This is a genomic window from Halomonas sp. KAO (assembly GCF_015595025.1).
Lineage (GTDB): Bacteria > Pseudomonadota > Gammaproteobacteria > Pseudomonadales > Halomonadaceae > Halomonas.
The window spans coordinates 364,677-420,742 of sequence record NZ_JADNRL010000026.1; the positions used below are offsets into that span (position 1 = coordinate 364,677).

Annotated in this window: 54 protein-coding genes (2 of these 54 cut by a window edge); 23 read left to right on the forward strand and 31 right to left on the reverse strand. The window is 65.9% G+C overall.

Features of this window, described 5'->3' with window-relative positions; all coding sequences use genetic code 11:
• From IOC61_RS15435 to IOC61_RS15485, 11 genes are all read right to left on the reverse strand, one after another.
• On the reverse strand, positions 1-865 hold the 5' portion of the coding sequence (locus IOC61_RS15435) for a flavin-containing monooxygenase (RefSeq protein WP_195689614.1). It extends 497 nt beyond the left edge of the window; 865 of the gene's 1,362 nt are visible here — the first part of the coding sequence; the start codon lies at positions 863-865; its stop codon lies off the left edge, out of view.
• A 312-nt stretch (positions 866-1,177) separates the two neighbouring features.
• Positions 1,178-2,158, reverse strand: coding sequence for a GlxA family transcriptional regulator (locus tag IOC61_RS15440; protein ID WP_195689615.1), 981 nt, complete (start codon positions 2,156-2,158; stop codon positions 1,178-1,180).
• 85 nt (positions 2,159-2,243) lie between these two features.
• Positions 2,244-2,987, reverse strand: a complete 744-nt coding sequence (locus IOC61_RS15445) for a Crp/Fnr family transcriptional regulator (RefSeq protein ID WP_229333173.1) — start codon at positions 2,985-2,987, stop codon at positions 2,244-2,246.
• A complete protein-coding gene (gene glp, locus IOC61_RS15450; protein WP_195689616.1) occupies positions 2,947-4,197 on the reverse strand; it encodes a gephyrin-like molybdotransferase Glp in 1,251 nt (416 codons plus the stop codon). The genes IOC61_RS15445 and glp overlap by 41 nt, the downstream gene beginning before the upstream one ends.
• The gene (gene moaB, locus IOC61_RS15455; RefSeq protein WP_195689617.1) at positions 4,194-4,799 is read right to left on the reverse strand and encodes a molybdenum cofactor biosynthesis protein B; all 606 of its coding nucleotides are present in this window, start codon (positions 4,797-4,799) and stop codon (positions 4,194-4,196) included. Before moaB ends, glp begins: the two co-directional genes overlap by 4 nt.
• Positions 4,800-4,914: 115 nt before the next feature.
• Positions 4,915-5,736 (reverse strand): peptidylprolyl isomerase, encoded by an 822-nt coding sequence (locus IOC61_RS15460; protein ID WP_195689618.1) that lies wholly within the window; start codon positions 5,734-5,736, stop codon positions 4,915-4,917.
• Positions 5,737-5,900: 164 nt separating this feature from the next.
• On the reverse strand, positions 5,901-6,584 hold the full coding sequence (narI, locus tag IOC61_RS15465) for a respiratory nitrate reductase subunit gamma (protein WP_195689619.1): 684 nt from the start codon (positions 6,582-6,584) through the stop codon (positions 5,901-5,903).
• 11 nt (positions 6,585-6,595) lie between these two features.
• Positions 6,596-7,387: a nitrate reductase molybdenum cofactor assembly chaperone gene (narJ, locus tag IOC61_RS15470; RefSeq protein WP_195689620.1), complete on the reverse strand. Its 792-nt coding sequence runs from the start codon at positions 7,385-7,387 to the stop codon at positions 6,596-6,598.
• Entirely contained in the window at positions 7,380-8,939 is a 1,560-nt protein-coding gene (narH, locus tag IOC61_RS15475; protein ID WP_195689621.1) for a nitrate reductase subunit beta, read from the reverse strand. Before narH ends, narJ begins: the two co-directional genes overlap by 8 nt.
• A complete protein-coding gene (locus tag IOC61_RS15480; RefSeq protein WP_195689622.1) occupies positions 8,936-12,703 on the reverse strand; it encodes a nitrate reductase subunit alpha in 3,768 nt (1,255 codons plus the stop codon). The genes narH and IOC61_RS15480 overlap by 4 nt, the downstream gene beginning before the upstream one ends.
• 206 nt (positions 12,704-12,909) lie before the next feature.
• Positions 12,910-14,190 carry an MFS transporter gene (locus IOC61_RS15485; RefSeq protein WP_195689623.1) on the reverse strand — a complete coding sequence of 427 codons (1,281 nt, stop codon included), beginning with the start codon at positions 14,188-14,190 and terminating at the stop codon, positions 12,910-12,912.
• Positions 14,191-14,345: 155 nt separating this feature from the next.
• Between IOC61_RS15485 and IOC61_RS15490 the strand changes: the two genes are divergently transcribed.
• The 7 genes from IOC61_RS15490 (at position 14,346) to IOC61_RS15520 (ending at position 21,601) form a co-directional block, all read left to right on the forward strand.
• On the forward strand, positions 14,346-16,280 hold the full coding sequence (locus IOC61_RS15490; protein WP_195689624.1) for a histidine kinase: 1,935 nt from the start codon (positions 14,346-14,348) through the stop codon (positions 16,278-16,280).
• Entirely contained in the window at positions 16,277-16,942 is a 666-nt protein-coding gene (narL, locus tag IOC61_RS15495) for a two-component system response regulator NarL (protein WP_195689625.1), read from the forward strand. Before IOC61_RS15490 ends, narL begins: the two co-directional genes overlap by 4 nt.
• Positions 16,943-17,218: 276 nt before the next feature.
• A complete protein-coding gene (locus IOC61_RS15500) occupies positions 17,219-18,811 on the forward strand; it encodes an MFS transporter (RefSeq protein WP_195689626.1) in 1,593 nt (530 codons plus the stop codon).
• Positions 18,812-18,863: 52 nt separating this feature from the next.
• Positions 18,864-20,132 (forward strand): MFS transporter, encoded by a 1,269-nt coding sequence (locus tag IOC61_RS15505; protein ID WP_195689627.1) that lies wholly within the window; start codon positions 18,864-18,866, stop codon positions 20,130-20,132.
• A gap of 103 nt (positions 20,133-20,235) precedes the next feature.
• The gene (locus tag IOC61_RS15510) at positions 20,236-20,694 is read left to right on the forward strand and encodes a DUF4870 family protein (RefSeq protein ID WP_229333174.1); all 459 of its coding nucleotides are present in this window, start codon (positions 20,236-20,238) and stop codon (positions 20,692-20,694) included.
• Entirely contained in the window at positions 20,691-21,260 is a 570-nt protein-coding gene (locus IOC61_RS15515; RefSeq protein ID WP_195689628.1) for a cytochrome c oxidase subunit 3 family protein, read from the forward strand. The genes IOC61_RS15510 and IOC61_RS15515 overlap by 4 nt, the downstream gene beginning before the upstream one ends.
• A gap of 50 nt (positions 21,261-21,310) precedes the next feature.
• Positions 21,311-21,601 (forward strand): cytochrome C oxidase subunit IV family protein, encoded by a 291-nt coding sequence (locus IOC61_RS15520; protein WP_195689629.1) that lies wholly within the window; start codon positions 21,311-21,313, stop codon positions 21,599-21,601.
• 211 nt (positions 21,602-21,812) lie between these two features.
• On the opposite strand, the gene IOC61_RS15525 is transcribed toward IOC61_RS15520, so the two are convergent.
• The 10 genes from IOC61_RS15525 to IOC61_RS15570 all read right to left on the reverse strand — a co-directional run bounded on the left by IOC61_RS15525 (position 21,813) and on the right by IOC61_RS15570 (position 31,149).
• Positions 21,813-22,031, reverse strand: coding sequence for a hypothetical protein (locus IOC61_RS15525; RefSeq protein ID WP_195689630.1), 219 nt, complete (start codon positions 22,029-22,031; stop codon positions 21,813-21,815).
• Between the two features lie 38 nt (positions 22,032-22,069).
• Entirely contained in the window at positions 22,070-24,013 is a 1,944-nt protein-coding gene (locus tag IOC61_RS15530; protein WP_195689631.1) for a nitric oxide reductase activation protein NorD, read from the reverse strand.
• A gap of 219 nt (positions 24,014-24,232) precedes the next feature.
• Positions 24,233-25,045 (reverse strand): CbbQ/NirQ/NorQ/GpvN family protein, encoded by an 813-nt coding sequence (locus tag IOC61_RS15535; RefSeq protein WP_195689632.1) that lies wholly within the window; start codon positions 25,043-25,045, stop codon positions 24,233-24,235.
• Positions 25,046-25,126: 81 nt separating this feature from the next.
• On the reverse strand, positions 25,127-26,482 hold the full coding sequence (locus IOC61_RS15540) for a cbb3-type cytochrome c oxidase subunit I (RefSeq protein WP_195689633.1): 1,356 nt from the start codon (positions 26,480-26,482) through the stop codon (positions 25,127-25,129).
• A gap of 70 nt (positions 26,483-26,552) precedes the next feature.
• Positions 26,553-27,005, reverse strand: a complete 453-nt coding sequence (locus IOC61_RS15545) for a c-type cytochrome (protein WP_195689634.1) — start codon at positions 27,003-27,005, stop codon at positions 26,553-26,555.
• A gap of 191 nt (positions 27,006-27,196) precedes the next feature.
• The gene (locus IOC61_RS15550; protein ID WP_132041737.1) at positions 27,197-27,517 is read right to left on the reverse strand and encodes a carboxymuconolactone decarboxylase family protein; all 321 of its coding nucleotides are present in this window, start codon (positions 27,515-27,517) and stop codon (positions 27,197-27,199) included.
• 92 nt (positions 27,518-27,609) lie between these two features.
• Positions 27,610-27,996, reverse strand: coding sequence for a SirB2 family protein (locus IOC61_RS15555; protein WP_195689723.1), 387 nt, complete (start codon positions 27,994-27,996; stop codon positions 27,610-27,612).
• 23 nt (positions 27,997-28,019) lie between these two features.
• A complete protein-coding gene (locus IOC61_RS15560; protein ID WP_195689635.1) occupies positions 28,020-29,231 on the reverse strand; it encodes an NnrS family protein in 1,212 nt (403 codons plus the stop codon).
• Positions 29,232-29,487: 256 nt separating this feature from the next.
• Positions 29,488-30,645: a cytochrome P450 gene (locus IOC61_RS15565; protein ID WP_195689636.1), complete on the reverse strand. Its 1,158-nt coding sequence runs from the start codon at positions 30,643-30,645 to the stop codon at positions 29,488-29,490.
• Positions 30,646-30,735: 90 nt separating this feature from the next.
• Complete coding sequence (locus IOC61_RS15570) at positions 30,736-31,149, reverse strand: MarR family winged helix-turn-helix transcriptional regulator (protein ID WP_195689637.1); 414 nt, start codon at positions 31,147-31,149, stop codon at positions 30,736-30,738.
• 120 nt (positions 31,150-31,269) lie between these two features.
• On the opposite strand from IOC61_RS15570, the gene IOC61_RS15575 reads away from it, so the two are divergent.
• From IOC61_RS15575 to IOC61_RS15585, 3 genes are all read left to right on the forward strand, one after another.
• Positions 31,270-31,836 (forward strand): YIP1 family protein, encoded by a 567-nt coding sequence (locus IOC61_RS15575; RefSeq protein WP_195689638.1) that lies wholly within the window; start codon positions 31,270-31,272, stop codon positions 31,834-31,836.
• Positions 31,837-31,954: 118 nt separating this feature from the next.
• Complete coding sequence (hmpA, locus tag IOC61_RS15580; protein WP_195689639.1) at positions 31,955-33,124, forward strand: NO-inducible flavohemoprotein; 1,170 nt, start codon at positions 31,955-31,957, stop codon at positions 33,122-33,124.
• Between the two features lie 417 nt (positions 33,125-33,541).
• Complete coding sequence (locus tag IOC61_RS15585; RefSeq protein WP_195689640.1) at positions 33,542-34,738, forward strand: trans-sulfuration enzyme family protein; 1,197 nt, start codon at positions 33,542-33,544, stop codon at positions 34,736-34,738.
• Positions 34,739-34,852: 114 nt separating this feature from the next.
• On the opposite strand, the gene IOC61_RS15590 is transcribed toward IOC61_RS15585, so the two are convergent.
• Positions 34,853-35,692, reverse strand: a complete 840-nt coding sequence (locus IOC61_RS15590) for a LysR family transcriptional regulator (RefSeq protein WP_195689641.1) — start codon at positions 35,690-35,692, stop codon at positions 34,853-34,855.
• A gap of 176 nt (positions 35,693-35,868) precedes the next feature.
• On the opposite strand from IOC61_RS15590, the gene IOC61_RS15595 reads away from it, so the two are divergent.
• The 7 genes from IOC61_RS15595 (at position 35,869) to IOC61_RS15625 (ending at position 41,402) form a co-directional block, all read left to right on the forward strand.
• Positions 35,869-37,509 carry a cbb3-type cytochrome c oxidase subunit I gene (locus IOC61_RS15595; protein WP_195689642.1) on the forward strand — a complete coding sequence of 547 codons (1,641 nt, stop codon included), beginning with the start codon at positions 35,869-35,871 and terminating at the stop codon, positions 37,507-37,509.
• A complete protein-coding gene (locus tag IOC61_RS15600) occupies positions 37,506-38,126 on the forward strand; it encodes a cbb3-type cytochrome c oxidase subunit II (RefSeq protein WP_195689643.1) in 621 nt (206 codons plus the stop codon). Before IOC61_RS15595 ends, IOC61_RS15600 begins: the two co-directional genes overlap by 4 nt.
• Positions 38,123-38,707, forward strand: coding sequence for a c-type cytochrome (locus tag IOC61_RS15605; RefSeq protein WP_195689644.1), 585 nt, complete (start codon positions 38,123-38,125; stop codon positions 38,705-38,707). The genes IOC61_RS15600 and IOC61_RS15605 overlap by 4 nt, the downstream gene beginning before the upstream one ends.
• A 175-nt stretch (positions 38,708-38,882) precedes the next feature.
• Positions 38,883-39,242, forward strand: a complete 360-nt coding sequence (locus IOC61_RS15610; protein WP_229333175.1) for a hypothetical protein — start codon at positions 38,883-38,885, stop codon at positions 39,240-39,242.
• 68 nt (positions 39,243-39,310) lie between these two features.
• Entirely contained in the window at positions 39,311-40,306 is a 996-nt protein-coding gene (ubiU, locus tag IOC61_RS15615) for a ubiquinone anaerobic biosynthesis protein UbiU (protein WP_195689646.1), read from the forward strand.
• A gap of 9 nt (positions 40,307-40,315) precedes the next feature.
• Positions 40,316-41,239, forward strand: coding sequence for a U32 family peptidase (locus IOC61_RS15620; protein WP_195689647.1), 924 nt, complete (start codon positions 40,316-40,318; stop codon positions 41,237-41,239).
• A gap of 13 nt (positions 41,240-41,252) precedes the next feature.
• Positions 41,253-41,402, forward strand: a complete 150-nt coding sequence (locus IOC61_RS15625; protein ID WP_195689648.1) for a hypothetical protein — start codon at positions 41,253-41,255, stop codon at positions 41,400-41,402.
• Positions 41,403-41,486: 84 nt separating this feature from the next.
• On the opposite strand, the gene IOC61_RS15630 is transcribed toward IOC61_RS15625, so the two are convergent.
• The 4 genes from IOC61_RS15630 to trmB form a co-directional block, all read right to left on the reverse strand.
• Entirely contained in the window at positions 41,487-42,257 is a 771-nt protein-coding gene (locus tag IOC61_RS15630) for a ribonucleoside-diphosphate reductase (protein ID WP_195689649.1), read from the reverse strand.
• 54 nt (positions 42,258-42,311) lie between these two features.
• Positions 42,312-44,423, reverse strand: a complete 2,112-nt coding sequence (locus tag IOC61_RS15635; RefSeq protein ID WP_195689650.1) for an adenosylcobalamin-dependent ribonucleoside-diphosphate reductase — start codon at positions 44,421-44,423, stop codon at positions 42,312-42,314.
• A 38-nt stretch (positions 44,424-44,461) separates the two neighbouring features.
• Positions 44,462-44,956 carry a ubiquinone anaerobic biosynthesis accessory factor UbiT gene (gene ubiT / locus IOC61_RS15640; protein ID WP_195689651.1) on the reverse strand — a complete coding sequence of 165 codons (495 nt, stop codon included), beginning with the start codon at positions 44,954-44,956 and terminating at the stop codon, positions 44,462-44,464.
• A 316-nt stretch (positions 44,957-45,272) separates the two neighbouring features.
• Entirely contained in the window at positions 45,273-46,013 is a 741-nt protein-coding gene (trmB, locus tag IOC61_RS15645; RefSeq protein WP_195689652.1) for a tRNA (guanosine(46)-N7)-methyltransferase TrmB, read from the reverse strand.
• A gap of 276 nt (positions 46,014-46,289) precedes the next feature.
• Here trmB and IOC61_RS15650 point away from each other — a divergent pair, with 276 nt between their 5' ends.
• Positions 46,290-46,673: a DUF423 domain-containing protein gene (locus tag IOC61_RS15650; protein ID WP_195689653.1), complete on the forward strand. Its 384-nt coding sequence runs from the start codon at positions 46,290-46,292 to the stop codon at positions 46,671-46,673.
• A gap of 6 nt (positions 46,674-46,679) precedes the next feature.
• Here the strand turns inward: IOC61_RS15650 and IOC61_RS15655 are convergent, their stop codons facing one another.
• The gene (locus tag IOC61_RS15655) at positions 46,680-47,093 is read right to left on the reverse strand and encodes a PaaI family thioesterase (protein WP_132041771.1); all 414 of its coding nucleotides are present in this window, start codon (positions 47,091-47,093) and stop codon (positions 46,680-46,682) included.
• A gap of 163 nt (positions 47,094-47,256) precedes the next feature.
• A complete protein-coding gene (locus IOC61_RS15660; RefSeq protein WP_195689654.1) occupies positions 47,257-49,431 on the reverse strand; it encodes a malate synthase G in 2,175 nt (724 codons plus the stop codon).
• A gap of 232 nt (positions 49,432-49,663) precedes the next feature.
• On the opposite strand from IOC61_RS15660, the gene IOC61_RS15665 reads away from it, so the two are divergent.
• Both IOC61_RS15665 and IOC61_RS15670 read left to right on the forward strand, forming a co-directional pair.
• Entirely contained in the window at positions 49,664-50,647 is a 984-nt protein-coding gene (locus IOC61_RS15665) for an alpha/beta hydrolase (RefSeq protein WP_195689655.1), read from the forward strand.
• Entirely contained in the window at positions 50,644-51,132 is a 489-nt protein-coding gene (locus IOC61_RS15670; protein ID WP_195689656.1) for a hypothetical protein, read from the forward strand. Before IOC61_RS15665 ends, IOC61_RS15670 begins: the two co-directional genes overlap by 4 nt.
• Positions 51,133-51,282: 150 nt before the next feature.
• On the opposite strand, the gene IOC61_RS15675 is transcribed toward IOC61_RS15670, so the two are convergent.
• Positions 51,283-52,785, reverse strand: a complete 1,503-nt coding sequence (locus IOC61_RS15675) for a YifB family Mg chelatase-like AAA ATPase (RefSeq protein WP_195689657.1) — start codon at positions 52,783-52,785, stop codon at positions 51,283-51,285.
• Between the two features lie 61 nt (positions 52,786-52,846).
• The gene (locus IOC61_RS15680; protein WP_195689658.1) at positions 52,847-53,206 is read right to left on the reverse strand and encodes an accessory factor UbiK family protein; all 360 of its coding nucleotides are present in this window, start codon (positions 53,204-53,206) and stop codon (positions 52,847-52,849) included.
• Between the two features lie 269 nt (positions 53,207-53,475).
• Between IOC61_RS15680 and IOC61_RS15685 the strand changes: the two genes are divergently transcribed.
• From IOC61_RS15685 to glnK, 3 genes are all read left to right on the forward strand, one after another.
• Positions 53,476-53,814, forward strand: a complete 339-nt coding sequence (locus tag IOC61_RS15685; RefSeq protein WP_195689659.1) for a P-II family nitrogen regulator — start codon at positions 53,476-53,478, stop codon at positions 53,812-53,814.
• Between the two features lie 78 nt (positions 53,815-53,892).
• Positions 53,893-55,143: an ammonium transporter gene (locus IOC61_RS15690; RefSeq protein WP_195689660.1), complete on the forward strand. Its 1,251-nt coding sequence runs from the start codon at positions 53,893-53,895 to the stop codon at positions 55,141-55,143.
• Between the two features lie 142 nt (positions 55,144-55,285).
• Complete coding sequence (glnK, locus tag IOC61_RS15695; protein ID WP_023004277.1) at positions 55,286-55,624, forward strand: P-II family nitrogen regulator; 339 nt, start codon at positions 55,286-55,288, stop codon at positions 55,622-55,624.
• A 176-nt stretch (positions 55,625-55,800) separates the two neighbouring features.
• Here the strand turns inward: glnK and IOC61_RS15700 are convergent, their stop codons facing one another.
• Positions 55,801-56,066, reverse strand: partial view of a ferredoxin--NADP reductase gene (locus tag IOC61_RS15700; protein ID WP_195689661.1) — the end only. The gene runs 511 nt beyond the window's last position; only the last 266 of its 777 coding nucleotides appear in the window; its start codon lies off the right edge, out of view; the stop codon is at positions 55,801-55,803.

Below are 56,066 nucleotides of genomic sequence, written 5' to 3' on the forward strand. Positions count from 1 at the left end.
AGGCCAGGTTGTCCACCAAGTCTGCTTCGAACCTAGCCACGCCGTCGTCGAAGGACCTGGTACGCCCCACCAGCGTGATGCCGTCATGGGCCAGGGCGCGAAAGTCCACCGTATTGCCGCCGCGAGCGCCGCTCACCGCGATGGTGACGTGCTCTGTGCCCGGACGCATGGTTTCCGCATCCCACTCGCCAAGCACCCCCAGCCACCAGCAGAAATCACGGCCGCGGTAGGCCCGGGGGGGGCGGTTATGCGGCCCCACCGAGAGGTAGACCTTCTTGCCGGCGCGCCGCAGTTCGTCGGCAATCTGCACTCCGGAGGATCCGGCACCGACGACCATCACGGCACCCTCAGGCAGCTGCTGGGGGTTGCGATAGTCGGCGGAATGGATCTGCTGGATGCCGTCATCCTTGGGAGCGATGGGCGGAATGGCCGGGTGCTGGAAGGGCCCGGTGGCAGCAACCACGCGGTTGGCCTCGATCACGCCATCGGAGGTTTCGATGGTGAAACCCGGCCAACCGACATTGCGCTCCACTTTCCTGACCTCCACCCCGGTGCGAACGGGGGCGTCGATCTGCCTGGCATAGGCCTCGAAATAATCTGCCACCCGCTCCTTGGGTGCAAAGGCATCGGGATCGACGTTGCTGAACTCCATGCCGGGGAAACGGTCGTGCCAGGCGGGGCCGTTGGCCACCAGCGAGTCCCAGCGCCGCGTGCGCCAGCCTTCCGCAATGCGATTTCGCTCCAGCACGATATGGGGCACAGCGAGCTTGCTCAGGTGTTCGCTCATGGCGATGCCGGCCTGGCCGGCACCTACAATCAGCGTATCAGTGACGGTAGTGGCATGCGATGCAGACGAGGTAGTCATGGGGAGGACTCCGTGTTGTTTTATCGTGTTGCTGTCTTGTTTTTCGCTGTGCCGATCACCTTAGAGCCCGATATTGATTAAATAAAATATATTTATATTTTTCATAGGATATGAAATAACTATCCAGTGATTTATGTCCCAGCAGATGCATTGAGCGCGGTCTGATATTATTGACTCCCGCGTCGCGTCACTTTCTCCAAGGCTCAGATACCGCTAACTGATCTGCCATTCATCTTTCTTCTTTCTTCACCAGCAGCACGGCTCCTCTTATGGGTCTAGTTGACTCACAGAGTTGCCAGCCAACACCACGCATCAGACAACACCACGAACTCCCTGCCGGCGTGCCTTCCGCGGAGAATGGCCATAGCGCTCGCTGAAGGCCCGCGAAAAGCTGGATGCGGAGGAGAAGCCACAGGCCAGACCAATGGCGAGTACATCCATGTCGGTCTCGACCAGCAGGTGCTGGGCACGCTCCAGGCGCAGGCCCAGGTACCAGCTCCGCGGCGTGGTGGCGAGGTGGCGTTCGAAGAGGCGCTGCAGCTGTCGCAACGAGACACCGCAGCGGTGGGCGATATCCGCCACTGGCAAGGGCGCTTCCAGGTGACGCTCCATCAGCGCTACCGCCTCCACCAGGCGACGGTTATGGGTCCCCAGGCGTCGCGCCAGGGTCATCCGCTGCTGGTCGCCGCGACTGCGCAACCGTTCGTGGATCAGCTGCTCGGAGACATCGATGGCCAGCCGCGTACCGTGGCGCCGGGCGATCACCGCCAGGGCCATGTCCATGGCCGCGGCCCCACCGGCACAGGAGAAGCGCCGCTCGCCGAGCTCGAACAGTTCATCCGAGGTGGGGATGGCGGGGAAGCGCTCATGGAAGACGGGCAGACTCTCCCAGTGCAGGGTGACCCGCTCGCCCTTCAGCAGGCCGGCGGCGGCGAGCAGGAAACAGCCGGTATCCAGCCCCCCCAGGGCGCCCCCGGCCTGGTCGAGCCGATGCAGCCATGCCATCAAAGGACGACCGAGGTAGGCCTCGGGCTCGAAGCCGCTGCATACCGCCACGGAGGGAAGATGGTGAACCTCGTCGATGGCGCAGTCTACGAGCAGGGTCATGTCGTTACTGGCGGTGACCGGCTCGCCATCGACGCTGATCAGCGTCCAGTCGAACAGTGGCCGACCGCTAATACGGTTGGCGATACGCAGCGGCTCCACCGCGGCGAAGAACGCCATCATCGAGAACTGCGGCAGGAGTAGAAACCCCACCTGCTCGGGCAACGGGCCCGTGTACTCCAGTCGCACGCTCTTCCCTCTCGTCAGCCGCCGATTCTCTCATTCGCCACCCCTCTCACCTGCCGCAATGCCTAGCCGCCCTTCTGGATTATGCTTACTCGTCGACCACCATCAGATCGCGCATCTTTTGCTCGTCGAGCACCGTGAGCCGCTGACGATCGATATTGATGGCGCCACTGTCGCGCAGCTTGCCCAGCAGCCGGGAGAGGGTCTCCGGGGTCACCGCCAGCTGGGCGGCCAGCCAGCGCTTGGGAATGGTCAGGCGCACCACCCGCGGCTCGTTGCTTCGCCCCGATGGTAGCTGGCGCAGTATATAGCTGACCAGCCGCGACATGGCATCGCCCTGGGTCAGCAGCGCCATGTCCTCGAGACGGTCGGTAAGCTCCAGCGCCAGGCGACTCATGAACTCGGCACGACATTCGGGGTGACGATCCATGGCCTCGCGGCAGCGCGCGGCGGGGATCGACAGCACATGGGTTCGGCGCAGCGCCTCGGAGGAGTAGAGATAGACGCCCTCTCGGGAGACCATGCTCAGCTCACCCAGGGTGCCCCCTCGCTCCACGCAGCGGATGGTGGCCAGCCGACCGTCGCCGGCACTTCGCACCAGCCTTACCGCCCCGCTGATCACGATATGCAGCCACTCGGCAGGGGTGTCCTGGCGAAACAGCCACTCGCGGCTGGCCAGGGTGCGCGGCTCGCAATCCTCGAGCAGCGCCTCGACCTCCGCGTCGGAGAGCGCACCGAGCCACGGCACACCGCGCACCAGATCACGTAGCTGGCGCGGCTTGAACAGCAGGTCAGCGGCCGAACTGGGCGGCTGGGCAGTATCCATAGGCATGGTGTTCCTCCACATCGGTATCTGCGTCGACCAGCAGGTAGCCATGGGCCTGGCTGGCGGCACTCAGCATATGCGACCCCTGCCCACCGGCCAGCTGCGCCACCGGTGTGCCGGAACTCCAGTCGATCACAACACGCAGCAATTCGCGGCGCCCACGCGGTCCACGTCGTGTAAAGCCGGCCTTGACCGGGAAGCGTTGCAGCGGTGGCGGCGTCATGCCCTGGCGCCCCTGCAGCAGCGGCAGGGCGAGGAATTGCCACCCCACCAGCGAGGCCACGGGATTGCCCGGCAGGGCGACCAGCGGTGTGCCGGCGTCGAGGGATTCGCCAAGAAAGCCCAGGGCGAAGGGCTTGCCAGGCTTGATCCCCACCCCATGAAAGACGATGCCCCCCAGCCGCTCGATGGCCGGGCGCACATGATCCTCCTCGCCCACCGATACACCACCGCTACAGACTACCAGATCGGCCTCGTCGCGGGCCCGTTCCAGGGCTCGATGCAGCTCATGAGGGTCATCCAGAACCACGCCGATATCGATCAGCTCGATGCCCTGGTGGGCCATCAGCGACTTGAGCATCACGCGGTTGCTGTCGAAGACCTGGCCCGGGGCACGCGGCTGGCCCGGCTCGATCAGCTCGTCGCCGGTGGAGAGCAGCGCGACCCTCACCCGCCGTCTCACCGTTACCTCGGCGATGCCATGACTGGCCAGCAGGGCTATCGCGGCGGCCTCGAGACCAGTGTTCGAGGCGAGCAGCGGTGTGCCGGCACGACTCTCCTCGCCCTGGCGGCGGATATTGGCCCCCGGAGAGAGGCCTCCCTCGACATGCACCCGGCCCTCGGCATCCAGACGCACCTTCTCCTGTGGCACCACGGCATCGGCACCGATGGGTACCGGGGCGCCGGTGAAGATACGCGCACAGCCTCCCTCGGGGAGGTGCATCACGCTTGCACCGGCGGGTACGCGCTGGATGACCGGCTGGCCCCGGGGGGTCAGCTCGGCCAGCCGCAGGGCATAGCCGTCCATGGCGCTGTTATCGACGCCGGGCAGATCCAGGGTGGCGGCGACAGCGTCACCCAGCACGCGCCCCTCGGCCTCCTCCAATGCCACCCGCTCGACCCCTGCCACCGGACGGGCCGCCGCGGCCATGCGCTCACGCGCATCGAACAGGTCCACCAGCCCCGGGGTGATCACCTCCGCACAGCCGCAGTTCATGCGTCAATCTCCTCGCCGCTTTGCATCTCGCTCAGCGCCTCGCCAGGCGCCGCCTCGGACTGGCGGCTGGCACAGCTCGAGCCATGCGGCAGCACCATGGCCACGAAGTTGCAGGGCCGGGTACGGGCATCAAGCTGTTCGAGCAGAATACCGTCCCAGGCGGTGGCACACGCCTTGGGCGAACCGGGCATGGCAAACACCAGGGTTCGGTCGATAAGCCCCGCCACGGCGCGGGACTGAATGGTGGAGGTGCCGATCGTGGCCAGCGACAGATGGCGGAACAGCTCGCCGTAGCCATCGACCGCCTTGTCGAACAGCGGGGCCAGTGCCTCAGGGGTGGTATCGCGGGTGGTAAAGCCGGTGCCGCCGTTGACCAGCACCACCTGAATGTCGTCGCGTACCACCCACTTCGAGACCACTGCCCGGATGCGATAGATGTTGTCGGGCACGATGCAGCGCTCCACCAGGGTATGGCCGGCATCGGTCAGGCGCGCGGAAAGCAGGTCACCGCTACCATCCTCCGCGAAGCCGCGGGTGTCCGATACGGTCAGCACGGCGATGCCGAGAGGGGCAAAGGGTGTATTGGCAGAAACATGGGACATGAGGGCCTCCTTTCCGGCCATGGTGCGGCGGAGCGGGGTGGGGTGGAAGTGACGGGCATCAAGAAAGCGCAAGATCCTGCCGCCCGGTGGGGCGACAGGATCTCGAGGGAGGGGATTACTGCATCAGGGCGCTACCGCTCTCGTCGTCGAGGCTGACGCCTTCGACGCCGATCTCCGCCTGAAGCGCCATCAGGTAGTGGCGCAGGGCGCGACGGGTGGACTGCTCGCGCAGGCTGTGGCGCACATGCTCGGCCACCTCTTCATAGGGGCGCTCGCGCCCCCCCTGGCGGGCATCAATGCTGACCACATGCCAGCCGTAGCGCGAGGCGAGGGGTCGATCATGGAGTCCTTCGGGCAGGCGATGCAGGGCATCGTCGAGCTCGGCCACGGTCTGGCCCGGGGCCAGCCAGCCCAGCTCGCCACCCTCCTCCTTCGAGGGACAGGAGGAGTGACGCTGGGCAAACTCGGTAAAGCGCTCGGGATGCTCGCCCAGCTCCTTGACGAGCTTCTCGCCCAGACGATAGCCGGCATCCCGAGCCTCGGCATCGTCCGGCGCCGCGGCCAGCAGGATATGGCGAACCTGCAGCCGCGTCGGCTCACTGAAGCGCTCGGCGTGGGTGGCGTGGAAGCGCCGGCAGTCCTCCTCCGAGGGCTCGGGCACCTCCAGCTCCTGCTCCAGCAGGGCGGCGATGATGGCATCATCCTCGTCGAGGTCCGAACCGTCGGCATCGGTCAGGCCCAGGGCGGCGGCGCGCTGGCGGAGCAGCTCGCGCACCACCAGGGCACGGGCGGCCTTGAGCTGGGCGCTGCCGGCGCTGTCCACCGGGTGGTACTGCATCTCCTGGGCGATGTCGGCCTCCGCGATGGTGGCCTCGCCGACCCGGATGGGAGGGGGGCTCGCGCCCCCGGGAATCATCTCGATATCGATCTTTTGCATGAATGAATCCTTAGTGCACATTTGCCTGGCCTCGAGGGCGCCGGGGACAGGCCGAAGAGGGGGTCCTATGCCAGGGATGGCATCGGTAGCGCCCAGGGAGGGGTTCACAGCGCCCCCTCGTAGGCCTGTCGCCGGCAAAGCCCCGACCTCGCGCCTGCCTTGTCTCAGCCCCGCTTGCGCACCAGCTGGTAACGACGGGTCACGTAGCCGAAGGGCACGCTCCACACATGAACCAGGCGCGAGAAGGGGAACAGCAGAATGATGGTCATCCCCAGGAAGATATGCAGCTTATAGATCCAGGAGACCTCGGCCATGTAGTCCGCCGCCCCGCCGCTGAAGAAGATGATCGACTGTGCCCAGCTGGAGAGAGTCAGCATCATCGCGCCATCCAGATGACCCAACGAGAAGATGACGGTGACCAGGCCCAGGAACGCCTGGAAGACGATCAGGCCGAGAATCACGGTGTCCATGAGGCTCGAGGAGGCCTTGACCCGCGGATTGGTGATCCGGCGATGCAGCAGCATGGCGCCACCCACGAGGCAGGCAATGCCTGCCGCCCCGCCGACGATGATGGCGATCAGCTGCTTGGTGCCGGCGTGCAGGAAGGGCGCGTAGACCCAGTGCGGGGTCAGCATGCCGAACAGGTGGCCGAAGAAGATCACGATGATGCCGACATGGAAGAGATTGCTGGCCAGACGCATGTTCTTCGAGGTGAGCATCTGGCTCGAGCCGGTCTTCCAGGTGTATTGCCCATGGTCGTAACGCAGCAGGCTGCCGACCAGGAACACCGTACCGGCCAGATACGGATAGTAGCCGTAGATCAGGTGTTGCAGATATTCGGAAAACATGGTGATTCTCCTTAACGGTCGGTCGGGCCGCGGTCAGCGGCGCTACTCGCGGCACTGCCGGGCAGGATTCGAACGGGGTCGCTGGGCACGGTCTTCTTGCGCTCGGCCAGCCGGCGCCCCTCGGCGGACTGCAGGGCACAATCCTGGTCGGAATCGGCGGTGAAGCGTACCGCCTCCTCTTCCCACACCTCGTCCAGGGCCTCGGCGGTGTAGTCGGGCGCCTCCTCCTTCGCCGTCTGGCGATGGGCGGCGACGTCATCATCGGCACCGATCAGCGCCAGCAGCGCCAGGGGCACCAGGGCATAATCGGCCTCACGCTCCTCGAGACGCGCGGTAAGCAGCGCCAGGATATGGCGGATCTCGCCCAGCCAGCGGCCGATCTCGGCCTCGGAACGGGTGGAGAGATACTCCAGGAACAGCGGCAGATAATCCGGCAGTTCATGGGCGTCGAGCTCGAAGCCCGCAGCACGGTACTCGGCCATCAGGTCGACCATCGCCTGACCCCGGTCGCGGGACTCGCCATGCACATGCTCGAAGAGCAGCAGCGAGGTATTGCGACCGCGATCGAACAGCGCCACATACTCCGCCTGGAGCTCCATGATGTCGGCCTCCAGAAGTCGCTGGCACCAGTCCATCAGGGCGGTGCGTCGCGCCGCCGACAGGCGGCGCTCGGCATTCAGGATCTCGATCATCTCCGGAGCGGCGGCCTGGAGCTCCTCGGTGGGATAGTCCAGCAGCCGGGCCAGCACGCGCAGGCTCAGCATGTCTGCCACCGTTTCCATCTGTTGTGCGGCTTCAGCCATGACGGGTCTCCTCACTCTGTGCCTGCGGGTCGAAGGTCACCGGCTGGACCAGGGTCGCGGTGGTCTTGCGCCCGCCAAACAGGCTCTCGCTGCTGTCGCCGTGGCAGCCATCGCCGAAGCTGAAGCCGCAGCCGCCACGCTCCGGGAACGCCTCGGTCGCCATCTCGCGATGGCTGGTGGGGATCACGAAACGATCCTCGTAGTTGGCGATGGCCAGGTAGCGGTACATGTCCTCCACCTGCTGCTCGGTCAGGCCGACGCCCTCCAGCACCTCGGTATTGGCCTGGCCCTCCACGTGCTTGCCGCGCATGTAGAGGCGCATGGCCATCAGGCGCTTGAGCGCCAGCACCACGGGCTCCTCCTCACCGGCGGTCAGCATGTTGGCCAGGTACTTCACCGGAATGCGCAGCGACTCGATCTTGGGCATCACGCCGTCGAACTCGACCTTGCCGGCCTCGGCGGCGGACTGGATCGGCGACAGCGGCGGCACGTACCAGACCATCGGCAGGGTGCGATACTCGGGGTGCAGCGGCAGCGCCAGCCCCCAGTCCATGGCCATCTTGTAGACGGGCGAGGCCTGGGCGGCCTTGATCACGTTGTCGGTGATGCCATCCTTCCTGGCCTGGGCGATCACTTCCGGGTCGTTGGGATCCAGGAAGATCTCGCACTGACGATGATAGAGATCGCGCACGTCCGGTGAACTTGCCACCTCCTCGATACGGTCGGCATCGTAGAGCAGCACACCGAGGTAGCGAATGCGGCCCACACAGGTCTCGGAGCAGACCGTCGGCTGGCCGGCCTCGATGCGTGGGTAGCAGAAGATGCACTTCTCGGACTTGCCGGTCTTCCAGTTGTAGTAGATCTTCTTGTAGGGACAGCCGGAGATGCACATCCGCCAGCCGCGGCACTTGTCCTGGTCGATCAGGACGATGCCGTCCTCCTCGCGCTTGTAGATGGCCCCGGAGGGGCAGCTCGCCACGCAGGTCGGGTTCAGGCAGTGCTCGCACAGGCGCGGCAGATACATCATGAAGGTGTTCTCGAACTGGCCGTAGATATCGGCCTGCACCTTCTCGAAGTTCATGTCCTTGCGCCGCTTGGCGAACTCGGTGCCCAGTATCTCCTCCCAGTTGGGTCCCCACTCGATCTTGTTCATGCGCTGGCCGGAGATCAGCGAGCGCGGACGCGCGGTGGGCTGGTGCTCCCCCTGCTTAGCGGTGTGCAGATGCTCGTAGTCGAAGGTGAACGGCTCGTAGTAGTCGTCGATCTCCGGCAGGTCGGGGTTGGCGAAGATATTCGCCAGCACCCGCCACTTGCCGCCGATGCGCGGCTCGATCTTGCCGTCCTTGCGACGCATCCAGCCGCCCTTCCACTTGCCCTGGTTCTCCCACTCCTTGGGATAACCGATGCCGGGCTTGGTCTCGACGTTGTTGAACCAGGCGTATTCCACTCCCTCACGACTGGTCCAGACATTCTTGCAGGTCACCGAGCAGGTGTGGCAGCCGATGCACTTGTCGAGGTTGAGGACCATGCCTACCTGGGAACGAATCTTCATTTCACGGCCTCCTGCTCGTAATCATTGCCTTCACCGTCCAGCCAGTCGATCTTCTTCATCTTGCGCACGATAACGAACTCATCGCGGTTGGAACCGACGGTGCCGTAGTAGTTGAAGCTGTAGGAGAGCTGCGCGTAGCCACCGATCATATGGGTCGGCTTGGGACACACACGCGTCACCGAGTTGTGGATGCCGCCACGGGTGCCGGTCATCTCGGATCCCGGCATGTTCAGGATTCGCTCCTGGGCGTGATACATCATCGCCATGCCGTTCTTGACCCGCTGACTGACCACCGCCCGGGCCGCGATGGCGCCGTTGGCGTTGTAGAGCTCGATCCAGTCGTTGTCCTCGACACCGATGGATTTCGCATCGTCCTCGGACATCCAGACGATCGGACCGCCCCGCGACAGGGTCTGCATCAGCAGGTTGTCGCTGTAGGTGGAGTGGATGCCCCACTTCTGGTGCGGAGTGATCCAGTTCAGCGCGATCTCCGGGTTACCGTTGTCCTTGGGCTCGGCCACGCTTACCGCCGCCTTGGTGTCGATGGGCGGACGATAGACCAGCAGGCTCTCGCCGAAGGCGCGCATCCAGGGGTGATCCTGATAGAACTGCTGGCGACCGCTCACCGTGCGCCACGGGATCAGCTCATGCACGTTGGTATAACCGGCGTTGTAGGAGACGTGCTCGTCCTCGAGGCCGGACCAGGTGGGGCTGGAGATGATCTTGCGCGGTTGGGCGACGATGTCGCGGAAGCGGATCTTCTCGTCCTCCTTGGGCAGCGCCAGGTGGGTATGATCCCGCCCGGTGATCTTGGAGAGCGCGTCCCAGGCCTTCACCGCCACCTGACCGTTGGTCTCCGGCGCCAGGGTCAGGATCATCTCGGCGGCATCGACGGCGCTGTCGAGACGCGGACGGCCCTTATGCGGCCCCTCGGTCTTGCAGTGGTTGAGCTTGCCGAGCAGGTCCACCTCGGACTCGGTCTTCCAGCTGATGCCCTTGCCGCCGTTGCCGATGCTCTCGAGCAGCGGGCCGATGGAGGTGAAGCGCTCATAGGTCTCGGGGTAGTTACGCTTGACCTCGATCAGAGCCGGCATGGTCTTGCCGGGAATGGGCTCGCACTCGCCCTTCTTCCAGTCCTTCACATCGACCTGAGCCAGCTCGGCCGGGGAGTCGTGCTGATGCGGCAGGGTGACCAGGTCGGTCTCTTCGCCCAGATGCCCCTCGGCGGCCTCGGAGAAGGACTTGGCGATACCCTTGAAGATCTCCCAGTCGCTGCGCGACTCCCACGCCGGGTCGGTGGCCGCGGTCAGCGGGTGGATGAAGGGGTGCATGTCGGAGGTGTTGAGGTCATCCTTCTCGTACCAGGTCGCCGTGGGCAGCACGACATCCGAGTAGAGGCAGGTGGTGGACATGCGGAAGTCCAGGGTCACCAGCAGGTCGACCTTGCCCTCCGGGGCGTCGTCATGCCACTTGACCTCTTCCGGTTTCTGGCCGCCGAACTCGCCCAGGTCCTTGCCCTGGATGCCGTGGCGCGTGCCCAGCAGGTACTTGAGCATGTACTCATGGCCCTTGCCGGAGCTGCCCAGCAGGTTGGAGCGCCAGATGAACAGGTTACGCGGGAAGTTCTGGGGGTTGTCCGGATCCTCCGCGGCGAAGGCGAGCTTGCCCTCCTTGAGCTGCTGGACGGCGTAGTCCTGGGTGGACATGCCGGCGGCCTCGGCGGCCGCGGCCAGGCGCAGCGGGTTAGTGCCCAGCTGAGGCGCGGAAGGCAGCCAGCCCATGCGCTCGGCGCGCACGTTGAAGTCGATCAGGCTGCCGGGGTAGTCCTCGGCCTTGGCCAGCGGCGACAGGATCTCCTTGATCTCGAGCTTCTCGTAGCGCCACTGGGAGGAGTGGTTGTAGAAGAAGGAGGTACCGTTCATGTGCCGCGGCGGACGCTGCCAGTCGAGGCCGAAGGCCAGCGGGGTCCAGCCGGTCTGCGGGCGCAGCTTCTCCTGCCCGACATAGTGGGACCAGCCGCCGCCGCTCTGCCCGATGCAGCCACACATGACCAGCATGTTGATCAGGCCACGGTAGTTCATGTCCATGTGGTACCAGTGGTTCATGCCGGCACCGACGATGATCATGCTGCGACCCTGGGTCTTGTCGGCATTCTCGGCGAACTCACGGGCGATACGAGTGGCCTGCTCGGCGGGCACGCCGGTGATCTTCTCCTGCCAGGCCGGGGTGTAGGGCTTCACCTCGTCCAGGGAGGTGGCGCCGTCATCCTCGCCAAACCCGCGATTGATGCCGTAGTTGGCACACATCAGGTCGAACACGGTGACCGCCAGCGCCTCAGAGCCGTCGGCCTTCTTCAGGCGCTTGACCGGCAGGCTGTGGAACAGTAGCTCGTCGCTGGCGCCGCCGCTCTTGACGTGGTCGAAGTGCTCGTGGGCGATCCCCCCAAAGTAGGGGAAGGCGACCTTGGCGACCTCGTCATGCCTGTCGGCCAGGGTCAGCAGCGGCTTGATCTCGGTGCCTTCGGCGTCCAGCGGCTCGAGGTTCCACTTGCCCACCTCGTCGCCGGTCTCGCCCCAGCGGAAGCCGATGGAGCCCCGCGGGACCACCAGCTGGTCGCGGGTCTCGTCCCACGCCACGGTCTTCCACTCGGGGTTGTTGTCCTGGCCCAGGCTCGCCTCGAAGTCGCTGGCACGCATCTGGCGGCCCGGCGCGTAGCTGCCATCCTCGCGGGCCTCGAGCTCGACCAGGAAGGGCATGTCGGTATAGCGCCGCACATAGTCGGTGAAGTAGCTGCTGCTCTTCTCGAGGTGGAACTCCTTGAGGATCACATGGCCCATGGCCATGGCCAGGGCGGCATCGGTGCCCTGCTTGGCGGAGAGCCACTCGTCGGTGAGCTTGGAGACCTCGGCGTAGTCCGGGGTGACCGAGACGGTCTTGGTCCCCTTGTAGCGCACCTCGGTGAAGAAGTGGGCGTCCGGGGTCCGCGTCTGAGGCACGTTGGAGCCCCAGGCGATGATGTAGCCGGAGTTGTACCAGTCGGCGGATTCGGGCACGTCGGTCTGCTCGCCCCAGGTCTGGGGGCTGGCCGGGGGCAGGTCGCAGTACCAGTCATAGAACGACAGGCAGACACCGCCGATCAGCGACAGGTAGCGGGCACCGGAGGCGTAGCTGACCATGGACATGGCGGGAATCGGCGAGAAGCCGATGATGCGATCCGGGCCGTACTGCTTGGTGGTATAGACGTTGGAGGCGCCGATCAGCTGGTTAAGCTCGTTCCAGTCGGCGCGCACGAAGCCGCCCATGCCGCGGGCACGCTTGTACTGCTTGGCCTTGGCCGGGTCCTCGACGATGGAGGCCCAGGCCTCGACCGGGTCCTTCTTCTCCTCCAGCGCCTGGCGCCACAGCTTGAGCAGCGGCTTGCGGATCAGCGGATACTTGAGACGGTTGGCGCTGTACATGTACCAGGAGTAGCTGGCACCGCGCGGACAGCCCCGCGGCTCGTGGTTGGGTAGGTCGGGCCGGGTGCGCGGATAGTCGGTCTGCTGGGTCTCCCAGGTGACCAGGCCATTCTTGACGTAGATCTTCCAGCTGCAGGATCCGGTGCAGTTCACGCCGTGGGTGGAGCGCACGATCTTGTCGTGCTGCCAGCGCTGCCGGTAGCCGTTCTCCCAGCCGCGGGACTCGTCGCGCAGCTCGCCATGATCATTGGCGAAGGGCTCGCGGGCCTTGCGGAAGAAGTTCAGCCGATCGATGAAGTGACTCATGGTCGCTCTCCAGGCTCCTGAAAAAGAGGTGTGACCTCGCGGGGCCACTCGGTCAGCCTGGATCGAGTGCGCCTCATGCGCGGACCAGGCCGGTGATATGCAGGCAATTCTGGGTGATCGACGCGACGATTACTGCCCGGTTACCTCCATATACCGCCTCCCTACCACCAAGGAGATAGAGGCCCGTCATGGGCGAGGTATCGCCTTTATCGGGTCCCTTTTCGCCCCGCGCCGCTGACGTGATCCCAGAGCATCACCAGCATGCACACCACCAGCGACGCGTAGAGGAACATGAACCCCGCGGTGCGGATGCCTACCCAGTGATTGCCTAGGGCGAACATCAGCGGCAGCAAGGCGCCAAACAGACCGCCCAGGGTCAGCGCCAGCCCACCCACCAGCGCCAGCTGACTGCCGTGGTCGCGGTGAATCATGCGCATCAGACTGCCCTGGCCCACCCCCATGATCAGCCCCATGGCGACCAGCAGCGTCAGAAAGCCCCATAGCGGCGCGGCATAGTGCAGCGTCAGCACCCGTCCCACCCCCTCGATCTGCATGGTGAAGGGGGGGTAGGAGAGCAGGAACAGGCAGACCAGCACGAAGGCGCTGACCCACCAGCGCAGGGCGCGAAAGTCGTGGGCATCCCCCCAGGCGCCGCCTGCCACCTGACCCAGCCCCACCGCCAGCGGGAAGGGCAGTGCCAGCAGCGCGGCACTCCGCAACTCCAGGCCGTACTGGGCACCGAGGTAGCTCGGCAGCCACAGCGACAGCGCCACGAAGGCGCCATAGAAGAAGCTGTAGACCACCGCCAGTCGCCAGGGTCGCCAGTGTCGCAGGACCTCGCGCCAGCCCGGCCGCGCGCTCCTCGTCATGGCGTCATCATCGATCTCGCCCGAATCGGCCGGGGGATCCGGATCATCGGCGAACAGCCACAACAGCGCCGCCACCGCCAGCACCGGCAGCAGATAGAGCAGGGGAGCACTGCGCCAGCCATAGGCCTGGCTGATCAGCGGCAGCAGCAGATAGCTGAGCCCGGCCCCCACCATCCCGGCACCATAGAGCCCCAGCGCCAGGCCGGCATGCCGCCGCGGTGACAGCTCGGCCACATAGATCAGTCCCGCCGCCAGCGAGCCGGCCCCCAGCCCCAGTCCGGCGCCGGCGAGCAGGAAGTGCAGATAGGTGCTGGAGTGGGCCACCGCCCACAGGAAGGGACAGATCAGCAGCAGGCAGGCGATCATCACTCGCCGCCCCCCGTGACGCCGGGCCAGGGCCGCCATGGGGAGCGCCGCGAGCGCCCCGGTCAGCATCGGGGTGGCCAGCATGAGCGCGAAGCCGAGCTCGCCCAGCCCCAGCATGGCGCGCAGCTCCAGCCCCAGCACCGCGAAGATGGTCCAGCTGGCGAACACCAGCGCAAAGGCCAGCGGCGACAGCAGGACCACCACCAGGGGGCGGTAGCCGACGACGGCATCGCGCTCGGAGACGTGTGGCATCACAGGGCCAGGGGGCGATGGAGTGTGATCAAAGTCTGTGTAGAGCCGCCCCCGGGGTCAAAGGGGCAGTGGAGGTACCTGCCCTACCCCCTTGGGTGTAGTAGACTCGAGCCAGCACCATGCAATGTGCCACTCCCCGACGGCCAGTGGAGACTATGAGACTGCTGCAACACTCCCTGGTGGCCCGCATCGTCGCCTCCCTGCTCGCCATCAGCGCCATGGCCCTGGTCAGCATCGTGGTCACCATGACGGTGGCCAACGACAGCCGTGGTGACGCCGCCGCCATCAACGTGGCCGGCTCGCTGCGCATGAACACCTACCAGATCGTCGCGGCCCTGCAACGTTACGAGCGGCACCCCGAACCGGCGCAACGCGAGCGAGTGGAAGCGTTGATGTCACGCCTGGAGACCCGCCTGGCCAGCCCACGACTGACCGCCACGCTGCCCAAGGCCGAGGACCACCCCCTGCGGGAGCATTACCGGCTGCTGGTGGCGAACTGGCACACGGCGCTGGCCCCCCAGGTGACCCAGGCCATCGACGAGGCAAGGGTGCAGATCGACCCGCTGCGTCAGACGCTGGACAGCCTGGTGGCGGACATCGATCGGCTGGTCAGCCTCCTCGAACAGAACAGCGAGTCGAAGATCCAGCTGCTCAGCGTGCTGCAGGTCCTGTTCCTGGTGCTGACCGCGGTCGTGGTGGCCATCGCCCTCTATGATATTCGTCACAACCTGGTGGCGCCTCTGCGCCAGCTGGTGGTACTGGCCCGCGAAGCCGCCCGACGCAACTTCGACTACCGTGCGCACCTGACCGGCAACGACGAACTTGCCCTGCTCGGGCGCACCCTCGACGGCATGGCGACGGAGCTCGGTGCCAGCTACGCCGAGCTGGAGGCGCGCGCCTCGCGCAAGCAGCGGGAGCTCGAGCGCAGCAATCGGGCCATGGAGGTGATGCACGATGGCAGCCGCGCCCTCTACGGCGGTGGCAACGACCTCTGCGCCAGCGCCGCGCCCATGCTGCGCGAGCTGGAGCAGCTGCTCGAGGTCGGTCCGATTCGGCTATCGCTGAACGACCCCTACGATGATCGCCAGATCCCGATACTCGCCACTCACTCGCCGCGCCGCCCGGAGTACTGCCGCGACCACGACTGCCACGCCTGCCTGATCGACCACGCGCCCCTCAGGCTGGAGCAGACCGAACAGGGGGAGTGCCTGCTGCTGCCGGTGAGCGTCGGCGAGCTGATGCTCGGCACCCTGGAGGTATGGCACTCCAGGAGCCAGCCGCTCTCCGCCAGCGTGCGCCGCCTGCTCAATGCCCTGGCCGACCAGCTGGCCAATGCGATCTATCTGCAGCGCCGTATCGAGGAGCAGCAGCAGGTGTCGCTGATGAACGAGCGCGCCATCATCGCCCGGGAGCTGCACGACTCCCTGGCCCAGTCGCTCTCCTATCTCAAGATGCAGGTGGCAAGGCTCGAGCGCATGCAGCAGAAGGATGCCCCGCGGGAGAGCCAGGCGGCGGTGTTCGACGAGCTGCGCACCGGACTCGACAGCGCCTACCGTCAGCTGCGCGAGCTGCTCACCACCTTCCGCCTCAAGCTGGAGGCTCCGGGTCTGGCCAGCGCCCTGCGTCAGACGGCCCGGGAGTTCGGCGAGCGTCTCGGTTTCGCCGTCCACCTGGAGATCGACGTCCCACCCCACCTGCTCAGCCCCAATGAAGATATCCACGTGCTGCAGGTGGTGCGCGAGGCGCTGGCCAACGTGCTCAAGCATGCCAACGCCCACTGGACCGCCGTTACCGTCAACTTCCAGGCGGCCCGGCTGCACGTTGTCATCGAGGACGACGGCATCGGCCTGGCCGACGACGGCTCGCCACCGATGCACTACGGGCTGGTGATCATGCGCGACCGTGCCGACTCCCTGGGCGGCCGCCTGAGCCTGCATAATCGCCCCGACGGCGGTACGCGGGTCGAGCTGATCTTCACACCCAAGACCGCCCGTCTGATCCACCAGCAGGTGGCCCTCCACCCAGACGACGCCGCCCCCACGGCCGACGACGCGACCGATCCCCCCCATGGCTACAGGAGTCGAGGATGACCGCTACCACGACCGATCACCCCGCCACCATCCTGATCATCGACGATCATCCGCTACTGCGCCGCGGCGTCTCCCAGCTGCTGGAGCTGGAGGATGACCTGCTGCTCGCCGGCGAGGCCGGCGAGCCCGAGGAGGGGATCCGCCTGGCTCGGGAGCTCGACCCCGACATGGTGCTGCTCGACCTCAACATGCCGGGAATCGACGGCATCGAGACACTCAGGCGGCTACGCGGCAACGGCTTCGCCGGTCGGGTGGTGATGTTCACGGTCTCGGACCATGAAGAGGATGTGGTCAACGCCCTGCAGTCGGGCGCCGATGGCTACCTGCTCAAGGACATGGACCCCGACGAGATGATTCGTCAGCTGCGTCAGGCGGCACTGGGCCGCATGGTGCTCAGCGAGAGCCTGACGTCGCTGCTCGCCGATGCACTGCGCAAGCAGCGCAGCCAGCCGGCGGCACCGGATATCCACAGCCTGACCCAGCGGGAGCGCGAGATCCTGCGCGAACTGGCCGCGGGGCTCTCCAACAAGATGATCGCCCGCAAGCTGGAGATCACCGAGGGCACGGTGAAGGTCCACGTCAAGCACCTGCTCAAGAAGCTCAACCTGCGCTCGAGGGTCGAGGCGGCGGTGTGGGCCGTACAGGAGGGCATCGAGCGCTAGCCGAAGCAGGCTCTGTGTGGATACCTCCAAATACCCCCGGGGCGTCGACGCGCCCCTTACCCTTACCTCTGAAATAAAAATAACTCAATAAAAACAGCAAATTAAAATCAACCCTCTCCTACCCCCCTGGAGGTATGCCACCGCCAGGGGGAGCCGCATGCCACGTTTCCCGATGCCGCCGCGCGGCGTATCTTTTCCCCATCTTCGCGCGCCTTGATATTGATCAACCCGATCATGGCCGATGCGAACACCGCTAGACCTCAAGGGGGAAACGTCATGACCGGAAGGAATGCCGACATCGAACGGTGGGATGTCGAGAACGAGGAGTTCTGGGAGTCGCAGGGCAAGCGGGTTGCCAACCGCAACCTGTGGGTCTCCATTCCCAGCCTGCTGCTGGGCTTCGCCGTCTGGCTGATGTGGGGCATGATCACCACTCAGATGCAGAACCTGGGCTTTCCGTTCTCGGTGGAGCAGCTGTTCACCCTGACCGCGATCGCCGGCCTGGCCGGTGCCACCCTGCGCATCCCGGCCTCCTTCATGATCCGTATCGCCGGCGGTCGCAATACCATCTTCCTGACCACCGCCCTGCTGATGCTCCCCGCGATGGGAACCGGCATCGCGCTGATGAATCCCGGGACGCCGTTCTGGGTGTTCCAGGCCCTGGCACTGCTCTCGGGCATCGGCGGCGGCAACTTCGCCAACTCGATGAGCAACATCTCCAACTTCTTCCCCAGGAAGCAGCAGGGCTATGCCCTGGGCATGAACGCCGGGCTCGGCAACTTCGGCGTCACCACCATGCAGATCCTGATCCCGCTGGTGATGACGGTGGGCCTGTTCGGCGCCCTGGGGGGCGAGCCGATGGCGCTTGAGAAGGCCAGTGGCACCCTGATCGGGCGCATCGAGGCGGGCACCGATACCTGGATCCAGAACGCCGGCTTCGTGTGGATGCTGCTGCTGATTCCACTGGCCTTCGCGGGCTGGTTCGGCATGAACAACCTGCGCACCATCACCCCGAACCCGGGCTCCCCCCTGCAGGCCTTCGGCAAGATTCTCGGCCTCTACGGAGTCGGCATCGTGACCTCCATCGCCGGCGTGGTGGCGCTGGGCTATCTCAACATGTGGATCGCCCTGCCGCTGACCATCGTGCTGACCGTGGTGCTGCTGCGCCTGATCCCGGGTGATATCAAGCCCGCCATCAAGAAGCAGTTCGAGATCTTCTCCAACAAGCACACCTGGTCGATGACCGTGCTCTATATCGCCACCTTCGGCTCCTTCATCGGCTTCTCAGCGGCCCTGCCGCTCTCCATCTCGGTGATCTTCGGCAACATGATGGAGGTGGCCGCCGATGGCAGCATGACCCGTGTCGCCAACCCGGACGCCCCCAGCGCCCTGACCTGGGCCTGGATGGGTCCCTTCGTCGGCGCCCTGATCCGTCCGGTGGGCGGCTGGATCTCCGACAAGCTGGGCGGCTCCATCGTCACCCAGGTGATCACCGCCATCATGGTGGTAGGCTCCGTGGGCGCCGGCTACGTGATGATGCTGGCCTACAACGCCACCGACCCCAACCAGTACTTCTGGATGTTCCTGCTCCTGTTCATCCTGCTGTTTGCCGCCAGCGGCATCGGCAACGGCTCGACCTTCCGCAGCATCGGCTTCATCTTCGATCCCCAGCAGAAGGGCCCGGCACTGGGCTGGACCTCCGCCGTCGCCGCCTATGGCTCCTTTATCGCGCCCCGGGTGATGGGTGAGCAGATCAAGGCCGGCACGCCGGAGCTCGCCATGTACGGCTTCGCGGTCTTCTACGCCGTCTGTCTGGTGGTCAACTGGTGGTTCTACCTGCGTCCCGGCGCCTATGTGAAGAACCCCTGATCCCTTACCGAACCCGATATCGTCCCTTAACCCGATAGACTCGGAGGGTCCCATGGCCTCTGAACGCTTCAAGCAGACCTCGGTGCTGATCGCCAACACCTTCGCCTTCACCATGTGCTTCATGGTGTGGACCATGTTCGGCGAGATCGGCGTGCCGATCGCCGAGGAGCTCAGCCTCAACGGTACCCAGTTCGGCATCCTCACCGCGGTCCCCATCCTGACCGGCGCCCTGGCGCGCCTGCCCCTGGGCTCGCTGACCGATCGCCACGGTGGCCGGCCGGTGTTCTTCATCATCCTGCTGCTGATCGTGCCGGCCATCTGGCTGGTGCAGTTCGCCACCGAGTACTGGCAGCTGCTGGTACTGGGCGCCTTCGTCGGCCTGGCCGGCGGCTCCTTCTCGGTGGGCATCACCTACACCGCCAAGTGGTTCGAGAAGGATCGCCAGGGCCTGGCCATGGGCATCTTCGGCGCCGGCAACGCCGGTGCCGCGGTCACCAAGTTCATCGCCCCCACCGTGATCGTGGTGCTGGGCTGGCAGGCGGTGCCCAATATCTACGCGGGCATCATGCTGGTCACCGCCGTGCTGTTCTGGTTCTTCACCTACTCCAACCCGAGCCACCGCTCAGCCAGCCGTGTCTCGCTGCGTGACCAGCTCAAGGTGCTCAACGACCCCAAGGTGTGGAAGTACTGCCAGTACTACTCCGTGGTGTTCGGCGGCTATGTCGGCGTCTCCCTGTGGCTGACCCGCTACTACATGGGGGAGTACGGCCTCGGCATTCAGGTCGCCGCCCTGATCGCCACCATCTTCGTGCTGCCCTCCGGCGTGATCCGCGCCTTCGGCGGCTGGCTCTCCGACCGCTTCGGGGCGCATACCGTCACCTGGGCCTGCATGTGGGCCAGCCTGATCGCCCTGTTCATCATGTCCTACCCCGAGACCCAGTACCGTGTGGCCGGCGCCGGCGGCGAAGGGGTGGTGGAGTTTGGCTTCGGCATCCCGGTATGGCTGTTCACCAGTGCGCTGTTCGTGGTGGGCATCGCCTGGGGCATCGGCAAGGCCTCGGTGTTCAAGTACCTCTCCAACGAGTACCACGAGAACCTCGGCCTGGTCTCCGGCATCGTCGGGCTGGCCGGCGGGGTGGGTGGCTTCCTGCTGCCGATCATGTTCGGCGCCCTGGTGGATCTCACCGGCGTGGCCACCACCGTCTGGATGCTCTGCTTCGGCGTGACCCTGGTCTCGATCATCTGGATGTGGTGGACCGAGCGCCGCGCCCCGATGCTGACCCGCGACGCCAGGCATCCCGAAAAGCCGGCCGTGAGTTGATCCAGGCCAAGGTGATGCACAGGGCCTCGCACTATAATAGCATTCTGGATACATTATTAGACCGGCTCGTCAGGGCCGGTCGCCTGTCACGCGAGGACCCGCCATGTCCACCCCTCAGGCCATACCCACCAATGCTCGCCATATGAACGAAGCCCCTGCCGGCAAGCAGTCCCGGGGGCGCGGCGCCGCCATCATCGTCTACATGCTCTTCCTGGGCAGCGTGCTGGCGGTGATCACGGCGCCTGCCGGCGTGCTGATCGCCCACGTCAAGCAGCGCGGCGCCGAGCCCTGGGTGAAGAGCCATCTGCAGTTCCAGATTCGCACCTTCTGGCTGGGCGTTCTTGGCGGCGCTCTCTTCACCGCCGCCTGGCAGCTGCTCGGCCTGGTCGGCACGCCGCCCATGGCTCCCTGGGCCCTGGGTTACCTCTACTTCACCGCCTGCCTGATCTGGATGGTAGGCCGCTGTGCCGTGGGTATCGCTCGGCTGACCTCCAACCGCCCGGTGGATAACCCGCGCAGCCTGGCCTTCGGCGGCGCCCGGGTCACCCTGAGCGACGCATGAGGGAGCAGGAGCTTCCCAACCCCGGCTGGGGGCCGCTCTCTGCCCTGCCCGGCAACCCGCTGATATGGGTGCTGATCCTCAGCGAGCTGCTGGTGTTCATGGCGTTCTTCGCCCTCTACTCCTCGGAGCGCGCCGCCCAGGTGGCGCTGTTCGACGCCTCCCAGCAGCAGCTCGATCCGCTGCTGGGAGGGCTCAACACCCTGGTGCTGCTGACCAGCGGGCTCTGTGTGGCATTGGCGGTGGAGGCCACCGCCAGCGAGCGCATCCGGCGTGCCCGCCAGTGGCTGGCCGCCTCCATGGGGCTCGGCGTGCTGTTCGGCGTGATCAAGGTGGTCGAGTATTCGAGCAAGTTCGCCATCGGCATCACCCCGGACACCAACACCTTCTTCGGCTTCTACTATGGGCTGACCGCCTTTCATTTCGCCCATGTGCTGTTCGGCCTGGCGCTGCTGGGACTGGTCAGCTGGCGTACCAGCCTGGAGAACGTGGAGACCGCCGCCGCCTTCTGGCATATGGTCGACCTGATCTGGATCCTGCTCTATCCGCTGCTCTATTTATTGCGCTGACGGCATCTATTGGGCTGAAGGCTCCCTGCTGCGCTGAAAACGGAGGTCGCATGACATCGCTGCCCGGCACCCGCCGCCTGCTGACCACCTGGGCCGTGTTGATGGGCCTGACGGTGGTGTCGATGGTCTCGGCGCTGCTCGACGCCAGTGACTGGCAGACGCTGCCGCTATGGTCGGCGGCGCTGGTCATCCTGGCCACCGGCTTCAAGGCCCAGCGCCTGCTGATGGTCTATCTCAACCTGCGCAGGGCCACCCCGGCCTGGAAGGGGGCCTTCGTGGGCCTGGTGATCCTCACCCTGGCGCTGATCGGTACCGGCTATCTGGTGGGCCGGATGGCCTGAGGCGCATTGCTTGAGCGTCACACAACAAAGGGCCTGCAAGTGCAGGCGAGGCTATCGCATCTAGCCCTGATCGGTCGGGGCTGATCTGGAGGCAAGCCTTTGAGGAGGCGCTGTGGACCCCTCCCTGGGCGCTACCGATGCCATCCCTGGCATAGGACCTCCTCGTCGGCTTGCCACCAGCGCCCCTCATATTTCGTCACATTCTATCGTCCTAGCGTCGCTGAGGATGCTTCGGCGGTGCACTCGCCCGAGCCCAGCTCTCCAGGGAACGCCCCAGGCGCATCAGGCCGTAGACCAGCACCGGCGCCAGCAGTATCAGGCCGACACCCCAGTCGCGGTTATTGATCAGCCACACCAGCGGCAGCACCAGCGCCACGGCGACCAGACACCAGGCCGCCACGGCGAGAATCAGTCGGGTTCGAGAGGTCATGGGCGCATCTCCTCGGCGATGGTTCGGATGACAGCGGCTCAGGTGGCGATGATCTGGCGATAGATGCTCGGCAACGCCAGGGCGAGGTGCTCGGGACGCTGTACGATGGCGTAGCCACCGCGACCGAACAGGTGAGGGATATACTGCCCCGCCTCGCGATCGATGGTCACCCCGAACACCTTCACCTCCTGGCGCCGCGCCTCGAGCACCGCCTTGCGGGTATCCTCGATACCGTAGCGGCCCTCATAGTAGTCGTTATCGTTGGGTTTGCCGTCGGTCAGCATCAGCAGCAGGCGATGACGGTTGGGACGCTCGCTCAGCTGCCTGGAGAGGTGACGAATCGCCGGTCCCATGCGCGTGTAGCTACCCGGCTTCAGCGCCGAGATACGCCGCGTCACCCGCTCCCCCATGGGCTCGTCGAATGACTTTAGCGTATTGACCCACACCTTGTGGCGACGCTGGGAGGTGAAGCTGTGGATCGAGTAGTCGTCGCCGCAGCCCGCCAGACCGTGCCCCAGCACCAGCAGGGCCTCCTTGGCCACATCGAGCACGCGGCGATCCTGCAGCCACGCCTCGGTGGAGAGCGACACATCCACCAGGATCGAGACCGCCAGATCCCGAGCCTGGGTGCGGCTGGCCAGATAGAGGCGGTCACTCGCCTCGCCGGTGGCGGCCAGATCGCAGCGCGAGCGGATCACGGCGTCCATGTCGAGCTCGCTACCATCCAGCTGACCACGCAGGATCTCGCGCCGCGGGCGCAGTGCCTCGAATTCGCGCCGCACGCGACGGATACGCCGACGAGTCGCTTCATCCGGTTCCCAGTTCTCCCCCTCCTCGCTCTGCACGTCGCTGAGCACCAGGCAGTGATCGGGCAGATAGGTCTGCTTGCGATGATTCCACTCCGGGTAGGGGTGCTTGCCCTTGAGGCGGCCACCGGCGGCCTCCTCGGGGGCCAGGTCGAGGTCGAGCTTGAGGCGGGAGGCGGCCTTCTTGCGATTGGCGCTGAGCACGATCTCGTCCATCTGGTCCGCCGCCTGCCTCGCCTCTTCCTCGTCCTCGTCCTCCACATGACGATTGAGGTTCACCATCTCGGCCCAGGAGAGCATCTTCTCCATATTGTTGAGCATCAGAGGATCATCGCGATCGGCCTGCTCCTGCTCGCGACGATCGGCCTGGCGCTTGCCATGGTCGTCGTCGGCCGAGGCGGCGGCATCGGGCAGCTCCTCGTCATCCGCACTCTCCTCGCGGGCGCCGCTGCTGGTCCCAAGGGTTACCGCCTGACCCCAGAGCGGCACCGGCAGCGGCGGACGATAGCCGCGGGGGGCACGAAACTCCTCGAGGGGGAAGTCATCCTCACGGATGGCGCGCTGCATGGCCACCGCCCAGGCGTCCTCGGGGTCAAGCGCCCCCAGCTCGGCACAGAGTGCGGCCTCCAGGGCCCGCTCCATGGCGGGCAGGCGCTTGCGCTGGGGGCGGATGGCGAGCAGCTCGCCACATAGCCGCACATAGCGCTCGGTCAGCCCGGGGAAGCGCGCCAGGGCGGCCCGGGTGGTACGGCGCGCCTCGCGCAGCCGCGTCAGGTCGGCCTGCAGGGGATCCTCGGGAAGACCCCGCGGCCGCGCCTCGGCCAGATAGGCGGTCAGCCATAGATAGAGGTCGCGGTTGAGGGAGGCCTCGGGAAACAGCGCCAGGCGCGGTGGCAGCAGCAGATGCTCCTCATCGCGGCGGGCCTGGTCGAGGGACTCCTCGTCGAGACCCAGGCGCTGGCGCAGGCTCAGCCGGTGGGCCGAGGCGCGCCGGGCGATGGCGGCCACCTCGATGCCCTGCTCTCCTCCGCCGGCACGAAAGAAGACGCCGAGCATGGGGCGCAGGCTCTCGAGGCTGACCGCCGCCTCGGGATGGTCGGGGTAGCTCGCCGCCCCGGAAGCCCAGCGGTGCCAGTAGCGGCCGACGGTCTCCTCGACCTCAAGAAAGTCCAGCATCCATAGCCTCCTGATATACGTGTCGAGCCGGTGTGACGCAGCACGGATGGACCGCCGGGGCTTTCCCCGGTGGCAGGACCTACGAGGAGGCGCTGTGAACCCGTCCCTGGGCGCTACATTTGCCATCCCTGGCAAATGACCTCCTCTTCGACCTGCCCCCGGCGCCCCTGTCCGGCGAGCCGTATCTGCCAGATTCCTCGGCACCCTATCGGTATCGTCTCAGCCGAAGGTCGCCCGAATGGCTTCCATCAGGCCCTCCTGGACGTCGGTATCATCGGTGAGTGGCTCCACCAGGGTGGCGCGGGCGGCGTCGCGGATCGGCATGCCGGCCTGGATCAGGGTCGCGCAGTAGACCAGCAGGCGAGTGGAGATGCCCTCCTCCAGATCCTGGCCCTTCATGGCCCGCAGGCTGGCCGCCAGGTTGACCAGTGCCGCACAGCGATCCGGTTCCAGGCCGCTCTCGCGGGCCACGATATCGCGCTCGACCTTCGGCGGGGGGAAGTCGAAGGTCATCGCCACGAAGCGCTGGCGGGTGCTGGGCTTGAGTGACTTGAGGATATGCTGATAACCGGGGTTGTAGGAGACCACCAGCATGAAGTCGTCCGGCGCCTCGAGCAGCTCGCCGGTACGCTCCAGCGGCAGCAGTCGGCGGTCGTCGGTCAGCGGGTGCAGCACCACGGTTACATCCTTGCGCGCCTCGACCACTTCGTCGAGGTAGCAGATGCCGCCCTCGCGCACGGCGCGGGTGAGAGGCCCATCGACCCAGCGTGTCTCGCCGCCCTGCAGCAGGTAGCGTCCGGTAAGGTCGGCGGCGGTAAGGTCGTCGTGACAGGAGACGGTGAACAGCGGCTTGCCCAGTCTGGCAGCCATATGACTGACGAAGCGGGTCTTGCCGCAGCCGGTGGGGCCCTTGAGCAGCAGCGGCAGGCGCTGGGCATAGGCGTGCTCGAACATCGCACACTCGTTGCCCACGCTGTCGTAGTAGGGAATCTCCCGGTCGGCGGGCTTCGCCGCCGCGGTGGAGAGGGTCATGGCATAACTCCATCAGGGACAGTCATCAAAAACCATCAGCAAAGACAATCGAAGAAGGCCCCTTGCGGGGCCCTCGGGTGATCAGGCGCGACCCGGGCCTGCGGTCAACTGGGTGCCACCAGCGGGAACCTGCTCGCGGACAGGGCCGAAGAAGGCATAGAGCAGCAGGCAGGCACCGATGGCCACGGCGACGCCGGCGCCCAGCCGCATGGCGTAGAACAGCACCAGCTGGTCCTGCACCTCCATGAAGTTCATGCCCAGCACACGCTGCAGGTGGGTCTGGACGACGCCCGCAAAGGTCAGTGTGAAGGTCATGAAGGCCATGGCGCCGGTCATGATCCAGAAGCCCCACATGTTGATCACCTGGTTGTAGGGCTGAACGCGGCGCAGCTGGGGCATGGCGAAGCTGATGATGCCCAGCAGCAGCATCACGTAGGCCCCGTAGAAGGCCAGGTGGCCATGGGCCGCGGTGACCTGGGTGCCGTGGCTGTAGTAGTTGACCCAGTGCAGGGTGTGCATGAAGCCCCACACGCCGGCGCCGAAGAAGGCCATGGTCGGGCAGCCGAGTGCCCACAGCATGGCGGCCTTGTTGGGGTGGTTACGGCTGCCCTTCCAGAACATGGTGAAGGCGAACACCACCATGGCGAAGAAGGGGAGCACCTCCAGGGTGGAGAAGATGCTGCCGATGGGCTGCCAGTAGCTCGGCGCGCCGATCCAGTAGTAGTGGTGTCCGGTGCCCAGCAGGCCCGAGAACAGCGCCAGGCCGACGATGACGTAGAGCCACTTCTCGATCACCTCGCGGTCGACGCCGGTCATCTTGATCAACAGGTAGCCGAGCAGGGAGGCCATGATCAGTTCCCAGACACCCTCGACCCAGAGGTGCACCACCCACCACCAGTAGAGCTTGTCCACGGCGAGGTTGCTGGGGTTGTAGAAGGCGAACAGCCAGAACACCGCGGCCAGCCACAGGCCCAGCATCAGCACCATGTTGATGGCGGTTCTGCGCCCCTTGGCGAGCGTCATGCTGGTGTTGAACAGGAACATCAGGAAGGAGATGGTGATCAGCACCTTGACCCAGAACGGCTGCTCCAGGAACTCGCGCCCCTCGTGGATCCCGAACTGGTAGCCGACCAGCGCCGCGGCACCGGCGAAGGCGAAGATCGCCAGCTGGATATAGGCGATGGTGGGGCTATGGATCTCGCGCTCCGCCTCTTCCGGCATCAGATAGTAGGTGGAGCCCATGAAGCCAAGCAGCAGCCACACGATCAGCAGGTTGGTATGGCTCACCCGCATGATATTGAAGGGCATGGCCTCGGCCATGAAGTTCGGCCAGACATAGACGGCGGCGGCCAGCAGCCCGAAGACGATCTGCAGGGCAAAGAGCGCCATGGCCACCATGAAGAATGGCAGTGCCACCTTCTGGGTTTCATATTTCATCGGTGTCGTTCTCCTTGATTCATCCGCGTTGCGGCGGTCCGGCGGTCAGACGACCCCGCGGTCAGGTGGCTTACCCGGCGGGATGTGGTGGCCAGTCCTGGTCGTCGATGCTGTCGGTCCACTCGAGGAAGTCGATCAGCGCGCTCATCTCCTCGTCGCTGAAGTCGTAGGCCGGCATCTGGCGGCGGCCCTGGGTGCCCAGGGGCTGGGCACGAATCCACGCGGCCAGGCCGGCACGCGCCGCCTCGGGGTTCTGGTGGCCGCCGTAGCGCTCCCAGACGTTGCCCAGCTCCGGTGCGAAGTAGGCGCCCTCGCCCATGATGCTGTGGCAGTTGACACACATGTTCCTTTCCCAGATGTGCTTGCCTTCCACGACCGACTCGGTGAGCCCCTCCTTGTCGGTGGACTTGTTGACCATGTACCAGTGGCTGTGCGCCGTCAGGGCGGCGAAAAGCAGAAAGAAGAACAGCGACCCGCCATAGAAGATATTGCGGGCCGCCGACTTGGTGAGACCGTCGGCCATGAGCCTTTCCCCCTTGCTCGTCTGGCAGGCGCGTCGCTGATCTGCGATTGGCGCCTGGCGATTTATTAACATGCATTATCGATACATGTTAAGACTAGCAGACGAGAAGGGCGTCAGACTTTGACGCCGGTCAATTAGTGCGGGAAGGAAGGGGCGACAGGGGTGAGAAATCTGTCGCCCAAGGATAGTGCTCAGCGCTCGTCGGTGATGTCCTCGATCCAGGTGAGGGCGGCGACACCACGCGGCAGCCCCAGGGTGGGGATAGACAGCATGGCCACCTGCTTGAGGGCTTCGCTGGTCTCGCCCTCCTCCAGGGCGCGGCGGGCATGGGAGTGCACGGCACCCTCGGAGCGCGCACCCACGGCCAGGGCCAGCTTTACCAGCCGACGCGTGCGGGCATCCAGCGGGCCGCTCTCGGCGCAGGCCTTGCCCAGCTCGGCGTAGGCGTCCCACACCTCGGGATACTGCTCGGCCACCTGGCCGGCACCGGAAGGTAGATCCTGTTTCGACATGCCATTTTCCTTGCTGCGGAGGAGTGTCACATCAGTATAGGCCTATCGACTCGCCCCACGTCACGGCGGATCGATGTCATGTGGCTCTCGAGTCAGGCCAGCCAGGAGAGCGCGCTATGACGGATGGCCGCCCCCAGCATATAGAGGAAGACGAGCACCGCGGCCACGGCGGCCATGCCGCGCGTCGCCGGGCTCCGCCCACGCTTGATCGCCACGGTTCCCAGGCCGATATAGGCCAGCAGGGCGATCAGCTTGGCGGCGAGCCAGGGGTGCTGATGGGGCCACAGGGAGAGCATCACCATCAGCACCACACCCAGCGTCAACAGCAGGGTGTCGATGATATGGGGGGCGATCCTGACCCAGCGCGCCTGCAGCAGCGACGCCTCGCGCACCGACCAGACGGCACGCAGCATGAAGAAGAGAATGCTCAGGGTGGCGGCGGTGATATGCAGATGCTTGATCACCAGGTAGTTCTCCATCACGAGGGGTTCCTTGTCTCGGGTTAGCCATCCTTGCCATCGGCACGCGGCGACAGCAGCGGGCCCGTATAGTGGAACAGGAAGACCCCGTAGGCCAGGCACCAGAAGATGATTCCCAGGTTATAGGTCCAGTGGGTGATCTGCGGGAACAGCACCAGTACCGGTGAACGCAGCAGTGCGGCGGCCACCAGCAGCCCCAGGGCCACACCGATGCCGGGTAGCGTACGGACGGGGCGCGCGGTATGGCCCAGCGAGACGCGTGCCATCATCGAGAGCATCATGGTGCCCATGCCACCGATGGTCAGGGCATGCAGCGCGGCATCGGCGCGGCTGTCGGCGAGCAGCGCCAGGGCCCACATGGCGAGGCCCAGCGGAATGCAGGCGTAACTCAGATGCAGTCCCCACAGCAGCGGCTCACGCCAGCCGTGCAGGCCGCCCCAGCGCGACATGCGCACGGCATTGGCCAATGCCGCAAGCCCCATCAGCCCTGCCAACAGCCACGTCGGTAGCGGCACCCCCAGGGCAACAAGCAGCTGGCTCACCACCACCGCCATCACGCTGCCCAGGCTCAGGGTCTCGAGGGCCGGGATCGGTGGCTTGCGCGTGAGGCCCAGCCGGTTGGCGGTGAACATGGCGATCACCCGGCCGCCCACCACCACCATCAGCAGCGTGATCAGCAATACCGCCAGGTGAGCGGCGGGCCGGATCAGTTCCGCCTTGCCGCTCAAGTCGCCCAGGTGCATCAGCAGGTTGGCCAGGGTCAGAAGCCCCAAAGCCGGCAGGAAGATCAGGTTTCGCCAGCGCCGGGCGCGAATCACCAGGCTCGCCATCACCGCCGCCACCACCGGCAGGAAGGCGAGATCGACCGTCGCCACCAGCCAGCCCGGCAGCGCCATGGGAAAGGCCATCAGCACCCGCGCCAGCAACCAGAGCCCGACCAGGCCCAGCAGCGGGCCACCCTTCAGGCTGGGCAGTCCGGTCCAGTTCTGCACCGCGGTGAGCAGGAAGCCCGCCACCACGGCGGTGGCGAAGCCGAACAGCATCTCGTGCTGGTGCCAGAACATCAGCCCCCCCTGGGGGCGCAGCAGGATATCGCCGTGCCAGAAGGCGAACCACACCATCAGGGAGAGGATGCTGAACAGCGCGGCGAGCAGGAAGAAGGGCCGGAAGGCCAGGCGCGCCACGGGTAGATGCGTCGGCGAGATGGCGGTCTGGCTGGTGCGGGAGGAGGACATGTCAGGATACCCCGTCAGGAGGCTTGGATGGGATCATTGTGCGCCGACGGGCGCATGACTTCCATTACAGGCATCAAAAATGCTTCTTATTAGAAAGGCCGTTCCGCCGCCGGAGCGAAGCAACCGGAGTTGACTAGCTGCTCGACGAGGGGGCGCTGTAAACCCATTTCTGGCGCTACCCCGGCCCCCTCTTCGGTCTGCCCCGGCGCCTCTCGCTATCTGCTTTATGAGGGCTCAGGGAGAAGATAGTGAGGGATCAGCGACGCACGTGCAGCGGCACCTCGGAGTAGCCGCCGGCAGGATAGAGCGCGCGTACCGCGGGGCGACCCGGCAGCGGGGCGATGTCGACCGTGGCGTCGAGCAGCGCATCCATGAAGTCCTCGAGCTCCATGCGCGCCAGCGGCGCTCCGGGACAGACATGGATTCCCGCCCCATAGAGCAGGTTGTCTGCGGGGTCGCGATCCAGGTGGACCTCGTCGGGAGCCTCGAATACCGCCTCGTCGCGATTGGCCGAGCCCCACAGGATCGTCAGGCGTTCGCCGGCCTCGAGGCGACGGCCGCCGACCTCCACCGCACGGGTGGCGATGCGCCGATTGGACATCAACGGCGCGTCGAGGCGCAGGATCTCGTCGATGGCCGTCGAGAGCTGGTGGCGATCGGCACGCAGCCGCCCCTGCAGCTCGGGGTCGGCGGCCAGGTAGCGCATCAGAATACCGATGCTCGCCGAGATGGTGCCGAGCTCCCCCACCGTCCAGTTGCGCAGGATGCTGACGATCTCCTCGTCGGTCAGCGCACGGCCCTCGACGGTCTCGTTCATGATGCGGGTGGTGACATCATCCGGGGCATCATCGCCGGCCGTGCGACGGCTGGCCAGCTGCTCGCGGATCACCCCGTCGAACTCACAGGCCAGCTCCCCCAGCGCCTCACGATCCTGGGCCAGGGTGGCGGCCTGCTGGCGCTTCACCCAGGCCCGCAGCGGCTCGTGCAGCGTGGTCGGCCAGCCCATGAAGGCACACTGGATCTCCAGAGCGAAGTCCTGCCCCATCTCGGCCATCGCCTCCACCTCTCCGTCGGCGGGAAGCCGGGCCACCACCCCCTCGGCGATGGCACGGCACTGCGGGGCAAACTCGGCCATGGCCTCGGGCCCGAAATAGGGCTCGATGATGCGCCGAAAGTGCGTGTGTTCGGGCGGGTCCATGGCATTGGGCACCGAGAGGTGACGGCTGGCCGCATTGCTGAAGGTGTCGTGATCCTCGAGAACGCGCCTCACATCTGCATGGCGAAACAAGGACCACTGCAGGTAGTCGCTGAAGGCCACCGGGCAGCGGCCGCGCATCCTGTCATAGGCGGCAATCTGGTCGTCGAGGACATCCTCGGCGCGGGGGTCCCAGTCCTGCTGGCGTGTATCGCTCATGTCATCTCCTCGGATGGGTGAGAAACGCAGCAAGGAGACCAGAAGACGGCCCGGTGCGCATTGATTCAGGTCAGCTTGCCCCTTCGCCACTCAGGTCAGCTCGGGCCATCCGGGAAGGTGGAACTCCTCATGCAGGTGACGCAGTTCCGGCTGGTGCAGCTCGGCAATCCGCCGGGCCAGCTCGGCGCCACGGTCCAGCAGGTGCACCTCGATACGCCGGCGGTCGCCACGACTCGTGCGGCGCTCCACCAGGCCCAGCTGTTCGCAGCGATCGACCAGCGCCACCGTGCCGTGGTGCTTGGCCTGGAGCCGCTCCGCCAGCTCGCCGACGGACGCCCACTCCCGCCTCTCGAACCCCAGCAGATGAAGCAGCAGCTGGTACTGCAGCGGCGTCAGGCCGTGCTCGCGACAGATATCCTCGCTCTGACGCAGAAAGCAGCGTAGCTGGTAGCGAAAGTGAGAAAGGCGCTGAAAGTCCTGCTTGGTAAGGGCGTCATTGCTCATAAGGGGCATCCAGCATGGGCATGGTCAACGTCTCAGCCGCTTGACAGCAGGAAGGTTGCTGCCTAAACGTTAAGCAATAATATCATATAATGATATTTTTCCACCGCCGAGGATACCGCAATGAACCCGCTGACCGTGATTCGACTGCCCTTTACCCACCAGGCGGGCTGGAAGTCGCTGCAGGGCCGCAAGCCGTCGATTCCTGCCCTGGGCTGGTGCCTGGTGCTGCCCATGTCGCTGCTGCCGCCGGTGCTGCTCTACTACGCCGGTACCCACTACGGGGATGACTTCGTCATGGGCTTCGCCGACAGGGAGTGGCGCTTTATCACCACCATCCTGTTCCTGGCCGAGCTATTGACCTTCTTCGTGATGGGCTGGCTGATCCATGCCGTCGTCAATGGCACCCGTGAACTCTCGATCGACTATCACGACGCCTACCTGCTGGCGGCCCTCGCACCACTGCCGCTGTGGTCATCGGCGATCGTGCTGCTGATCCCCAGCCTGCTGCTCAATGCCCTGGCGGTGCTGGTGGCCCTGGGCATCTCCTGCAGCCTCGTCTATCACGGGCTTCAGGCGCTGTGCGAACGCCGCGACAACGACATCAACACCATGTCGGCCACCTACACCATCATGGCCGCCGGTGTGCTGGCCTGGGGACTGCTGATGGCCATCGTCTGGGCCTACTGAGCCAGGAGCGTTTGAGCCAGGAGCATTGCCGCGGCGTAGTGTCACGGGGTGGTGTCGAGGATAATAAAGATGTATTTTGTACGCATCTTAAACACATCCCCCGCCACGGAGCCCCTCGATGCTGACCCAGGAGCAGGAACACCTGATCGCCGCCACCGCCCCGGTGGTCGCCGAACACCTCGACGCCATCACCCAACGCTTCTACCCGCTGCTGTTCCAGCGCTACCCACAAGTGAAGCCGCTGTTCAACCAGGCTCATCAGGCCGATGGCGGCCAGCCACGGGCGCTGGCGGCCGCCGTGCTCGCCTATGTGCAGCTGCGCCATGATCGTGAAAAGGTACGCGAGACCCTAGCCATCGTCGTCGGCAAGCACGTCTCCCTGGATATCCGACCCGAGCACTACCCGCTGGTCGGCGAATGCCTGATGGCCGCCATCGGCGAGGTGCTGGGCGACGCCGTGACGCCGGAGGTGGCGGCCGCCTGGCAGGGCGTCTACGAGGAGCTGGCCGGCCTGCTTATCGAGCTGGAGGAGTATCGCTATCGCGAGTTCGAACGGTGCCCCGGCGGCTGGCGCGGGCCGCGTGAGTTCCGCATCGCCGCCGTTCGCCAGGAGAGTGCGGTGATCCGCTCCTTCGTGCTCGAGCCGGTGGACGGTGGCCCCGTCGCCGACCATGTGCCAGGCCAGTACATCGGCGTACGCCTGACCCTCGACGGTGAGCCGGTCTATCGACACTACAGCCTGTCGGCCCTGCCCAACGGCCAGAGCTACCGGATCTCGGTCAAGCGCGAGCCAAGGGGCCGAGCCAGCCGCCATCTGCATGACGCCATGGGGGTGGGTGATACCCTCGCACTGCTGCCACCGGCCGGCGACCTGACCCTGGCCGAGGGTGACGAGCCTCTTCTTCTGGCCAGCGGTGGGGTCGGCCAGACGCCGTTGCTGCCCATGGCGCACCATGCCCTGCGCCAGGGGCGACGCGTGGTCTATCTGCACGCCGCCCTGGATGCCGAGCACCACGCCTTCCGTGACGAGGTCGCTGCCCTGGCCGCGAAGCACCCCGATCGGCTACACGCCATCAGCATCCACGAGTCGGGCAGTGCCGCCGACCATAGCGGGCGAATCGATCGCGACCTGCTGGCAAGCTACCTGCCGAAAGGCGGCCGCTGCTACTTCGTCGGCCCCCAGGGCTTCATGACCGCCGTGGACAGGGCGCTGGCCGAGCTGGGAGTGCCCGATGAGCGCCGCCATTACGAGCACTTCGGCCCCTCGCAGCCCCTCGGCGTCGCCTGAAGCCACTCACACCTAGATACGCATAACAGCTATACGCATAGCAGCGCCGCCCCGGCCAGGGCGGCGGCGCTGTTATGCTGTTCAAGCGCTGTGTTATAGAAGGGATCGTAGTAATGGGAGTTGTACCAGCAGTGTCGCCAGCAGCAGGCCAACGACGGAGCGGATTCCTGAGCGTCGTGCGTGATGGAAAATAGGCATGCTGGCATCTCAAAAGATAGTAATTGATTACTACCTTCGGCGGTCACCTGGCGACTCTGCCAGGCCTCGTTGTCACATCTCTGACCACGATCAATTTATGCGGGAAAGTCACTGAATATCATGAACCATGCCTTTCTCAATCACTCTAACTTATTGTAATAAAATGGATAACATGGGAAAACAGGGCTAGATTCAGGCACGACTCGTCGGAGAATCAGGATGCCACAGACTCGCTCGTCCCACCTCGGGCCCGCCACCCGGGCCATCCATGGCCAGCAGCAGCGTGATGCCTTCGGCAGCCCGCATATGCCGATCTACGACACCACCACCTTCGCCTATCCGGACACCGCCGCGCTGCTGGAGGTGACCGAAGGCCGCCGCCGCGGCTCCCTCTACTCCCGCTATGGCCTCAACCCCACTCTCTTTGCCCTGGAGGAGACACTGGCCGCGCTGGAGGGAGCCGAGGCGGCATGGGCCTTCTCATCCGGCATGGCCGCCATCAGCACCCTGTTCCTGAGTCATGGTCGGCGCGGCATCGTCTGCCTGGGCGAGGTGTATGGCGGTACCCTGGGCCTGCTCGAGCAGCAGCTTCCCGAACTGGGCATCGAGACGCACTTCATGCCGGAAGGGCATGACCCCGATACGCTGGAGCGTCTGCTGGCGTCGGGTGCGGGGCTGGTCTACCTGGAAACACCGACCAATCCGACGCTGCAGCTGATCGATATCGCGGCGGTGGCCGAGCAGGCCCACCGCCACGGCGCCCTGGTGGCGGTGGATGCCACCTTCGCTACCCCCATCAATCAGCAGTCGCTGGCGCTGGGGGCCGATATCGTGGTACACAGCGCCACCAAGTACCTGGGCGGGCACAGCGACCTGACCGCCGGTGCCGTCATGGGGCCGGCCAGGCTGCTCGAGCCGATGTGGCGATGGCGTCAGAACCTGGGCAGCGCCCTTTCCCCCCAGATAGCCTCGCTGCTGTCGAGAAGCCTGCGTACCCTGCCGCTGCGCATGCAGCGCCATGAGGCTTCCGCCCAGGCCATCGCCGAGGCACTGCTGGATCATCCCGCCATCGACCGGGTGCTCTATCCCGGCCTGCCCTCACACCCCGGGCATTCGTTGGCAAGGCGTCAGATGCGTGGCTTCGGTGGCATGCTCACCCTGGAGATTGCCGGCGGGCGCGCTGCCGCCACCGCCGTGGCCGACCGGCTGGCACTCTTCGCCCTGGCCCCAAGCCTCGGGGGTGCCGAGAGCCTGGTGACCCAGCCCTGCACCACCTCCCATGCGGATCTCTCGGCCGAGGAGCGCACACGACGCGGCATCAGCGACGGCATGCTGCGCCTCTCTGTCGGCCTGGAGGATGTCGAGGACCTGCTTGCCGACCTGCACCAGGCGCTGGGCCCGGAGCCGGGGAACTGATGCCGGCCCTGCTCAGGCGCAGTGCCATGCGGCTCGATCGCGCCGCGGCCGGGCTCTTTCCGGGATACTTCGCCATCACGATGGCGACTGGCGACACCCTGCATCGGACGCCCGTCATTCCATCCTGCCCACTTGTCGATACAGAAGCGTGAGAGCGTCATCGAGTCCCGCCGGCCTGCGCTCGCGCGGATGGAGCAGATAGACGGGATAGGAGAACTCCGGCATGCCAGGGACTCGCTCGAGTACTCCCTGGTCGAGGTAGGATTGAACGACGCCTAGCCGAAAGTAGCCCATCCCCGAATGGCTGAGGAGATAGTGCAGGGCCAGCGGCCCCAGGTTCACCTCGATTACCGGGCTGGCAAACTGGGGCAGCGCCGCATCATGCTCACGGCGGAAAAGCTCTCCCCAATCCACATAAAGATAGGGGCTGGTGGCATCGGCTCCCGGCGTGCGCACCATCACCAGCCTTTCCTCTTGCAGGAGCTCGACCTGCATGCTGGGCCAGTAGTCCACCTGATGCACCAGGGCCGCATCCAGCATGCCCTGGGTCAACTTCTCCTGAAGCTCGTGACGGGCACCGACCTCGATGCGTACCGCCAGTTGAGGCTGTGACTCCCGGAGGGCATTCAGCCAACCTGTCAGCAGAGGGTCCCACAGGCTGGTCTCCCCTCCCAGCGAGAGCATTCGCTGGATGCCCTGAGGTAACGGCAGCTCGCGTTGTGCGGCCTCCCACACCTGCACCAGCCGTGCGGCATGCTCGGCAAAGCGTTCGCCGTCGGCAGTCATCGCCACCCCACCACGATTGCGCTCCAGTAACCGGCAACCGAGACGCTCTTCCAGCTTGCGCATCCGCATGGTGACCGTGGTCTGCGTGACATGCTGTGACTCCGCCGCCCCACTGAAGCTGCCGTAGCGCAGAATCTCCAGGAATGTCCTGGCCAGTTCGATATCCATCCGCCCTCATGAATCAACATTATTGATATCAAATCGCCAATATATTCATTATACATCAATATATCATCAATTTAGATTGGGCGTTAATCACACCGTTCTACCTAACTTCCGACAAAGCATTCCCTGTCCGGCCAACCTGCAACGACGGCGCAGGCAGACAGTATCGAAGGCACTCCATGACCCCCACCATTGCTATCCTGCTTATCATCACATTCGTGGTATCGGCAGTGGGCCTGCTGCTGTTGATCTGGTCCATCGCCACCAACCAGTTCAGTCACGGCCGACTCGCCGCCAGAACCATCTTTCTCGAGGGCGAGGAGGGGTACAGCGAGGACCCGGCCCGCGCCGTGACCCCCGAAACGACCGACGACAACGTCAGCGCCGACGAACTGAGAGCGCGGGGAGAGGCGGACCTCTCTTCCCGCCGCGCGACGATGGCCTGGCTCGGCTCGGCGGTGCTGTGGTTGCTGGTTGGCTCCGGCTACGGCCTGCTGACCTCCGCCAAGTTCCACTGGCCCGAGCTGCTGGCCGACAGCGAATGGCTCACCTTCGGCCGGGTTCGCCCCATGCACCTCAATGCCGTTGCCTACGGCTGGGCCTCCATGGCCGGCGTCGGGGTCGCGATCTTTTTGATTCCGCGACTGTTCAAGACGGCACTGGTGGGCGGCAGATACGCCTTGTCGGGGGCCGGCCTCTGGAACCTCGGCATGATTCTGGGCCTGGTGGCGATCAACCTGGGGCTTTCCGACGGAGAGGAGTGGCTGGAATTCCCCTGGCAGGTCGACATCCTGTTCGTGATCGGCGGCGGCCTGTGTGCCATTCCTCTGGTGCTGACGGCCGCCAATCGGCGTGTCTCGCACCTCTATGTCACCAGCTGGTACCTGCTGGCCGCCCTGGTATGGTTTCCCATCCTCTTCCTGCTGGCCAACCTGCCCGGCCTCTTCCCCGGCGCCTCCGGTGCCACCGTCAACTGGTGGTTCGCCCATAACGTGCTGGGGCTCTGGGTGACTCCCATCGGGGTCGGCATCGCCTACTACATGATTCCCAAGATCCTGGGCCGGCCGATCATCTCCTATCAGCTGTCGCTGATCGGCTTCTGGTCGCTGGCGCTGTTCTACAGCCAGGTGGGCATCCATCACCTGGTGGGCGGGCCGGTGCCGACCTGGCTGGTCACGCTCTCCATCGTGCACAGCGTGATGATGTCGATACCGGTGATCACCGTCGCCATCAATCACCATGGCACCATGTGGGGCCACTTCGGCATGCTGCGGCGCTCGCCCACCCTGCGCTTCGTCTGGATCGGGGCGCTGATGTACACCGTGTCGTCGCTGCAGGGCTCCATGGAGGCGCTACGTAGCGTCAATGTCATCACCCACTTCACCCACTACACCGTGGGTCACGCCCACCTGGGGATGTACGCCTTCCTCAGCATGATCCTGTTCGGCGCCATCTACTTCATCATGCCGCGCCTGCTGAACTGGGAGTGGCCCTGGCGGCCCCTCATCACCCTGCACTTCTGGCTGGTCTCGATCGGCATCCTGATCTACGTCGTGGCGCTCTCCGTAGGCGGCTGGCTACAGGGCCTGTCCCTGCTCGACGCCGACACGCCATTCATGGAGATCGTGCGCCTCACCCTGCCCTACCTGGAGGCGCGCACCCTGGGCGGCGCCATGATGGCCCTGGGTCATCTGATATTCGCCGTGCACTTCGTGGCCATGCTGACCCGTCGCGGCAAGGACCGGCGCCAGCCGACGCTGTTCCGCGCCGGTGAGCGCCAGCACAAGCACAAGCACAGCAGCGTGGAGGCCCAGCAATGAAGCGTGCCTTAGCGATCATGGTCGGGGCGGCACTCATCCTGCTGCTGGCCATGCTCACCCTGGTGGCCATGCCCTATGTGCAGCTCTCTTCCGAGGCCGTCCCAGAACAGCTCGAGCCCTACACCACCGCACAGCAGCGCGGCCGGGAGCTCTACATTGCCAACGGCTGCGTCTACTGCCACAGCCAGCAGCCCCGCGACCCCGGCTTCTCCAGCGCCGACGGCGAGCGCGGCTGGGGACGGCCCTCGGTGCCCGGCGACTACACCTTCGACCAGCCCCACCTGATGGGCACCATGCGCACCGGACCCGACCTGTTCAATATCGGGGCGCGCCAGCCCAGCGTGGACTGGCACCTGCTGCACCTCTACAACCCGCGCGCGGTGGTCGAAGGCAGCATCATGCCCGCCTATCGCTTCCTGTTCCGCGTGGTCGATACGCCCGCGGAGGGCGATCGCGTGGTCAAGATTCCCGAACCCTACGGTCCCGAGTCGGGCACCGTGGTGGCGACCCGCGAGGCGCTGGAGCTGACCTCCTACCTGCTGTCACTCGACCGCACCTACCCCGCCTCGACTCTGCCCCAGGCGGAGACGGCGCAGGCGCAAGGAGAAGGCCAATGAGTTCCCGCGATACCCGGCGCGCCCAGCGGCGCGAAAACCCCGAGCCCAGCGAGGGGCAGCGGCCGGTACCGCGCCTGGTGATAATCTGGATCGGCATACTGCTGGTGTGGGGCGTCGGCTACTACGCCTGGAACATCGGTGCCCCGCTGACGGGCGGTGACAGCCGCACCGCCGTGGTGCAGGAGCCAGCCAGTAGTGGTGTGAACGGCGAGAAGCTCTTCGCCACCCACTGTGCCGCCTGCCATCAACCAACCGGCCAGGGCGTGGCCGGCACCTTTCCCCCGCTGGTCGGCAGCCGCTGGCTGCTGAATGATCCCGCCCTGCCGGTCGCGATCGTCAACGATGGCCTGAGCGGACCGATCACGGTGGACGGCGAGGAGTACCAGGGCAACATGCCGGCCTTCGGCGACAAGCTCTCCGCCGAGGAGCTGGCCACGGTGCTGAGCTATGTCCGCGGCGCCTGGGACAACGACGCCGCGGCGATCGAACCGGCGCTGGTGAAGGAGCACCGGGAGCGCTACGGCGATCACGACGCCTGGAGCGTGGAGGCACTCGGCGATAGCTTCACTCTTCCAGAGTGAACGTCACCATCACCAATGCCGCCGGCGGGGCTCACGCGGCGGCGCCCACCGAAGTCGAGCGGGTACTGGCGGTCGAGGGCATGCACTGCGCCGGCTGCGCCGCCGCGGTCGAGGCGCGCGCCGGCTCGACGCCATCGCGCGTTCGGTGCGCGCCCTGCTCAGTCGCAAGAGCGCCATGCAGCACCTCGCCGACCGTCTTGCCCGATGGTTGCTGCCGCTGATATTCGCGGCCGCGACCCTGGCCGTAGGGCTGGGCATCCCGCCGGGGCGCGTGCTGGCGGGCCACTCACCCGAGCAGAAGTCAGACTTCGTCACAGCGCTGGAGCGCCGTTCGGGCGTCGCCTTTATCGGTGACGGCGTCAACGACGGGCTGGCGCTGGCCGGCGCTCGCCTGAGCATCGCCGTGGGGGCGGCCACCACGACGGCCAGCCAGGCCGCCGCGGTGACGCTGCCAGATGGCCTGACGCGCATTCCCGATACCCTGCGCCTGGGGTACCCGCCCTGCGACGCCAGACCCGACTACGCCTCCTTATGACCCGAGTCAAAAGGCCGCGCGGGATAGTCGACTAGCATGGTCGGAGTTCCCACCACAGGAGGCTCACCATGGAGCTCGTCTGCCCCGCCGGCAACCTGCCCGCCCTCAAGCGCGCCGTGGATGAAGGGGCCGATGCCGTCTATTTCGGCTTTCAGAACACCACCAACGCCCGCCAGTTCGCCGGCCTCAACTTCACCGACAAGCGTGCCAGGGAGGGCATCGACTACGCCCACGCTCGCGGCAAGCGGGTCTTCTGCGCCATCAATACCTACCCGCAGCCGGACGGCTGGGCGATGTGGACCCGCGCCGTGGACCAGGCCGCGGATCTCGGCGTCGACGCCCTGATCATGGCCGACATGGGGCTGCTCGACTATGCCGCCCGCCGCCACCCGGATCTCGCCCGGCACCTCTCGGTGCAGGGCTCGGCGACCAGCCATGAGGCGCTGCGCTTCTACCACGACCAGTTCGGCATCAAGCGCGCCGTGCTGCCGCGGGTGCTCTCCATGACCCAGGTACGCGACCTGGCGAAGCAGAGTCCGGTGGAGCTTGAGGTATTCGCCTTCGGCAGCCTGTGCATCATGGCCGAGGGGCGCTGCTATCTCTCCTCCTACCTGACCGGCGAGTCCCCCAACACCCGCGGCGTCTGCTCCCCGGCGGCCCATGTGCGCTGGGAGGAGACCCCGGAGGGCCTCGAGTCGCGCCTGAACGGCGTGCTGATCGACCGCTACGGCGAGGGCGAGAACGCCGGCTACCCCACCCTGTGCAAGGGGCGCTTCGAGGTAGAGGGCGAGACCTATCACGCCATCGAGGAACCCACCAGCCTCAACACCCTGGAGCTGCTGCCGGAGCTTGCGGAGCTCGGGATCGCCGCGGTGAAGATCGAGGGGCGCCAGCGCAGCCCGGCCTATGTCTCGAAGGTGGCCGGCATCTGGCGTCAGGCCCTGGACCGCCTGGCACGAGCCCCGGGACGCTTCCACACCGAGCCCGCCTGGATGACCGGTCTGGGCGAGGTCTCCGAAGGCAGCACGACCACCCTGGGCGCCTACGAGCGCCGCTGGAAATAGGAGAGTCCCATGCCCGCTACCCCCACGCTTCAGCTGTCGCTCGGCCCGGTGCTCTTCTACTGGACCCGCGAGCACTATGGCGACTTCTATCGCGAGGCCGCCGACTGGCCGGTGGAGATCGTTCATCTCGGTGAGTCGGTCTGCTCGCGGCGGCGCGACATGAAGCTCGATGACTGGCTGGGAATAGGCCGCGAACTCGCCCAGAGCGGCAAGCAGGTGGTGCTCTCCAGCCAGACCCTGATCGAGTCCGAGGCCGACCTGCGCGATCTACGCAAGCTGTGCGACAACGGCGAGTTCCTGGTCGAGGCCAATGACCAGAGCGCGCTGCAGCGCCTGTCGGCGGCAAATCGACCCTTCGTGGCCGGCGCCGCCCTCAACCTCTACAACCCCGCGACCCTGGCGGTACTCTCCCGCGCCGGCATGCGGCGCTGGCAGGCCCCGGTGGAGATGTCCCGGGACGACCTGGCCCGGCTGCTCGACGACTGCCGCCAGCAGGGCCTCGACGCCCCCTGTGAGGTGTTCGCCTATGGCCATCTGCCGCTGGCCTGGTCGTCGCGCTGCTTCACGGCGCGGCGCTACCAGAAGCCCAAGGACCGCTGCCAGTTCGTCTGCCAGAAACACCCCGAGGGGTTGGCACTGCGCACTCAAGAGGCGTCCCATCAGGTGTTTACCCTCAACGGCATCCAGACCCTCTCCGGAGCCTGCCAGGACCTGCGCCACGAGGTATCGGGCATGGCCGAGATGGGTGTCGGCGTGGCACGCCTGAGCCCACGCCCGGAGGGCATGGCAGAGGTGGTCATGGCCTTCGATGCAGCGCGCCGGGGTGAACTGCCTGCTCCCGACCCGCTCAGCCTGGTCGACGCCGAGATCTGCGACGGCTACTGGCACGCCCGCCCCGGCATGGATCACAGCCGGGCCGCCGGTCTCGGGTAGGCGCCGGGCGGCGGTGGTCTACCTGCTGGGGTGTCCCCTGCAGTGTGGCTACTGCGAGACGGCAAGCGGCATGGAGCCGGCACGGCGAGCCGCCGCCGAGGCGCTGGAAAGCCTGGCACACCGGCTGCGCCGTCATTTCGGGTGGGTCGAGCTACGCGGCTGACGCCCCCAAACGCACCACCCCGGGTCACTCTCGTGACCCGGGGTGGTGGAGGGTGCGAGGCTGGCGGTTAGCCTCGCACTGCTGTTATCCGCACTTGGACCAGCCGCAGCCGGAGTAGCAGGTGGGGCAGCCGTCCATCATGACCAGCTCGCCGTTGCACTCGGGGCAGTGGCCGACCACGGTGGGACCATCGCCCTTGGCCTTGTCGGCCTCCTGGGTCTTGGCGGCCTCCTGGGTCTTGCGTTCGGCCTGCTCGATCTCCTCCGCGGTAGGCGGCACCCAGAGGTGGCCACTGGCCTGACGCTGGGCGTAGCGCGTCACCAGCTCCTCCACCGGAACCTGATTGCCGTCCTGGTCGAGGAAACCACGCCGATAGAGGATCTGCTGGATCGACCAGGCGATGGCTGCGACCTCGGAGTCATGGAACATCGGCTTGCCCCAGCGGTTCATGCCGCAGCGCACCAGGCCCTTGTCCCAGGCCACCTTGCGCAGGTCGGCCACCGCCTGGGTGACATAACCGCCACGGGCCGCCAGCGAGAGGCTACGCATGGTAGCGGTGATCCACTGGTGCTCGCTGGAGAGCTGGCCGGAGGGGAAGAAGAACTCCACCGGACGCTCGATCACCACACGCTTGCCGTTGAGCACGCCCTCGACGGGCATGAACGACACCAGCAGGTAGACCTTCTTGCGGCCTTCCGCGCCGACATAGGAGATCTTCTCCGACACGGCCTCCAGGGTCCCCTCGGGACGCGAGGGAATGCGGACCGTGAGCGGGTTCTCCTCGGCCAGCGGCGGCTCTTCCACCGCCTTCTTGACGCTGTAGGAAACGATCTTGGAATTGATCTCGACGGCCATCAGGGGCTCCTCCGATAAATTGTCAGTTGGCACGCGGCAGCTGAAAGGCTCGGCTTACCACTTGCCATAGGTGCCTTCCTTCAGTGCGTCATAGAGGTTGGCCGCATTGTGCTCCTCACCGTCATAGATGACCTTCTCGTCACCCGCCAGCTCGACGCTCTCGCCGTTCTCCAGCTCGAACACGTAGGTGGTGTTCTTGAGGTCGTCCTCGCGCACCAGCACCCCCTGGAAGGCCTCCGGGTTGAAGCGGAAGGTGGTACAGCCCTTCAGCTTGCTGGCGTAGGCGTCGAGGTAGAGATCCTTGAACTCCTCGAAGGGGAACTCGGTGGGCACGTTCACCGTCTTGGAGATCGCCGAGTCGACCCACGTCTGGGCGGCGGCCTGCACCGCGACGTGCTGCTTCGGCGAGACGGCATCGGCGGTGATGAAGTAGTCCGGCAGGTCACTCTCCACGGCATCGGCGGCGATGAAGTGACGATAGGCCGCCAGCTCGAAGGAAACAACCTCGACCTGCTCCTTGGTCTTCTTGCCCGCCTGGATGACGTTACGGAAGTAACGATGCGAGAACGACGGCTCGATGCCGTTGGAGGCATTGTTGCCCAGCGACAGCGAGATGGTGCCGGTCGGTGCGATGGAGCTGTGGTGGGTGAAACGTGCACCGTGCTCGGCCAGCTGACCGACCAGCTCCGGCTCCACTTCGGCGACCTTCTGCATGTAGCGGCTGTAGCGCGCATGCAGGATGCGACCGGGGACCTTGTCGCCGACCTCGTAGCCGTCCTTCTTGAGCTCGGGGCGCTCACGCAGCATCTTCGGCGTGATCTCGTAATCCTCGGCGAGCGCGGGTGCCATGCCCTTCTCGCGGGAGAGCTCGAGCGCCTGCTTCCAGCCCTCGATGGCCAGGTTGCGGCTCACCTCTTCGGTGAACGCGAGCGACTCCGGTGAACCATAGGGGATCTTGAGCATGGTCAGGGTGGAGCCCAGGCCCAGAAAGCCCATGCCGTGACGACGCTTGGCCTCGATCTCGCGGCGCTGCCCCTCGAGCGGCAGCCCGCTGATCTCCACCACGTTGTCCAGCATGCGGGTAAAGATCGCCACCACCTCACGGTAGCGCGCCCAGTCGAAGCGCGGCTTCTTGCCGAAGGGGTCGATGACGAAGCGGGTCAGGTTGACCGAGCCCAGCAGGCAGGCACCCTCCGGCGGCAGCGGCTGCTCGCCGCAGGGGTTGGTGGCACGGATCTCCTCGCAGAACCAGTTGTTGTTCATGCGATTGACCTGGTCGATCAGGATGAAGCCCGGCTCGGCGTAGTCGTAGGTGGAGCTCATGATGGTGTCCCACAGCTCGCGGGCCTTGATCACCTCGACGATACGGCAGGCCACACGCCCCTCGGCATCGACGGTATAGCCCTCCTCCACCACCGGCCAGTCCCGGTAGATCAGCTCGCTCTCGTCGACGTCATCCTTCTCGCCGGCATGCAGAGGGAAGGCCAGCGGCCAGTCGCTGTCGTTCTTCACCGCCTCCATGAACTCATCGGTGATCAGCAGGCTGAGGTTGAACTGACGCAGGCGGCCCGCCTCGCGCTTGGCCTCGATGAACTGGCGCACATCGGGATGGCCGACATCGAAGGTGCCCATCTGGGCGCCGCGGCGACCGCCGGCGGAGGCCACCGTGAAGCACATCTTGTCGTAGATATCCATGAACGCCAGGGGACCGTTGGTGCCCGCCCCGGCGCCGAACACGAAGGCCCCCTTGTGACGCAGGGTAGAGAAGTCATAGCCGATGCCGCAGCCCGCCTTGAGGGTCATGCCGGCATCCACCACCGAGCCGAGGATATCGTGCATGGAGTCGCGGATGGTACGCGATACCGTGCAGTTGATCAGGCTTACCGCCGGCTTGTAGGCCTCGGCACCGGCGTTGGACATGATGCGGCCGGCAGGAATGGCGCCATTCTCCAGCGCCCAGCGAAACTTCGCCAGCCAGGCATCGGCCTGTTTGCCTTCCACCGCGGCGAGTGCCCGGGCCACGCGGTCCCAGGTGGCGGCCACGTCCTGGTCCACGGGCTTGCCGTGACGGTCCTTGAGGCGATACTTGGAGTCCCAGATATCACGGGACGGCCCCTGCAGGGGCACCTCGTTGGATGACTTCACTGCCTTGGTGGAAGTGCTCATTCGGATGGCTCCGGAAGAAATACGTTAATCGAAAAATGTCAGCTCGTGCGTCTTGCCAGTCGCTCCAGGCGGACCAGCAACTCGCCGAAGGGCCCCTGGGCCAAGCCCTCCTCGCGTCCGTCGAGCAGGTTCTTGACCATCAGGCCCAGTTCGGTGTCGCCCTCGATCAGCAGCCGGCGCTGGAAGAACAGCGCGTCGGGATCCTCTCGCCGGGTCGCCAGGCAGAGGAATTCTCGCCAGCCACCGCGAATGGTGGCCTCGCCGGGCTCATGGCACACCAGCAGACGCTCGCTCTCCTGGGTGAGCGTCAACGACATGCCGATGTCCTCGATGGCCAGGGTGATACTGCGCCCCTCCAGGGCGTCGAACTCCCCCTCGGCCAGAGGCTCGGCGAAGGTGCGATTGAGCAGCGGCTCCACCAGGCGGCGCTTGATACCGACCGGCACGCGCGGATCGATGGCGCGAATCAGTTGGGCGGGTGCGGGAGGATGCGGCAGGGCATGTAACGGTAAAGGCAACAACGGCAGGGACATGACAGCTCTCCTGAAGGGTAACCATGTGGCCAGAAACCTGCCGGACTTAACGCCGATCTACTCCGAAATCCAAAAATCTCTCGTTGTGATCGGTCGAATCCGACAGGCTCCCAGGCCGCCGAACCGTTCATCCTAGGCCGCTACTCCCGGGGCTGCACTGACATGCATCATGTCGGTGGCAGGCCTCATGCTCACCCGCGGCCCGACTACCATATATAGTCCATATCCGGTCAGCAAGCCCCATATCTGGTGAAACATGAGGTGCATCATGACCCATTTTCATTTGACAGCCTGGCCCCAAGAAACAGCGTCAGGTTCACCCGACTCGACGATAGATAAGATCCCAGACCCCGTGGCCCAGTTTCTCGCCGCGGGCCTCGAACTTGGTCAGCGGTCGAAACGCCGGACGTGGCACATAGGGAGAGGTCTCGGCGTCGGCGGTATTGGCGAAGCCATCGGCGGCATCCATCACCTCGGCCATCCACTCGGCATAGGCTTCCCAGTCGGTGGCGAGGTGGAAGGTACCACCGGCCTTCAGCCGCGTACGCACCAGCTCGACGAAGGCGGGTTGAACGATGCGCCGCTTGTGGTGCTTCTTCTTGGGCCAGGGATCCGGGAAGAACAGCTGCACGGTATCCAGGCTCGCCTCGGGAAGGCACTGTTCCAGCACCGCCAGGGCATCCTCACGGTAGACACGCAGGTTGGTGAGGCCACGCTTGTCGACCTCGTCGAGCAGCTTGCCGACACCCGGCGCATGCACCTCGATACCGATGAAGTCGGTATCGGGGTGAGTCTCGGCCTGCTCCACCAGCGAGGCCCCCATGCCGAAGCCGATCTCCACCACGCGAGGGGCTTCGCGGCCGAACAGGGCATCGAGGTCCTGGCGACCGTCGGCCAGGGTCAGTCCGAGTCGCGGCCATACTTCCTCGAGCCCGCGGGTCTGGGCCTGGGTCATGCGCCCGGCGCGCAGGACGTAGCTCTTGATGCCGCGGCGATGCAGCGGGGCATCCGCTCCCTCCGGGCCGGTCGTCTTGTCATCATGGTGGGGATCGGTCATGGCGCGGGGCTGCTCTCTGAACGGAATCTTCTGGGCTTGGATAGATCGGGGGCGCGTATTGTAGCGGCTAAGGCCGCCGCAGGGTACGGTAGGTAGTCAAAGTCGGCGAACTCGCGAGGCTGATACGGCGACAGGCCTACGAGGGAGCGCTATGAATACCTCCCTGTACGCTACCTCGGCCATCCCTGGTCCTCGGACCCCCTCTTCTACCTGTCCCCGGCGCCTCTCGACGACCAACACAACCGAACCGATCAGGCAAGGCTAAGGAGCATCAGAATGCAGGACAGGAGATGGTGGCTGGTCGCGGCGCTCTCCGGCGCCCTGGTGGTGATCGCCGGCGCCTTCGCCGCCCACGCCCTGGAGGGGCAGCTGACCCCACGGCTGGCGGCGGCCTTCGAGACCGGGGTGCGCTACCAGGCGTGGCACACCCTGGCACTGATGGCGGTGCTTGCCTGGCGCAGCAGCGTTCGACTGCCCGGACAACGGCTGGCCATGGGGCTATGGACGGCCGGCATCGCGCTCTTCTCCGGCTCCCTCTACGCCATGGCACTCAGCGGTGTGACACGGCTGGGGGTAGTCACGCCGATCGGGGGCACCCTGATGATTGGTGGCTGGCTGGCATTGGCGAGCGCGATTCTGCGCGCACCGCCCCGTGGCTGAGACCCGTCAGTCACGATCCGGCAGGGCATAGGTGGCGGTGACCAGGGCCACCGGCTCCTCCTGGCCGGCGGAGAAGAGCTGAACCTCGCCCACCGCCAGGCGACGACCCAGCTTGAGCAGACGGGCGGTGGCGATGATATCGCGATCGCCCCGTGGGCGGCGCAGGAAACGGCAATGCAGATCGCTGGTCACCGCCATGGGCTCGGGGCCGATCTCGGCGAGGATCGCCACATAGAGGCAGACGTCGGCCAGGCCCATCAGGGTAGGGCCGGAGACGCTGGCACCGGGACGCAGATGCTCGTCGTCGATGGCCAGGCTCATGGTGGCCTTCATATGATCGACGGCCTCGATGGTGCCGATTCGCTGGGGAAATACCTCGTCGAGGAAGTCCTCGATGGCGGCGGCGGTCATCACGGGCATGGTGGGCCTCCCTGCGGTAGCGAGTGACGATGGTGAGTGCATCAGGCACCACCTTAGCCGACCGGCCGCGACACCGACAGTGCCACCCCCTACCCTCATCAACGCAAGCGCCCCCGCGGCATGATGACCGCGGGGGCGCTCCCCGACGCCTTTCGTTGCTGCCTTACTTCGCCTTGTGCACGGCGCGCCAGTGGTGCAGCAGCGGCTCGGTGTAGCCGGAGGGCTGCACGCGGCCCTTGAAGACCAGATCGCTGGCGGCCTGGAAGGCGCTGGAGCCCTCGAAGTCCGCGCTCATCGGCGTGTAGTCCGGGTCACCGGCATTCTGCTCGTCGACCACCTTGGCCATGCGCTTGAGGGTCTCCTCGACGCGGGCGGCGTCGACCACACCATGGTGCAGCCAGTTGGCGATGTGCTGGCTGGAGATGCGCAGCGTGGCACGGTCCTCCATCAGGCCCACATCGTGGATGTCCGGCACCTTGGAGCAGCCCACACCGTGCTCGACCCAGCGCACCACGTAACCGAGGATGCCCTGGCAGTTGTTGTCGAGCTCCTGCTGCAGCTCCTCATCGCTCCAGTCGGTGTTCTCGGCGACCGGCACGGTGAGCAGGTCATCGAGACAGTCGGCCTCGCCCTGCGCTTCCATCTCGCGCTGAATCGCGCTGACTTCCACCTGGTGGTAGTGCAGGGCGTGCAGTGCCGCAGCGGTGGGCGACGGTACCCAGGCGGTGTTGGCACCCGCCTTGGGGTGACCGATCTTCTGCTCGAGCATGGCGGCCATCAGGTCAGGCATTGCCCACATGCCCTTGCCGATCTGGGCACGGCCACGCAGGCCACAGGCCAGACCCACCTGAACGTTGTTCTTCTCGTAGGCCTGGATCCAGGCGGCGCCCTTCATGTCACCCTTGCGGATCATCGGGCCCGCTTCCATGGCGGTGTGCATCTCGTCGCCGGTGCGGTCGAGGAAGCCGGTATTGATGAACACGACGCGAGAAGACGCCTCGGCAATACAGGCCTTGAGGTTGACCGATGTGCGGCGCTCCTCGTCCATGATGCCCATCTTGAGGGTATCGCGCTCCATGCCCAGCAGGTCCTCGATACGGCCGAACAGCTCGTTGGAGAACGCCACTTCCCTGGGGCCATGCATCTTGGGCTTGACGATATAGACCGAGCCCTCACGCGAGTTGCGCAGGTCGCCCTCGCCCTTCTTGAGATCGTGCAGGGCCGCCAGGCTGGTGACGATGCCATCGAGGATGCCTTCGGGCAGCTCGTTGCCCTCGGCGTCGAGTACCGCGGGGGTCGTCATCAGATGGCCGACGTTGCGCACGAACATCAGCGAGCGACCCGGCAGGGTGATGCTGTCACCGTCGGTGATTTGCCAGGTGCGGTCGGCATTGAGGCGACGGGTAAAGGTCTTGCCGCCCTTCTCCATCTCCTGCTGCAGATCGCCCTTCATCAGGCCCAGCCAGCTGGAGTAGACGCTGACCTTGTCCTCGGCATCCACGGCCGCCACGGAGTCTTCACAGTCCATGATCGCGGTCAGGGCAGCCTCGACCATCACGTCCTTGACGCCGGCCGGGTCGGTCTTGCCGATCGGGTGGGTCGGGTCGATCTGGATCTCCAGATGCAGGCCGTGATTGCTCAGCAGGATCGCCTCGGGGCTCTCCGCCGGGCCGTTGAAGCCCACCAGCTTGCCGGCGTCCTTGAGCCCGGTCTCGCGACCTCCCTCCAGGGTGACCACCAGATGGCCATCACGCAGGGCATACTTGGTGGCGTCGCGATGGGAGCCGGTCGCCAGCGGTGCGGCACGGTCGAGCACGCCACGGGCGTAGGCGATGACCTTCTCGCCGCGCTTGGGGTTGAAGCTGCTTCCCTTCTCGGCACCCTCCTCCTCGGAGATGACGTCGGTGCCATAGAGGGCATCGTAGAGGCTGCCCCAGCGGGCGTTGGCGGCGTTCAGCGCGTAACGCGGATTGTCGACCGGCACCACCAGCTGCGGGCCTGCCTGAACGGCAACTTCGCGGTCGACGTTGGCAGTGCTCACCTCAACCTGAGCCGGCGATGCCACCAGGTAGCCGATCTCCTCGAGGAAGCCGCGATAGGCGGCCATATCACGCACCGGGCCCGGGTTCTCGCGGTGCCAGGCGTCCAGTTTCTCCTGAAGACGGTCGCGCTCGGCGAGCAGTTCACGGTTCTTCGGGGTCAGATCATGAAAGAGGGTGTCGACGCCGGCCCAGAAGGCCTCGGCATCGACGCCGGTGCCCGGAAGCGCCTGCTCGTTGATAAAGCGGTCCAGTTCGGCGGCCACCTGGAGACGGTGGCGTGTGACACGCTGGGTCATGATGAATCTCCTCACACGGGGCAGACGGCGGGTGCACACCGCGCTGCCATCAACAGGGTTGGGTGACTGCGTAGCTACCAGTTTGTGGAAAACACTTCCACGTGTAAAGCGAAGAGGGCTTCCTCACCGGCGAGACTCGACCAAAAGATAATGCCGCAGGACCAACCCATCCGGCACGCATGGTGACACCTCGCGCTTGGCGCTAGCATGGTGGAACACCGTGGAGAATCAGATGAGTGACTTTACCCCCCTGCAGGCGCTAGGCCCATTCCGCAAGGTCGACCCCTCGGCCGAGCTGCCTGGTGGCGATCACCTGGAGCGTTATCTGGGCCACTACGGTCTGGCACCGCTGCTCGCCAGACACGTGGGGCTGCACCTCGGCTTCCTGGACGCCGGTGACTTCCGCCTGTGGGCCTCGCTATGGAGCCCCGCCGAGCCCATCGGCACGGTCTTCGTGGTTCACGGCTACTTCGACCACCTGGGACTCTATCGTCACCTTCTGGAGAGACTGCTCGATCGAGGCTGGCGGGTGGTGCTGTGGGATCTGCCCGGCCACGGACTCTCCAGTGGCCGGCGCGCCTCCATCGAGGACTTCGACGACTATGGCGCCTGCCTGCGCGCCCTCCAGGACCATCTGCGGCGTGAAGGGCTGGCGCCCCACCCCTGGCTGGGCATCGGCCAGAGCACCGGGGCGGCAATACTCGCCACCGACGCCCTGACCCGCGGCACGGACAGCCACTGGGCCGGTCTGGCCCTGCTGGCCCCCCTGGTGCGGCCCTGGGGCTGGCGGCAGTCGAGCTGGCTTCACCTGCTGGTGGGACCCTTCGTGCGCTCCATCCCGCGCAAGTTCCGCGACAACTCCACCGATGCCGAATTCGCGACCTTCCTTCGCGAGCAGGATCCGCTGCAGGCCGATCGCCTGGCGGTGGACTGGGTCAGCGCCATGCGCCGCTGGATGCCTCGCCTGCTGGCACTGCCCCCCACCCCGGTGCCGACCCTGATCCTGCAAGGAGAGCAGGACCTGACCGTGGACTGGGTATGGAACCTGGGGGTGCTCAAGGAGAAATTCCCCAATGCCGAGGTCCATCTACATCCCGAGGCACGCCACCACCTGGTCAACGAGGCGGAGCCCATCCGCCAGGCGCTCTTCGACAACCTGGATCGTTTCATCGACGCCCTGGCCCCCAGCCCCGCAGCGGAGAACGCACCACCATGAACACCTCCTCACGCCTGACCCTGCTGGCACTGCTGGCACTGCTCACCGGCTGCGCCGGCGCCCCGGAGAGCCCCGACAGCGGCATACGTCAGGCGCTGTTCAACCTTGGCGAGCGCGCCGCGGCGCGGGTAATGGCCGCGCCGGAACTCCCCCGCCCTCCGAGCGACCAGGTGCTGCTGCTCTCCCCCTCCGAGGTCGACGCCAGCCTCGGCATCGCGGACGAGCGCTTTCAGGAGAGCCTGGTTCGCGCGCTGCTGGCGGTCAGCGATGGTCCCCAGGTGCTCGACTGGGGCGGCGGCCTGGGCGAGGGCGGCGATAACCAGTGGCAGCTGGAGAGCCACCTCGAGGCGGACGGCCCACGCCTCGCCCTCTCCGACCGTGAGCTTCTGCCCTACCGCCTGAAGCTGACACTGCGCCGCCCCGGCGAGGAAGCGGCTCGCTGGCAAGCCAGCCTTCAGGGTGCCCTGGACGCCACGGCGCTATAACGATAGCGAAAACCTCCGGGGATAGGCCGTAAAGGGGGTCCGAGGACCAGGGGTGGCCGAGGTAGCGTACAGGGACGTATTCACAGCGCCCCCTTTCAGGCCTGTCGCCGGAAAAAGCCTTGAGCGATACCGGTTGCGATGACCATGAGCTCACCCCTTCAGCAATCGGTCGAGCTGGCGATACCCCACCGCCTCGATCAGCTGCTCGCGCTCCGGCGCTGGCGCCCCCGCCAGGTCGGCCAGGGTCAGGGCCACCCGCAACACACGATGGTAGGCCCGGGCCGAGAGGCGTAGCCGTTCCAGCACCTCGGCCAGCCAGGCGCGATCGGCCGCCGAGAGGCCGCAGGCCGCCTCCAGTTCACGCCCGGCCAGATGCGCATTGAGCGCACCCCGCGCCAGCTGACGTTCGCGCGCGGCCAGCACCCGCCGGCGTACCGTCGCGGAGTCCTCGCCGGCCTGGTTGGCGGTCAACTGCTCCGGCGGCAGTGCCGGCACCTCCACCTGCAGGTCGATGCGGTCGAGCAGTGGACCCGAGAGGCGCGACTGGTAGCGCTGGATCTGGGCCGCCGTGCAGTGGCAGGCCTGGCGCGGATCGCCCAGATGGCCACAGGGGCAGGGGTTCATCGCCGCCACCAGCTGGAAGCGCGCCGGATAGCGGCGTTCGTGGCTGGCACGGGCGATATGGATGCGCCCCGACTCCATGGGTTCGCGCATCACCTCCAGCACATGACGCGGAAACTCCGGCAGCTCATCGAGGAACAGCACGCCGTGATGGGCCAGGGAGATCTCGCCGGGGCGAGGTTTCGCACCACCGCCCACCAGCGCCACGGCACTGGCGGTATGATGCGGCGAGCGGAAGGGCCGCCGGCCCCACTCGGCACGCAGCGGCAGCCCGCTGACCGAGCGCACCGCCGCCACCTCCAGCGCCTCCTCGTCGGTCAACGGCGGCAGGATGCCCGGCAGGCGACTGGCCAGCATGGTCTTGCCGGTGCCGGGCGGCCCGGCGAAAAGCAGGTTGTGGCCGCCGGCGGCGGCCACCTCCAGGGCTCGGCGGGCCTGGAACTGTCCGCGCACCTCGGCCAGGTCGGGCAGCGGCCGAGTCGCCTGGGGCGGGCGCGTCAGGCGATGGGGGGTGATCGGAGTCTGGCCCAGCAGATGGGCCACCACCTCGAGCAGATGATCGGCGGGCAGTACCTCGAACTCACCGGCCAACGCCGCCTCATCGGCATTGGATCGCGGCACGATCAGCCGCCGCCCCGCGCGGCGAGCCGCCAGGGCCAGCGGCAGCACCCCCTCCACACGGCGGATTGCGCCGTCCAACGCCAGCTCGCCGACGCTCTCGGTGTTCTCCAGACAGTCGGGAGGCAGCTGACCCGACGCGAGCAGCAGCCCCAGGGCGATGGGCAGATCGAAGCGACCACCCTCCTTGGGCAGGTCGGCGGGAGCCAGGTTGAGGGTGATCCGCCGCAACGGATATTCGAAGCCGGCATTGACCAGGGCGCTGCGCACCCGCTCCCGACTCTCCTTCACCGCCGTCTCCGGCAGGCCGACCAGCGTCATGCCGGGCAGGCCGTTGGAGAGGTGCACCTCCACCTGCACCTCGGGTGCCTCCAGGCCGAGGCCGGCCCGGGTGTGCACGATCGCCAGCGTCATGGGCGCTCCCTCGCGAATGGACTGCCTTCAGGCTAGTCCAGCCAGCGAGGGAGCGCGCGTCTCAGCGTCCCGCTTCGCCGGCGCCTTCTTCCGGAGGGGGCGACGCCTTGTCCGTAGCGGAGGTCTGGGGCTTGTCGGCGGAGCCGGCATCACTGGAGACGGCGCCATCGCCGGCCTGGGCCTCCACCAGGGCCTCCAGAGCCGCCACCTGCTGCTCCAGCGACTCGACCCTGGCTCGGGTGCGCTGCAGCACGTCCATCAGGATGTCGAAGTCCTCGCGTGAGACCAGCTCCAGACGATCGAAGGCGCCCCTCACCACCTGCTGGACACCTTTCTGCACCTCTTCGGGCGCCTGTGAGGCTCCCTGCAGACGCTCGCCGATCTGCTGGGCCAGCCGGCCGATTCTGTCGTGGGTCACCATGGCGATTCTCCTGATTGGGAATGATGGCCTACAGGATACGCGTGGCGTCTCCGGGACGCATGCCCTCTAGCAGGGCATACGGCATGAGCCTCGGCACCATCACGGGGCATGGGTCAGTCAGAGGCACTGACAAGGTACCGCTCGCGGCCGAGAGCGGTCACGCAACATGCTGATATTGGATGGACTTCCTGCTCGCTGGCATGCCGTGCGCATGGTGCTGGTCAGCCGCCCCATCGGGTCGCCTCTCATCGCCAACGAGGAGACAGGTCATGAAGCTGATCAGCGCGATCATCAAGCCCTTCAAGCTGGACGACGTCCGCGAAGCCCTCGCCGACAACGGCGTGCAGGGCATTACCGTTACCGAGGTCAAGGGCTTCGGGCGCCAGAAGGGCCATACCGAGCTCTATCGCGGCGCCGAATATGTCGTCGACTTCCTGCCCAAGGTGAAGCTCGAGATCGCCGTGGAAGACGAGCGTCTGGAGGACGTGCTCGACGCCATCTGTAGCGCCGCCGGCAGCGGCAAGATCGGCGACGGCAAGGTGTTCGTCACGCCCCTCGAGGAGGTGATCCGTATTCGCACCGGCGAACGCGGCGCCGATGCGGTCTGATCGCCGCGACCCACCTGGAGTCGCCTGCCACTTATCTGCCGGGAGGCGCCTGCGGCTTAACTGTCTGGAGAAAACCCCATGAGTGACCTGGTCGAACTGAGCTATGCGCTCGATACCTTCTACTTCCTGATCTGCGGCGTGCTGGTGATGTGGATGGCCGCCGGTTTCGCCATGCTCGAGGCGGGTCTTGTGCGCGCCAAGAACACCGCCGAGATCCTTACCAAGAACATCGCCCTGTTTGCCATCGCCTGCACCCTGTACCTGCTGGTGGGCTACCACATCATGTACGCAAGCCCCGATGGCGGCATTCTTCCCAGCCTCGGTGGGCTGCTGGGCAGTGAGAACGGCATGGATGCCGTGCTGGCCGGCGGCGATGACGCCCCCTACTACGCCATGCGCGCCGACTACTTCTTCCAGGTGGTGTTCGTGGCCACCGCCATGTCGATCGTCTCCGGCGCCGTGGCCGAGCGCATGAAGCTGTGGGCCTTCCTGGCCTTCGCCGTGGTGATGACCGGCCTGATCTATCCGGTCTCGGGCTACTGGACCTGGGGCGGTGGCTGGCTCTCCCCCGCCGGCTTCTCCGACTACGCCGGCTCCGGCATCGTGCATATGGCCGGTGCGGCGGCGGCCCTGGCCGGTGTACTGGTGCTCGGCCCGCGCAGGGGCAAGTACGGCAGGGACGGCAGCGTCTACGCCATCCCCGGCGCCAACCTGCCGCTGGCTACCCTGGGCACCTTCATCCTGTGGATGGGCTGGTTCGGCTTCAACGGTGGCTCGGAGCTGAAGATCTCCGACGTGGCCTCCGCCAACAACGTCGCCCAGGTACTGGTCAACACCAACGCCGCCGCCGCCGGCGGGGTCATCGCTGCCCTGATCGTGGCCAAGCTATGGTTCCGCAAGGCCGACCTGACCATGACCCTCAATGGTGCCCTGGCGGGCCTGGTGGCCATCACCGCCGAACCGCTGGCTCCCTCCGCACCGGGCGCCGCCCTGATCGGCGCCGTGGGTGGGGCCATCGTGATCGCCGCCATCGTGGCCCTCGACAAGCTGAGGATCGATGACCCGGTCGGTGCCATCTCGGTGCACGGGGTGGTCGGCATCTGGGGCCTGCTGGCGGTTCCGCTCAGCAATGGCGAGGCCAGCCTCGGCGCACAGCTGCTCGGCATCGTGGGGATCTTCGCCTGGGTCTTCCTGGCCAGCCTGGGGGTCTGGAGCCTCCTCAAGGCGCTGATCGGCATCCGGGTCAGCGAGGAGGAGGAGTATGCGGGTGTCGACCTGGCCGAATGCGGCATGGAGGCCTACCCGGAGTTCAGCGTGGCCAAGCAGTGAAGCCATGCACGTCAGTGAGCAGGCGTGCTCCACCTGCCCCCGAAAGGGGGCTTTTTTTCTTCCCTGCCGACGGCGTGTATCCTAGAAGCAACCCGCCTATCGACGGCGGCACGTCCGCCCAGGAACCGACGAGGAACCAACCATGAAACTGGTGACCGCCATCATCAAACCCTTCAAGCTCGACGACGTCAGGGAATCCCTCTCGGAGATCGGCGTGCAGGGCATCACCGTCACCGAGGTGAAGGGCTTCGGCCGTCAGAAGGGGCACACCGAGCTCTACCGTGGCGCCGAGTACGTGGTGGACTTCCTGCCCAAGGTCAAGCTCGAGGTCGCCGTGGATGACGAGATGGCCGAGAAGGTGATCGACGCCATCACCAGCGTCGCGAATACCGGCAAGATCGGTGACGGCAAGATCTTCGTGACACCGCTGGAGCAGGTGATCCGAATCCGCACCGGCGAAACCGGCAAGGATGCCGTCTGAGCCGTAAGCCGTAAGCCGTAAGCCGTAAGCCGTAAGCCGTAAGCCGTAAGCCGTAAACATGATGTTGACCTTGGGGCAGATATAAAGAACCCCATCTGGCGCCTGCCAGATGGGGTTCTCTTATAGCTTAAGCGTAAGGTTTACGGCTTGGAGCTTATGGCTCCCGGCGAACCGGGTCATTTTTCGACAAACGCCCGCTCGATCACGTAGTCGCCGGGTTCCCCCATGCGCGGCGAGATCTTGAAGCCCAGCTCGTCGAGCATTTCGCTGGTGCTGTCCAGCATCGAGGGGCTGCCGCAGATCATGGCGCGATCCTGCTTGGGATCCAGTGCCGGCAGTCCGGTGTCCTCGGCGAGCTTGCCACTGCGGATATGGTCGGTCAGCCGGCCCATGGTATGGAAGGTTTCACGGGTCACCGTCGGATAGTAGACAAGCTTTTCGC

Excerpts from the sequence above, each read along its gene's own strand:
- IOC61_RS15445 (WP_229333173.1), bottom strand. The coding sequence starts at position 2,987 with ATGCCTATGGATACTGCCCAGCCGCCCAGTTCGGCCGCTGACCTGCTG.
- glp (WP_195689616.1), bottom strand. The coding sequence starts at position 4,197 with ATGAACTGCGGCTGTGCGGAGGTGATCACCCCGGGGCTGGTGGACCTG.
- moaB (WP_195689617.1), bottom strand. The coding sequence starts at position 4,799 with ATGTCCCATGTTTCTGCCAATACACCCTTTGCCCCTCTCGGCATCGCC.
- IOC61_RS15460 (WP_195689618.1), bottom strand. The coding sequence starts at position 5,736 with ATGCAAAAGATCGATATCGAGATGATTCCCGGGGGCGCGAGCCCCCCT.
- narI (WP_195689619.1), bottom strand. The coding sequence starts at position 6,584 with ATGTTTTCCGAATATCTGCAACACCTGATCTACGGCTACTATCCGTAT.
- narJ (WP_195689620.1), bottom strand. The coding sequence starts at position 7,387 with ATGGCTGAAGCCGCACAACAGATGGAAACGGTGGCAGACATGCTGAGC.
- narH (WP_195689621.1), bottom strand. The coding sequence starts at position 8,939 with ATGAAGATTCGTTCCCAGGTAGGCATGGTCCTCAACCTCGACAAGTGC.
- IOC61_RS15480 (WP_195689622.1), bottom strand. The coding sequence starts at position 12,703 with ATGAGTCACTTCATCGATCGGCTGAACTTCTTCCGCAAGGCCCGCGAG.
- IOC61_RS15485 (WP_195689623.1), bottom strand. The coding sequence starts at position 14,190 with ATGCCACACGTCTCCGAGCGCGATGCCGTCGTCGGCTACCGCCCCCTG.
- IOC61_RS15490 (WP_195689624.1), top strand. The coding sequence starts at position 14,346 with ATGAGACTGCTGCAACACTCCCTGGTGGCCCGCATCGTCGCCTCCCTG.
- narL (WP_195689625.1), top strand. The coding sequence starts at position 16,277 with ATGACCGCTACCACGACCGATCACCCCGCCACCATCCTGATCATCGAC.
- IOC61_RS15500 (WP_195689626.1), top strand. The coding sequence starts at position 17,219 with ATGACCGGAAGGAATGCCGACATCGAACGGTGGGATGTCGAGAACGAG.
- IOC61_RS15505 (WP_195689627.1), top strand. The coding sequence starts at position 18,864 with ATGGCCTCTGAACGCTTCAAGCAGACCTCGGTGCTGATCGCCAACACC.
- IOC61_RS15510 (WP_229333174.1), top strand. The coding sequence starts at position 20,236 with ATGTCCACCCCTCAGGCCATACCCACCAATGCTCGCCATATGAACGAA.
- IOC61_RS15515 (WP_195689628.1), top strand. The coding sequence starts at position 20,691 with ATGAGGGAGCAGGAGCTTCCCAACCCCGGCTGGGGGCCGCTCTCTGCC.
- IOC61_RS15520 (WP_195689629.1), top strand. The coding sequence starts at position 21,311 with ATGACATCGCTGCCCGGCACCCGCCGCCTGCTGACCACCTGGGCCGTG.
- IOC61_RS15525 (WP_195689630.1), bottom strand. The coding sequence starts at position 22,031 with ATGACCTCTCGAACCCGACTGATTCTCGCCGTGGCGGCCTGGTGTCTG.
- IOC61_RS15530 (WP_195689631.1), bottom strand. The coding sequence starts at position 24,013 with ATGCTGGACTTTCTTGAGGTCGAGGAGACCGTCGGCCGCTACTGGCAC.
- IOC61_RS15535 (WP_195689632.1), bottom strand. The coding sequence starts at position 25,045 with ATGACCCTCTCCACCGCGGCGGCGAAGCCCGCCGACCGGGAGATTCCC.
- IOC61_RS15540 (WP_195689633.1), bottom strand. The coding sequence starts at position 26,482 with ATGAAATATGAAACCCAGAAGGTGGCACTGCCATTCTTCATGGTGGCC.
- IOC61_RS15545 (WP_195689634.1), bottom strand. The coding sequence starts at position 27,005 with ATGGCCGACGGTCTCACCAAGTCGGCGGCCCGCAATATCTTCTATGGC.
- IOC61_RS15550 (WP_132041737.1), bottom strand. The coding sequence starts at position 27,517 with ATGTCGAAACAGGATCTACCTTCCGGTGCCGGCCAGGTGGCCGAGCAG.
- IOC61_RS15555 (WP_195689723.1), bottom strand. The coding sequence starts at position 27,996 with ATGGAGAACTACCTGGTGATCAAGCATCTGCATATCACCGCCGCCACC.
- IOC61_RS15560 (WP_195689635.1), bottom strand. The coding sequence starts at position 29,231 with ATGTCCTCCTCCCGCACCAGCCAGACCGCCATCTCGCCGACGCATCTA.
- IOC61_RS15565 (WP_195689636.1), bottom strand. The coding sequence starts at position 30,645 with ATGAGCGATACACGCCAGCAGGACTGGGACCCCCGCGCCGAGGATGTC.
- IOC61_RS15570 (WP_195689637.1), bottom strand. The coding sequence starts at position 31,149 with ATGAGCAATGACGCCCTTACCAAGCAGGACTTTCAGCGCCTTTCTCAC.
- IOC61_RS15575 (WP_195689638.1), top strand. The coding sequence starts at position 31,270 with ATGAACCCGCTGACCGTGATTCGACTGCCCTTTACCCACCAGGCGGGC.
- hmpA (WP_195689639.1), top strand. The coding sequence starts at position 31,955 with ATGCTGACCCAGGAGCAGGAACACCTGATCGCCGCCACCGCCCCGGTG.
- IOC61_RS15585 (WP_195689640.1), top strand. The coding sequence starts at position 33,542 with ATGCCACAGACTCGCTCGTCCCACCTCGGGCCCGCCACCCGGGCCATC.
- IOC61_RS15590 (WP_195689641.1), bottom strand. The coding sequence starts at position 35,692 with ATGGATATCGAACTGGCCAGGACATTCCTGGAGATTCTGCGCTACGGC.
- IOC61_RS15595 (WP_195689642.1), top strand. The coding sequence starts at position 35,869 with ATGACCCCCACCATTGCTATCCTGCTTATCATCACATTCGTGGTATCG.
- IOC61_RS15600 (WP_195689643.1), top strand. The coding sequence starts at position 37,506 with ATGAAGCGTGCCTTAGCGATCATGGTCGGGGCGGCACTCATCCTGCTG.
- IOC61_RS15605 (WP_195689644.1), top strand. The coding sequence starts at position 38,123 with ATGAGTTCCCGCGATACCCGGCGCGCCCAGCGGCGCGAAAACCCCGAG.
- IOC61_RS15610 (WP_229333175.1), top strand. The coding sequence starts at position 38,883 with ATGCAGCACCTCGCCGACCGTCTTGCCCGATGGTTGCTGCCGCTGATA.
- ubiU (WP_195689646.1), top strand. The coding sequence starts at position 39,311 with ATGGAGCTCGTCTGCCCCGCCGGCAACCTGCCCGCCCTCAAGCGCGCC.
- IOC61_RS15620 (WP_195689647.1), top strand. The coding sequence starts at position 40,316 with ATGCCCGCTACCCCCACGCTTCAGCTGTCGCTCGGCCCGGTGCTCTTC.
- IOC61_RS15630 (WP_195689649.1), bottom strand. The coding sequence starts at position 42,257 with ATGGCCGTCGAGATCAATTCCAAGATCGTTTCCTACAGCGTCAAGAAG.
- IOC61_RS15635 (WP_195689650.1), bottom strand. The coding sequence starts at position 44,423 with ATGAGCACTTCCACCAAGGCAGTGAAGTCATCCAACGAGGTGCCCCTG.
- ubiT (WP_195689651.1), bottom strand. The coding sequence starts at position 44,956 with ATGTCCCTGCCGTTGTTGCCTTTACCGTTACATGCCCTGCCGCATCCT.
- trmB (WP_195689652.1), bottom strand. The coding sequence starts at position 46,013 with ATGACCGATCCCCACCATGATGACAAGACGACCGGCCCGGAGGGAGCG.
- IOC61_RS15650 (WP_195689653.1), top strand. The coding sequence starts at position 46,290 with ATGCAGGACAGGAGATGGTGGCTGGTCGCGGCGCTCTCCGGCGCCCTG.
- IOC61_RS15655 (WP_132041771.1), bottom strand. The coding sequence starts at position 47,093 with ATGCCCGTGATGACCGCCGCCGCCATCGAGGACTTCCTCGACGAGGTA.
- IOC61_RS15660 (WP_195689654.1), bottom strand. The coding sequence starts at position 49,431 with ATGACCCAGCGTGTCACACGCCACCGTCTCCAGGTGGCCGCCGAACTG.
- IOC61_RS15665 (WP_195689655.1), top strand. The coding sequence starts at position 49,664 with ATGAGTGACTTTACCCCCCTGCAGGCGCTAGGCCCATTCCGCAAGGTC.
- IOC61_RS15670 (WP_195689656.1), top strand. The coding sequence starts at position 50,644 with ATGAACACCTCCTCACGCCTGACCCTGCTGGCACTGCTGGCACTGCTC.
- IOC61_RS15675 (WP_195689657.1), bottom strand. The coding sequence starts at position 52,785 with ATGACGCTGGCGATCGTGCACACCCGGGCCGGCCTCGGCCTGGAGGCA.
- IOC61_RS15680 (WP_195689658.1), bottom strand. The coding sequence starts at position 53,206 with ATGGTGACCCACGACAGAATCGGCCGGCTGGCCCAGCAGATCGGCGAG.
- IOC61_RS15685 (WP_195689659.1), top strand. The coding sequence starts at position 53,476 with ATGAAGCTGATCAGCGCGATCATCAAGCCCTTCAAGCTGGACGACGTC.
- IOC61_RS15690 (WP_195689660.1), top strand. The coding sequence starts at position 53,893 with ATGAGTGACCTGGTCGAACTGAGCTATGCGCTCGATACCTTCTACTTC.
- glnK (WP_023004277.1), top strand. The coding sequence starts at position 55,286 with ATGAAACTGGTGACCGCCATCATCAAACCCTTCAAGCTCGACGACGTC.